The sequence below is a fragment of the Saccharomonospora sp. NPDC046836 genome (assembly GCF_040645195.1).
Taxonomy (GTDB): Bacteria; Actinomycetota; Actinomycetes; order Mycobacteriales; family Pseudonocardiaceae; genus Prauserella_A.
In genome coordinates this window covers 1-57671 of record NZ_JBEYXW010000026.1, presented here as the reverse complement: position 1 = coordinate 57671, position 57671 = coordinate 1, and the positions used below count along the sequence as shown (strand labels likewise).

The 57671-nt window shown below is 68.1% G+C and carries 53 protein-coding genes, 2 tRNA genes, 1 rRNA gene and 1 pseudogene (1 of these 57 running past the window's edge); 29 read left to right on the top strand and 28 right to left on the bottom strand.

Translation table 11 applies throughout. From position 1 onward, the window contains the following. From ABZ863_RS25420 to ABZ863_RS25410, 3 genes are all read left to right on the top strand, one after another. Positions 1–45: the end of a sensor histidine kinase gene (locus tag ABZ863_RS25420; protein WP_358540230.1), read on the top strand. Its footprint begins 1086 nt before the window's first position; only the last 45 of its 1131 coding nucleotides appear in the window; its start codon lies beyond the left edge, outside the window; its stop codon occupies positions 43–45. 24 nt (positions 46–69) lie between these two features. Beyond that, entirely contained in the window at positions 70–711 is a 642-nt protein-coding gene (locus ABZ863_RS25415; RefSeq protein ID WP_358540228.1) for a response regulator transcription factor, read from the top strand. 105 nt (positions 712–816) lie between these two features. Beyond that, on the top strand, positions 817–2088 hold the full coding sequence (locus ABZ863_RS25410; RefSeq protein WP_358540226.1) for an acyltransferase: 1272 nt from the start codon (positions 817–819) through the stop codon (positions 2086–2088). Here ABZ863_RS25410 and ABZ863_RS25405 read toward each other — a convergent pair. From ABZ863_RS25405 to ABZ863_RS25365, 9 genes are all read right to left on the bottom strand, one after another. Beyond that, positions 2085–2978 (bottom strand): amidohydrolase family protein, encoded by an 894-nt coding sequence (locus ABZ863_RS25405; protein ID WP_358540300.1) that lies wholly within the window; start codon positions 2976–2978, stop codon positions 2085–2087. The two genes, ABZ863_RS25410 and ABZ863_RS25405, sit on opposite strands and share 4 nt — an antisense overlap. Continuing rightward, positions 2978–3460 (bottom strand): SsrA-binding protein SmpB, encoded by a 483-nt coding sequence (smpB, locus tag ABZ863_RS25400; protein WP_358540225.1) that lies wholly within the window; start codon positions 3458–3460, stop codon positions 2978–2980. Before smpB ends, ABZ863_RS25405 begins: the two co-directional genes overlap by 1 nt. Before the next feature lie 16 nt (positions 3461–3476). Continuing rightward, positions 3477–4376: a permease-like cell division protein FtsX gene (gene ftsX, locus ABZ863_RS25395; protein ID WP_358540223.1), complete on the bottom strand. Its 900-nt coding sequence runs from the start codon at positions 4374–4376 to the stop codon at positions 3477–3479. Positions 4377–4449: 73 nt separating this feature from the next. After that, on the bottom strand, positions 4450–5139 hold the full coding sequence (gene ftsE / locus ABZ863_RS25390; RefSeq protein ID WP_358540221.1) for a cell division ATP-binding protein FtsE: 690 nt from the start codon (positions 5137–5139) through the stop codon (positions 4450–4452). Between the two features lie 104 nt (positions 5140–5243). After that, positions 5244–6356 carry a peptide chain release factor 2 gene (gene prfB, locus ABZ863_RS25385; protein WP_358540219.1) on the bottom strand — a complete coding sequence of 371 codons (1113 nt, stop codon included), beginning with the start codon at positions 6354–6356 and terminating at the stop codon, positions 5244–5246. A gap of 61 nt (positions 6357–6417) precedes the next feature. Beyond that, the gene (locus ABZ863_RS25380; RefSeq protein WP_358540217.1) at positions 6418–6918 is read right to left on the bottom strand and encodes a helix-turn-helix transcriptional regulator; all 501 of its coding nucleotides are present in this window, start codon (positions 6916–6918) and stop codon (positions 6418–6420) included. A 242-nt stretch (positions 6919–7160) separates the two neighbouring features. Beyond that, positions 7161–7234, bottom strand: a tRNA-Met gene (locus tag ABZ863_RS25375). 335 nt (positions 7235–7569) lie between these two features. Further along, positions 7570–7643: transfer RNA gene (locus ABZ863_RS25370), tRNA-Met, on the bottom strand. A gap of 70 nt (positions 7644–7713) precedes the next feature. Then, entirely contained in the window at positions 7714–10644 is a 2931-nt protein-coding gene (locus tag ABZ863_RS25365; RefSeq protein WP_358540215.1) for a UPF0182 family protein, read from the bottom strand. A gap of 161 nt (positions 10645–10805) precedes the next feature. Between ABZ863_RS25365 and ABZ863_RS25360 the strand changes: the two genes are divergently transcribed. Then, on the top strand, positions 10806–11369 hold the full coding sequence (locus ABZ863_RS25360) for a PPA1309 family protein (RefSeq protein WP_358540212.1): 564 nt from the start codon (positions 10806–10808) through the stop codon (positions 11367–11369). 10 nt (positions 11370–11379) lie between these two features. Here the strand turns inward: ABZ863_RS25360 and ABZ863_RS25355 are convergent, their stop codons facing one another. Continuing rightward, on the bottom strand, positions 11380–12510 hold the full coding sequence (locus ABZ863_RS25355) for a PDZ domain-containing protein (RefSeq protein ID WP_358540210.1): 1131 nt from the start codon (positions 12508–12510) through the stop codon (positions 11380–11382). Positions 12511–12592: 82 nt separating this feature from the next. On the opposite strand from ABZ863_RS25355, the gene ABZ863_RS25350 reads away from it, so the two are divergent. After that, positions 12593–13984, top strand: a complete 1392-nt coding sequence (locus tag ABZ863_RS25350; RefSeq protein ID WP_358540208.1) for a zinc-dependent metalloprotease — start codon at positions 12593–12595, stop codon at positions 13982–13984. Positions 13985–14752: 768 nt separating this feature from the next. Here ABZ863_RS25350 and ABZ863_RS25345 read toward each other — a convergent pair. Beyond that, on the bottom strand, positions 14753–15277 hold the full coding sequence (locus ABZ863_RS25345; protein ID WP_358540297.1) for a M48 family metallopeptidase: 525 nt from the start codon (positions 15275–15277) through the stop codon (positions 14753–14755). Between the two features lie 217 nt (positions 15278–15494). Here ABZ863_RS25345 and ABZ863_RS25340 point away from each other — a divergent pair, with 217 nt between their 5' ends. The 3 genes from ABZ863_RS25340 to ABZ863_RS25330 all read left to right on the top strand — a co-directional run bounded on the left by ABZ863_RS25340 (position 15495) and on the right by ABZ863_RS25330 (position 19012). Then, on the top strand, positions 15495–16544 hold the full coding sequence (locus ABZ863_RS25340; RefSeq protein ID WP_358540205.1) for a TOMM precursor leader peptide-binding protein: 1050 nt from the start codon (positions 15495–15497) through the stop codon (positions 16542–16544). A 57-nt stretch (positions 16545–16601) separates the two neighbouring features. Further along, positions 16602–17948 carry an AarF/ABC1/UbiB kinase family protein gene (locus ABZ863_RS25335; RefSeq protein ID WP_358540203.1) on the top strand — a complete coding sequence of 449 codons (1347 nt, stop codon included), beginning with the start codon at positions 16602–16604 and terminating at the stop codon, positions 17946–17948. 128 nt (positions 17949–18076) lie between these two features. Then, positions 18077–19012 carry a hypothetical protein gene (locus ABZ863_RS25330; protein ID WP_358540200.1) on the top strand — a complete coding sequence of 312 codons (936 nt, stop codon included), beginning with the start codon at positions 18077–18079 and terminating at the stop codon, positions 19010–19012. Positions 19013–19194: 182 nt separating this feature from the next. Here the strand turns inward: ABZ863_RS25330 and ABZ863_RS25325 are convergent, their stop codons facing one another. The 5 genes from ABZ863_RS25325 to ABZ863_RS25305 all read right to left on the bottom strand — a co-directional run bounded on the left by ABZ863_RS25325 (position 19195) and on the right by ABZ863_RS25305 (position 23428). Further along, positions 19195–20067: a class I SAM-dependent methyltransferase gene (locus ABZ863_RS25325; RefSeq protein ID WP_358540198.1), complete on the bottom strand. Its 873-nt coding sequence runs from the start codon at positions 20065–20067 to the stop codon at positions 19195–19197. Between the two features lie 78 nt (positions 20068–20145). Then, positions 20146–20403: a hypothetical protein gene (locus tag ABZ863_RS25320; protein WP_358540195.1), complete on the bottom strand. Its 258-nt coding sequence runs from the start codon at positions 20401–20403 to the stop codon at positions 20146–20148. Continuing rightward, positions 20400–20768, bottom strand: a complete 369-nt coding sequence (locus ABZ863_RS25315) for a WhiB family transcriptional regulator (RefSeq protein ID WP_358540192.1) — start codon at positions 20766–20768, stop codon at positions 20400–20402. The genes ABZ863_RS25320 and ABZ863_RS25315 overlap by 4 nt, the downstream gene beginning before the upstream one ends. Positions 20769–20893: 125 nt before the next feature. Then, entirely contained in the window at positions 20894–21151 is a 258-nt protein-coding gene (locus ABZ863_RS25310; protein ID WP_358540190.1) for a hypothetical protein, read from the bottom strand. Positions 21152–21343: 192 nt separating this feature from the next. Then, on the bottom strand, positions 21344–23428 hold the full coding sequence (locus tag ABZ863_RS25305; RefSeq protein ID WP_358540187.1) for an ATP-dependent DNA helicase UvrD2: 2085 nt from the start codon (positions 23426–23428) through the stop codon (positions 21344–21346). A gap of 67 nt (positions 23429–23495) precedes the next feature. Between ABZ863_RS25305 and ABZ863_RS25300 the strand changes: the two genes are divergently transcribed. Next, positions 23496–24224 (top strand): DUF4191 domain-containing protein, encoded by a 729-nt coding sequence (locus ABZ863_RS25300; RefSeq protein ID WP_358540185.1) that lies wholly within the window; start codon positions 23496–23498, stop codon positions 24222–24224. A gap of 13 nt (positions 24225–24237) precedes the next feature. Here ABZ863_RS25300 and ABZ863_RS25295 read toward each other — a convergent pair whose 3' ends face one another. After that, the gene (locus tag ABZ863_RS25295) at positions 24238–24723 is read right to left on the bottom strand and encodes an RDD family protein (protein WP_358540182.1); all 486 of its coding nucleotides are present in this window, start codon (positions 24721–24723) and stop codon (positions 24238–24240) included. A 173-nt stretch (positions 24724–24896) separates the two neighbouring features. On the opposite strand from ABZ863_RS25295, the gene glnA reads away from it, so the two are divergent. After that, complete coding sequence (gene glnA / locus ABZ863_RS25290; RefSeq protein WP_358540179.1) at positions 24897–26321, top strand: type I glutamate--ammonia ligase; 1425 nt, start codon at positions 24897–24899, stop codon at positions 26319–26321. A 72-nt stretch (positions 26322–26393) separates the two neighbouring features. Here glnA and ABZ863_RS25285 read toward each other — a convergent pair whose 3' ends face one another. Then, the gene (locus ABZ863_RS25285; RefSeq protein WP_358540176.1) at positions 26394–28097 is read right to left on the bottom strand and encodes a DUF6880 family protein; all 1704 of its coding nucleotides are present in this window, start codon (positions 28095–28097) and stop codon (positions 26394–26396) included. On the opposite strand from ABZ863_RS25285, the pseudogene ABZ863_RS25280 reads away from it, so the two are divergent. Further along, positions 28096–28338, top strand: a pseudogene (locus ABZ863_RS25280) (Wadjet anti-phage system protein JetD domain-containing protein); the annotation flags it as partial. The gene ABZ863_RS25285 and the pseudogene ABZ863_RS25280 sit on opposite strands and share 2 nt — an antisense overlap. Positions 28339–28365: 27 nt before the next feature. Here the strand turns inward: ABZ863_RS25280 and ABZ863_RS25275 are convergent. Together ABZ863_RS25275 and ABZ863_RS25270 are read right to left on the bottom strand one after the other, a co-directional pair. Next, positions 28366–30267 (bottom strand): hypothetical protein, encoded by a 1902-nt coding sequence (locus tag ABZ863_RS25275; RefSeq protein ID WP_358540173.1) that lies wholly within the window; start codon positions 30265–30267, stop codon positions 28366–28368. Next, entirely contained in the window at positions 30260–31966 is a 1707-nt protein-coding gene (locus tag ABZ863_RS25270) for a DEAD/DEAH box helicase (RefSeq protein ID WP_358540171.1), read from the bottom strand. The genes ABZ863_RS25275 and ABZ863_RS25270 overlap by 8 nt, the downstream gene beginning before the upstream one ends. 106 nt (positions 31967–32072) lie before the next feature. Between ABZ863_RS25270 and ABZ863_RS25265 the strand changes: the two genes are divergently transcribed. Next, complete coding sequence (locus tag ABZ863_RS25265; RefSeq protein ID WP_358540168.1) at positions 32073–32552, top strand: TA system VapC family ribonuclease toxin; 480 nt, start codon at positions 32073–32075, stop codon at positions 32550–32552. On the opposite strand, the gene ABZ863_RS25260 is transcribed toward ABZ863_RS25265, so the two are convergent. Continuing rightward, on the bottom strand, positions 32524–33021 hold the full coding sequence (locus tag ABZ863_RS25260) for a hypothetical protein (RefSeq protein WP_358540165.1): 498 nt from the start codon (positions 33019–33021) through the stop codon (positions 32524–32526). The two genes, ABZ863_RS25265 and ABZ863_RS25260, sit on opposite strands and share 29 nt — an antisense overlap. Before the next feature lie 276 nt (positions 33022–33297). Here ABZ863_RS25260 and ABZ863_RS25255 point away from each other — a divergent pair, with 276 nt between their 5' ends. The 13 genes from ABZ863_RS25255 (at position 33298) to ABZ863_RS25195 (ending at position 44877) form a co-directional block, all read left to right on the top strand. Then, positions 33298–34965 (top strand): metallophosphoesterase, encoded by a 1668-nt coding sequence (locus ABZ863_RS25255; RefSeq protein ID WP_358540162.1) that lies wholly within the window; start codon positions 33298–33300, stop codon positions 34963–34965. 67 nt (positions 34966–35032) lie between these two features. Next, the gene (locus ABZ863_RS25250) at positions 35033–35686 is read left to right on the top strand and encodes a hypothetical protein (protein WP_358540159.1); all 654 of its coding nucleotides are present in this window, start codon (positions 35033–35035) and stop codon (positions 35684–35686) included. Beyond that, positions 35683–36453 carry a hypothetical protein gene (locus ABZ863_RS25245; RefSeq protein WP_358540156.1) on the top strand — a complete coding sequence of 257 codons (771 nt, stop codon included), beginning with the start codon at positions 35683–35685 and terminating at the stop codon, positions 36451–36453. Before ABZ863_RS25250 ends, ABZ863_RS25245 begins: the two co-directional genes overlap by 4 nt. Before the next feature lie 28 nt (positions 36454–36481). Continuing rightward, entirely contained in the window at positions 36482–37144 is a 663-nt protein-coding gene (locus tag ABZ863_RS25240; RefSeq protein WP_358540153.1) for a transglycosylase SLT domain-containing protein, read from the top strand. A gap of 173 nt (positions 37145–37317) precedes the next feature. Continuing rightward, the gene (locus ABZ863_RS25235) at positions 37318–37455 is read left to right on the top strand and encodes a hypothetical protein (protein WP_358540151.1); all 138 of its coding nucleotides are present in this window, start codon (positions 37318–37320) and stop codon (positions 37453–37455) included. Beyond that, positions 37440–38561, top strand: coding sequence for a DUF4143 domain-containing protein (locus ABZ863_RS25230; protein WP_358540149.1), 1122 nt, complete (start codon positions 37440–37442; stop codon positions 38559–38561). The genes ABZ863_RS25235 and ABZ863_RS25230 overlap by 16 nt, the downstream gene beginning before the upstream one ends. Positions 38562–38629: 68 nt before the next feature. Next, positions 38630–39796 carry a histidine kinase gene (locus tag ABZ863_RS25225; RefSeq protein WP_358540147.1) on the top strand — a complete coding sequence of 389 codons (1167 nt, stop codon included), beginning with the start codon at positions 38630–38632 and terminating at the stop codon, positions 39794–39796. After that, a complete protein-coding gene (locus tag ABZ863_RS25220; protein ID WP_358540144.1) occupies positions 39793–40443 on the top strand; it encodes a response regulator transcription factor in 651 nt (216 codons plus the stop codon). Before ABZ863_RS25225 ends, ABZ863_RS25220 begins: the two co-directional genes overlap by 4 nt. Positions 40444–40524: 81 nt before the next feature. Further along, positions 40525–41994, top strand: a complete 1470-nt coding sequence (locus tag ABZ863_RS25215) for a hypothetical protein (RefSeq protein ID WP_358540141.1) — start codon at positions 40525–40527, stop codon at positions 41992–41994. Continuing rightward, positions 41991–42425, top strand: a complete 435-nt coding sequence (locus ABZ863_RS25210) for a FixH family protein (RefSeq protein WP_358540138.1) — start codon at positions 41991–41993, stop codon at positions 42423–42425. The genes ABZ863_RS25215 and ABZ863_RS25210 overlap by 4 nt, the downstream gene beginning before the upstream one ends. Positions 42426–42518: 93 nt before the next feature. Next, a complete protein-coding gene (locus ABZ863_RS25205; RefSeq protein ID WP_358540135.1) occupies positions 42519–43658 on the top strand; it encodes a hypothetical protein in 1140 nt (379 codons plus the stop codon). Between the two features lie 53 nt (positions 43659–43711). Beyond that, entirely contained in the window at positions 43712–44227 is a 516-nt protein-coding gene (locus tag ABZ863_RS25200) for a hypothetical protein (protein WP_358540294.1), read from the top strand. Continuing rightward, the gene (locus ABZ863_RS25195) at positions 44224–44877 is read left to right on the top strand and encodes an alpha/beta fold hydrolase (protein ID WP_358540132.1); all 654 of its coding nucleotides are present in this window, start codon (positions 44224–44226) and stop codon (positions 44875–44877) included. The genes ABZ863_RS25200 and ABZ863_RS25195 overlap by 4 nt, the downstream gene beginning before the upstream one ends. A 53-nt stretch (positions 44878–44930) precedes the next feature. Here ABZ863_RS25195 and ABZ863_RS25190 read toward each other — a convergent pair whose 3' ends face one another. After that, entirely contained in the window at positions 44931–46835 is a 1905-nt protein-coding gene (locus ABZ863_RS25190) for an HtaA domain-containing protein (RefSeq protein ID WP_358540129.1), read from the bottom strand. A 59-nt stretch (positions 46836–46894) separates the two neighbouring features. After that, the gene (locus ABZ863_RS25185) at positions 46895–47695 is read right to left on the bottom strand and encodes a hypothetical protein (protein ID WP_358540126.1); all 801 of its coding nucleotides are present in this window, start codon (positions 47693–47695) and stop codon (positions 46895–46897) included. A 101-nt stretch (positions 47696–47796) separates the two neighbouring features. Between ABZ863_RS25185 and ABZ863_RS25180 the strand changes: the two genes are divergently transcribed. The 4 genes from ABZ863_RS25180 to ABZ863_RS25165 are packed head-to-tail and all read left to right on the top strand — an operon-like array spanning position 47797 to position 51327. Beyond that, entirely contained in the window at positions 47797–48462 is a 666-nt protein-coding gene (locus ABZ863_RS25180) for a biliverdin-producing heme oxygenase (protein WP_358540123.1), read from the top strand. Then, the gene (locus tag ABZ863_RS25175) at positions 48450–49475 is read left to right on the top strand and encodes an ABC transporter substrate-binding protein (protein ID WP_358540120.1); all 1026 of its coding nucleotides are present in this window, start codon (positions 48450–48452) and stop codon (positions 49473–49475) included. Before ABZ863_RS25180 ends, ABZ863_RS25175 begins: the two co-directional genes overlap by 13 nt. Continuing rightward, on the top strand, positions 49472–50521 hold the full coding sequence (locus ABZ863_RS25170) for an iron ABC transporter permease (RefSeq protein ID WP_358540117.1): 1050 nt from the start codon (positions 49472–49474) through the stop codon (positions 50519–50521). The genes ABZ863_RS25175 and ABZ863_RS25170 overlap by 4 nt, the downstream gene beginning before the upstream one ends. Further along, positions 50518–51327 (top strand): heme ABC transporter ATP-binding protein, encoded by an 810-nt coding sequence (locus ABZ863_RS25165; protein ID WP_358540114.1) that lies wholly within the window; start codon positions 50518–50520, stop codon positions 51325–51327. Before ABZ863_RS25170 ends, ABZ863_RS25165 begins: the two co-directional genes overlap by 4 nt. Positions 51328–51338: 11 nt before the next feature. On the opposite strand, the gene ABZ863_RS25160 is transcribed toward ABZ863_RS25165, so the two are convergent. From ABZ863_RS25160 to rrf, 5 genes are all read right to left on the bottom strand, one after another. After that, positions 51339–52601 (bottom strand): cytochrome P450, encoded by a 1263-nt coding sequence (locus ABZ863_RS25160; RefSeq protein WP_358540111.1) that lies wholly within the window; start codon positions 52599–52601, stop codon positions 51339–51341. A gap of 182 nt (positions 52602–52783) precedes the next feature. Next, on the bottom strand, positions 52784–53212 hold the full coding sequence (locus tag ABZ863_RS25155; protein ID WP_358540108.1) for an acyl-CoA thioesterase: 429 nt from the start codon (positions 53210–53212) through the stop codon (positions 52784–52786). Between the two features lie 51 nt (positions 53213–53263). Further along, on the bottom strand, positions 53264–56239 hold the full coding sequence (locus ABZ863_RS25150) for a bifunctional [glutamine synthetase] adenylyltransferase/[glutamine synthetase]-adenylyl-L-tyrosine phosphorylase (protein WP_358540105.1): 2976 nt from the start codon (positions 56237–56239) through the stop codon (positions 53264–53266). 47 nt (positions 56240–56286) lie between these two features. Then, complete coding sequence (locus ABZ863_RS25145) at positions 56287–57042, bottom strand: type 1 glutamine amidotransferase (protein WP_358540102.1); 756 nt, start codon at positions 57040–57042, stop codon at positions 56287–56289. A 536-nt stretch (positions 57043–57578) separates the two neighbouring features. Beyond that, positions 57579–57671 (bottom strand): 5S ribosomal RNA (rrf, locus tag ABZ863_RS25140); the annotation flags it as partial.

Here is a 57671-nt window from a genome sequence, read left to right as displayed (position 1 = left end):
GGTGGTCCCACAGTGATCCGAGCGGACCTGCCCTGCACCTGGTGAGCTGCTCCTCACTGGGGGGCTTGCATGCGCGTGGTCATCGCCGAGGATGCCGTCCTGCTCCGCGCCGGGGTCCAGCGTCTGCTGGCCGACGAGGGCATCGAGACAGCCGCGGCTGTCGGTTCGGGCGACGAGCTCCTCGCCGTCGTCCAGGAACACCGGCCTGAGCTGGCCATCGTCGACGTCCGGATGCCACCCACGTTCACCGACGAGGGGTTGCGCGCCGCACTACGGGCGCGCGAACTCGTCAATGGCCTGCCGGTGCTGGTGCTCTCGCAGTACGTCGAGGAGACCTATGCCGTCGAGCTGCTTTCGGGCGGCGCTGGTGGCGTCGGCTACCTGCTGAAGGAGCGAGTTGCCGACGTCACGGAGTTCGTGGACGCGGTACGCCGCGTCGCGGGTGGCGGCACGGCCATCGACCCGGAGGTGATCGCACAGCTCATGGCCAGAGGCAGGAAGAACCCGCTCGACTCTCTGACGGCGCGGGAAAGCGAAGTACTGGGTCTGATGGCGCAGGGGCTGTCCAACACGGCGATCGCGGGCAGGCTGGTGGTTTCGCACGGGGCCGTGGAGAAGCACATCGGCAACATCTTCGCCAAGCTCGGCCTCGAAGCGAGCTCCGAGGAGCACCGTCGTGTCCGTGCGGTGCTGACCTACCTCGGCCGCTGACACCTGGGGTAGGGCAGCCCCTACCCAACGGAGCGGAAAACCGGAACGGCAAGACGGCGGGCTGCCGGGCTGTGCCAGAAGCCCTCGCTGACCAGGCTTAATGGCATGATCACGAGCCAGGTGAGCCCTCCGGTCACACGCGACCGGTTCCTCGATATCGTCCGCGCTGTCGCGATCCTCGGCGTGGTCGTCCAGCACTGGGCGATGCCGGTGCTCGACTATTCCGACGGGCAGCTCTCGACCGGCAACGCACTCGCGACCCCCGGCTGGTGGGTCGTGACATGGTTGTCGCAGGTCATGCCGCTTGTCTTCTTCGCAGGCGGCGCCGCCAACCTGCTGTCGCTGCGCCGCGCGGCCAGCCCGCGTGACTGGCTCGGCGCCCGGCTTCGCAGGTTGCTGCTCCCGGTCCTGCCGCTGTTCGCCGTCTGGCTGCTCGTCCCGCGGCTGCTGCGCGATCTCGGCGTGCCGGAGCAGCCGGTGGCCCTCGCCGGGTCCATCACCGCGCAGCTGCTCTGGTTCCTCGCCGTTTACCTGCTGACGATCCTGGCCACACCGCTCATGGTCGCCGCGCACCGCCGCTGGGGCCTCGCCGTTCCGGTCGTCCTCGCCGGTGCCGCGATCGTCGTCGACGTCGCCCGGTTCACCGGGCCGGGACTGGCCGGCTACGCCAATGCCGTGTTCGTCTGGCTCGCCGTGCACCAGCTCGGCTTCCACTACACCGAGGGCAGGCTCGCCGACATCTCGCGCCGGGCAGCACTGGCGATGTCCGCGGGTGGTTTCGCGGTCACCGCGCTGCTGGTGGTGTTCGGACCGTACGCAGCCAGCATGATCGGGATGCCGGGCGCGCCCATGTCCAACATGAGCCCGCCCACCGTGTGCCTGATCAGCCTCGCCATCGGGCAGATCGGTCTCGCGCTCGCCGCGAAACCGGTGCTCAACCGCATCGCGCAGCGGCCAGGCGTGCAGAGCGCGCTCGGCTGGGTCGGCCCGCGGTTCATGAGCATCTACCTGTGGCACATGCCGGCGCTCGTCGTGGTCTCCGGCGTCACGGTCCTCGCGCTGGACTACGCGACGCCGGCCCCCGGCAGCGTGTTGTGGCTGGTCGCGTTGCCGGTCTGGCTCGCGTTCACCGGGGCGGTGCTCACCGGCCTGCTGCGTGCGTTCGCCCGGTTCGAGGCCGCCCCGCGGCCCGGCGCGGTGACGGTCGGCACCTGGCAGCTGGTCGTGGCTGGGCTACTCGCTTCGGCGGGCCTGCTGGGGCTGGCGGCCAAGGGTTTCGCCAACGGTCCGGAGCTGTTCGTCGTGCTGGTCATCGCTGCGTTCCTGCTCAGCGGCAAGCCAATCGCCCGCGACCGTAAAGCCGTCGTAAGCCGCTAGATCCCGAGGAGTTTGGCGGGGGTGTCGTGGAGGACAGCGCGGAGGAACGGCTCGCAGAGCCGGTCCTCCGCGTCGGCCCAGCCGGCGATCGCCCGCAGCTGCGTGGCGTAGGAGTAGGGGATGTTGGGGAAGTCGGAGCCGAGCACCACGCGGTCGGCGAACGGCACCAGCCGCTGCGGCCAGTCCGCTGGCAGCGGCATGAGGTTCTCGGTGAACGGCACGCCGACCATCGTGGTGTCGAGGTACACCCGCGGATAGCTCGCGACGAGCTCCAGCGCCCGCGCATACTCCGGCATCGCCGCGTGCGCCAGCACCGCGACGAGCTGCGGATGCCGGGTCAGCACCTCGGCGAACACGTCGAGGCCCGTGTGTTCACCACGCAGCGGGCCATGTCCACAGTGGATCACGACGGGCACGCCGGCGTCGGCGAGCGCTCCCCAGACGCCGTCGAGCAGCCGGTCCCGCGGATCGTAGGCACCCACCTGAACGTGTGCCTTGAAGCACCGTGCGCCGTCTCGCAGCGCGGAATCCACATAAGACGCCGCGGACGGCTCCGGGTACAGCGTTGCGGTCGGCACGGCAGCCGGCTCGCGGTCGGCGAAGTCCAGCGCCCACTGCGTGAGCCACTCCCCCATGCCCTGCTTGTGCGGGTACACCAGCGGGGCGAACCGGCGCACGCCCAGTGAACGCAGGACAGCCAGCCGCTGCGGCTCCGGCTCCCGGTAATGCACCGGCCAGGCCAGGCCGTAGTGCTCGGCGGCGTTGTCGAAATACGCCCACACCTTGTGCAGCACCCGCTCGGGCAGGAAATGCACGTGGATGTCGACCAGCCCGGGCAGCCCGAGCGAGCGGACCCAGCCGGCGACATCCTCGTCCGAGGCGGGGCCGATCAACGACCGTACTTCCCCTTGACGGCGCGGCCCATGGCTTTGGCGACCTCGCGCTGAGCGTCCCGCTTGGCGATCGCCTGCCGCTTGTCGTAGGCCTTCTTACCCCTGGCGAGCGCCAGCTCGACCTTGACCTTGCCGTCCTTGAAGTACAGCGCGAGCGGCACGAGGCTGACGCCGCCCTCCTTGGTCTTGCCGATGAGTTTCTCGATCTCGTTGCGGTGCAGCAACAGCTTCCGCGTGCGCCGCGGCGCATGGTTGGTCCACGTGCCCTGCACGTACTCCGGAATGTGCAGCCCGCGCAGGAAAACCTCGCCGTCGTCGACCGTGGCGAACGCATCGGCCAGCGATGCCTTGCCATCGCGCAGGCTCTTCACCTCGGTACCTACGAGGACGACACCGGCCTCGTAGGTATCGAGGATCGCGTAGTCGTGCCGCGCACGGCGGTTCGACGCGATGACCTTACGACCGACTTCCTTGGGCATGTCTACGACTGTATCCCTAGTGACGCACGTACAGGCGCAGCGTCACATAGCCGGTGATCGCCGAGATGAGAACCGACACCCCGAGCAGGATCGGCGCCACCGGGAAAAGCACGTCGATCAGCTCCACCGGCGGTATCGCCCCGCCCGTCGCCTCGAGGATGCGGTCGAGCGCAACGTACTTGAGCGCGATCAGCCCGCCGATGCCGAGCACGGCACCGAAGGTGCCGGCGACCACCGCCTCCAACAGGAACGGCAGCTGCGTGTACCAGCGTGTCGCGCCCACCAGCCGCATGATGCCCACCTCGGTGCGCCGCGTGTACGCCGAGACCTGGATGGTGTTGGCGATCAGCAGCACGGCGGCGAGCGCGGCGATGAGCGCGATGATGAACGTGCCGTTGCGGCCGGAGTTCAGCAGGCTGAAGAACCGGTCGAGGAACTTGTTCTGGTCGTCGATGTTCGCCACGCCGGGTTGCCCAGTGTATTCCTGCACGATGACGTCACTGCGCGCCGGATCGAACAGCTTGACGTGCAGCGACGCCGGCAGTGCCTCCGGCCGGGCGAGCTCGACGAGTTCCGGCTGCCCTTCGAAGATCCGCTTGAAGCGCTCGTATGCCTGGGTCCGGTTCTCGAAGACGACGGACTCGACGGCCTGGTTGTTCTCCAGGGACTGCCGGATCGCCGTACACGGTTCGCTGGTGCAGTCGGCGTCGTTGGCGCTGATGTCACCGGTGAGGTAGACCGCCACCTCGACGTCGTCGAGATAGCTGGCCTGCATCTTGTCGATCGTGCGGACGAAAAGCAGGCCACCACCGAACATGCCCAACGAGATGGCGGTGGTGAGGATCATGGCGATGGTCATCGTGACGTTCCGGCGTAGGCCGGTGATGACCTCGCTGAACACGAAGCTGGCGCGCATGGGACGGAGGATTTCCTTGGGTCGGGGGATAAGCGGGCGGGGTTAGCGGAGTGACGTAGGCGGCTGCGGGGGATCAGCGCCCGACGCCGTACACCCCGCGTTTGTCGTCTCGGATCACCCGGCCGAGGTGCAGCTCGACGACACGGCGGCGCATCGAGTCGACGATGGAGTGATCGTGGGTGGCCATCAGCACGGTGGTGCCGGTGCGGTTGATGCGCTCCAACAGCAGCATGATGTCCTGGCTGGTGTCGGGGTCGAGGTTCCCGGTCGGCTCGTCCGCGAGCAAGACGAGCGGGCGGTTCACGAACGCGCGAGCGATCGCGACACGCTGCTGCTCACCTCCGGAGAGCTCATTGGGCATGCGGTCCGCCTTACCGTCGAGGCCGACCAGTTCGAGCACCTCGGGTACGACCTTGGTGATCGTCCGCTTGGGTTTACCGATGACTTCGAGGGCAAAGGCGACGTTTTCCGCGACGGTCTTGTTCGCCAGCAACCGGAAGTCCTGGAACACGCAGCCCATCGTCTGACGCAGGCGGGGAATCTTGCGGCGGGGCAACTTGGCGACGTCGAAATTCGACACCATTACCCGTCCACGGGACGGCACCTCCTCTCGCAGCAGCAGCCGGAGGAAGGTCGATTTCCCCGACCCCGAAGGGCCGATGAGAAAGACGAACTCGCCCTTGTCCACATCGACCGACACACTGTCCAATGCGGGACGTGTGGAGGTCTTGTAGACCTTGGAAACAGTATCGAGCCGGATCACGGTGCGCCATCCTACCCATGGCGTTCGTTAAGGTCCGGTTGCCTCAGCAAAGGGCTCGCGGTGTCTTTCCAAAATGCCTGCTAGACGGCCGTTCGCGAGGCCACTCAGCCAGCGGCGGCGGTTTCCTGCTGCTTGCGCCAGCGGATGCCTGCTTCGAGGAACGCGTCGAGGTCACCGTCGAGCACTGCCGACGGGTTGCCCACCTCGTATTCCGTGCGCAGGTCCTTCACGAGCTGGTACGGGTGCAGGACGTACGAGCGCATCTGGTTGCCCCAGCTGGACCCGCCGTCGCGCAGCGCGTCCAGCTCGGCTCGCTCCTCCGCCTTCTTGCGCAACAGCAGTTTCGCCTGGAGAACCTTCATCGCGGCTGCCTTGTTCTGCAGCTGCGACTTCTCGTTCTGGCACGACACGACTATCCCGCTGGGCAGGTGTGTGATGCGAACGGCGGAGTCGGTGGTGTTCACGCTCTGCCCACCGGGGCCTGACGAGCGGTACACGTCGACGCGGATGTCCTTCTCCGGCACCTCGACATGGTCGATCGCCTCGACCTCGGGCAGCACCTCGACGTGCGCGAACGACGTCTGCCTGCGGCTCTGGTTGTCGAACGGGGAGATGCGGACGAGCCGGTGAGTGCCCTGCTCGACCGAGAGGGTGCCGTAGACGTAGGGCGCGCTGACCTTGAAGGTCGCGGACCGGATGCCCGCCTCTTCGGCGTAGGAGATGTCGTAGACGTCGGTGGGGTAACCGTGCCGTTCCGCCCAGCGCAGGTACATGCGCAGCAGCATCTCGGCCCAGTCGGCGGCGTCGACACCACCGGCCTCGGACCGGATGGTGACGACGGCGTTGCGCTCGTCGTACTCCCCGGAGAGCAGGGTGCGCACCTCGAGGGCGTCGACGTCCCTTGCGAGGTTCTTGAGATCGGTGTCGGCCTCGCTCATGGTCGCGGCGTCACCCTCGGCCTCGGCCAGCTCGTACAGCACTCCGAGGTCGTCGAGGCGCTGGCGCAGGTCGGTCACCTTGCGGATCTCGGCCTGCTTGTGCGAGAGCTGGCTGGTCACCTTCTGCGCGGCCTCGGGGTCGTCCCAGAGGTTGGGGCGGGCCGCCTCTTCCTCCAGCTCGGCAACCTCTTTGCGCAGGGAGTCGAGGTCCATCACGGACTCGATCTGCGTCAACTTGCCGCCGAGGTCCTTCAGGGCAGCTTCGAACTCGACACTCACAACCCACAAGGTTACGGCAATTCGTGCGGCCGCTCGCGGCGGCCGCACGAAGCCGCTCTGCTCAGCTCGCGGACACCGTGTCCAGGAGCTTCAGCGCCGCCCTCGCATGCGTCTGGCCGAACTCGGCGACGGCCTTGGCGACGGGGTCGCTCGCCGCCTTGACGGCGGTCTTGGCCTCGTCGAGCTGCGCGGTGTACACGGCCTTGGCCGACTCGAAGAGCGACGTGCGCTGCTTCGAGGTGAGCACACCGGCGTGGACGACACGCAGGATCAGCGGACTGCGGAGGTGGTCAGGACCAGAGTCACTGGTCAGCCACGTCTTGAAGGCCTTCTTGCCCGCTGCGGTGATCAGGTATTGCTGGCTGGAGCGCGGTCCCTGCTTGCCGAGCCGCACGAGGCCTTCCTTGTGCAGAGCGGGAAGCTCCCGGTACACCTGGCTCCTCGTCACGCTGAAGAACGTGCCAAAGCGTTCCTCAGCTCCTGCGACGAGCTCGCCACCAGTGGCAGGGCCGTCGTGAAGCAGACCTAGCAGTGCTGCGGCAGTTGCGTTCAAATCGGACACCTATCTACCGTCCCACGTATTCGCATATCTGTCCACAGTGGTCCACGATTCCGTCCACAGTGGAACTCCTGTATCACTGGAGCGCACCGGGCCACTCGGACACGAAAATGGCCCCAAACGCCTACCTGCCGGGGGCCAGGGGGGCGAAGCCCGTCCTGGCGGGCGCGCGGGGGTTCGACCCCCGAAGAAATGCGAAAAAGGCCCGGTCTGCCTAGTTCGGCAGACCGGGCCTCTCACCTCTGTAGCGGGGACAGGATTTGAACCTGCGACCTCTGGGTTATGAGCCCAGCGAGCTACCGAGCTGCTCCACCCCGCGTCGTTGTGTTCACAAGACTACCGGATGCCCAAACAGCCCCAACAAGCACCCCCAGTTACCCCAATCAGCCCAACAAGACACCTCGCCACCCCGGCGACCGAAGCCCTCAGACATAAGGATTCCCTCAAAACCGCCCGGCAACCAGCCGAACCAAGGGGCCAGATGGCCGAAGCCCCTCTAACAAGGCACCCCCACACCCCGAACCGGCAACCGACCGAATGGGGGGTCCAGGGGGGCGAAGCCCCTCCTGGCGGGGGCGCGGGGGTTCGACCCCCGAAGAAATGCGAAGGAGACCCGGTCTGCCTATCTCGGCAGACACGGGTCTCCCATCTCTGTAGCGGGGACAGGATTTGAACCTGCGACCTCTGGGTTATGAGCCCAGCGAGCTACCGAGCTGCTCCACCCCGCGTCGGTGACACCTACCTTACGCCTGGGTTGCGATCAGACGCAAAGCGGGTGCCCCTTTACTCGCCGTGACGTCAGCCACCGGCTCGTTGTGCCTGCTCGTAGCGCTGGGCAGCGGCGTCCAGCTCGGCAAGCGCCTGCCCCTGAGCAGTGAAGTCGCCGGACTGCTGGGCTGCCCGCAGCCTCTCCAGTGCGGCCTGGATGTCGCGGACCGCCTGATCGAGGTTGGCGTTGCCGCCCGCAGGCGGCGGTGGCGGCTGCTGGTTCGTCGAGGATGGCGGCGTCGTGGTCGGCGATGTGGTGGTGCCCTGCGGCGGCCCCTGCGCAGGACCAGTCGCCGCGTCGCCGGAACCGGCGCCGAAGACCTCGTCCAGCGCGCCGTTGAGAGTCGAGGCGAAGCCGATCTTGCCACCGAAGGACACCAGCACACGGGCCAGCTGCGGATAACTCTGCGTGTTGCGTTGCTGGATGTAGATCGGTTCCACGTAGAGGAAGCCGCCTGCCACCGGCAAGGTCAGCAGGTTGCCGTAGATGATGTCGACGCTCTGGTTGCCCAGCAGCGTTCTGTCCTGCGTGAACGCCGGGTTGCTCTGGAAGGCGTTCTGCACCTGCACGGGGCCTTCCAGCTGGTTGCCGCCTGTCGGCAGCCGCAGCACCGTGATCTTGCCGTAGTCCTGCGGATCCGACGACACCGAGACCCAGGCGGCCAGATACTGCCTTGCCAGTGGTGTCAGTGCGCTGGTCAGCTGGAAGGTCGGCTCGTTCTGCCCCGGCGCCTGCGCGAGCACGTAGTACGGCGGTTGCTTGGCAGCGTCGGAGTTGGGGTCGAGCCCGCCCGGCTGTGTGGGGTCCTGCGGGACGTTCCAGAACGTCTGCGTGGAGTAGAACTCCTGCGGGCTCTGCACGTGGTACTTGGTGAGGAGCTCCCGCTGGATCTTGAACATGTCCTCCGGGTAGCGGAAGTGCTCCCGCAGTTCCGGCGAGATCTCCGAGCCCGGCTTCACCGTCCCCGGGAAGACGTTCATCCAGGCCTTCAGCACCGGATCGTCGTTGTCCACCTGGTAGAGGTTGACGGTGCCGTCGAACGCATCGACGGTGGCCTTCACCGAGTTGCGGACGTAGTTGATCTGGTTGTTGGCCTGGCGTGCCACACCGGACAGCGAGTCTTCGGTGGCCATGCCGAGCGAGGTGCGCTGCGCGTACGGGTAGTTGTTGAGCGTCGTGTACCCGTCGACGATCCACTGGATCCGGCCGTTGATCACCGCCGGATACGGGTCGCCGTCGACCGTGAGCCACGGCGCGACCTTCTCGACGCGCTCCCGCGGATCGCGGTTGTACATGATCTTGGAGCCATCACCGATGGCATCGGAGAAGAGAATGTTCCGCTCGCCGTACTGGGCCGCGAAGACGAGCCTGTTGAACCAGTTGTCGATCGGTACGCCGCCGGTGCCCTGGTAGAGGTAGCTGCGGTCGGTGGCCGTGTCGTACTCGCCCGGCGCCTGCCCCGGCTGCCCGCCGACGATCGCGTAGTCGTGGGCCAGCTCGCCGTAGTAGATGCGCGGCTCGGCGACGTGAATCCCCGAGCCGTTCGGGTTCTGCGTGTCACTGGTACGCGCGATCGGGTACCCACCGTCGCTGTTGGCCTCTTCGATGGCCCGGTCGATGGTGTTGGCCGGCGCGGCGACGAAGCCGTTGCCGTGGGTGTAGACGAGGTGCCGGTTGATCCAGTTCTGCTGGTTCTCGCGCAGCCCGTTGGTGTTGATCTCCTTCGCGGCCACGATGTAGGACTGCTTCTTGCCATCGACGGTGTAGCGGTCGACGTCGAGCTTGTCCGGGAAGCCGTAGAAGTTCTCCCGCCCGACACGCTGGGTGAACGTCGCGCTCAGCACGCCCGGGTCGAGCAGCCGGATGTTAGGGATGGTGCCCTGGTCGTCGCGGACCTCCCCTGGGGTGGCCTGCGAACTGCCTGTGTAGTCCCGGTAGTCGACGCCGTCCAGCCCATAGGCGATGCGCGTCGCCTCCATGTTCCGTTCGATTGACTGTGCCTCACGCTCGTTGGCGTTCGGGCGGACCGAGAACTGCTCGAGCACCGCGGGCCAGGCGACGCCGACGATGATGCCGGACAGGATCAGCAGCACGAGCGCGATCGCGGGCAGCTGGATGTTGCGCAGGAACGCCCCGACGAAGAAGGCGATCGCACAGAACACCGAGATGCACAGCAGGATGAGCTTGGCAGGCAGCACCGCGTTGAGGTCGGTGTAGGTCGCACCGGTGAAGAGGCTGTTGCGGTCGGACAGCAACAGGTTGTAGCGGTCCAGGAAGTACTCGACGGCCTTGAACAGGACGAAGACGCCGATCAGAACCGAAAGGTGCACGCGAGCGGAGCCGGAGATCTGGCCGCCCCGGCCGGCGAGCCGGATGCCACCGAACAGGTAGTGCGCGAGCAGCCCGCCGATGAAGGCGACGACGACCGCGACGAACAGCCAGCCGAGCAGCCAGCCGTAGAACGGCAGCTGGAAGACATAGAAGCCGATGTCGTGGCCGAATTCGGGGTCCCGCTGGTTGAAGCTCGTGCCGTTGAGGAACAGCTGCACCAGTTCCCAGTTGCCCTGACCGGTCACACCCGCGACCAGACCGGCGAGCACCGGGATGCCGATGCCGAAGAGCCGGGTCCGTGTGACGACGAGCGAGCGGTAACGCGCGAGCGGGTCGTCGGCGCCGGAGACGGGCACGAAGACCGGCCGGGTCCGGTAGGCGATGGCGAGGCTGATGGCGAGGAGCCCGCCGACCAGCAGGCCGGTGGCGAAGAACAGCGCGATCCGGGTCAGCAGGACGGTGCTGAAGACGTTGCGAGCGCCGACCTCACCGAACCAGAGCCAGTCGATATATGTATCCAGGAACCGCGCCCCGAGCAGCAGGATGAGGACGATGACGCCCGCGAGTGTCAGCAGGATGCGGGCTCGCCGGGACAGCTTCGGCAGGCTGACTGGGGGCCGGGTGGCCACTACGCACACTCCTGTGGTCGAGACGGTCGCGGGGCGCCAGCACTGCGACGCTCCCCTGGTTACCGTAACTCTACGGATGGTGGAGAGAGTTCCCGGAACCCCCCAAACCGGGCGCGTGTGCCGCTGCGGAGTGGCTACGAGTTTCCTGACACGATGTGCGCATGACCGAGAGTGGAAAAGAGGCGGGCCCTACGCGCGTGGCCGCCCTCGCCCGGGAAGTCGAGGAGTTCGTCGCGACGGCGGGGTGGGAACAGCAACCGCAGTTGTTCGCGCTCGTGCCCACCTCGGAACTTCTGCGCCAGCAGCCCGAACTGGCCGATCAGCTCGACAGCGGCAGCGAGCTGACCCCGGTTGCGCAGGAGTCGCTGCCCGATGGTGACCTCGCCGATGCGCTGGCCAGCATCGCGTGGCCCGATGTCGTGCACGGTTGCGCGCTCGCGCAGGAGATCATCGTGCTGCCGCCGGACGCCGAGGCCGAACTGCCGGAGGTGGGCGAGACCTCCGACGCAGGCGACATCGAGCGTCTCCGGCAAGCAGCCGCCGATCACCCGCTCCGCACCGAGGCCCGCCTGGTCGCCGCCGTACTGAGGGACGGCTCGGCAGCGTGCGTCATGCGGCTGCGCGGCTCGCACGACGAGGATCAGGGCGCAGCCGACGAGATCATCGAGCATCCGGAGCTCGCCCCGAACCTCGTCGACGCCCTGCGCGCGACCCTGCTGCCGTAGCTCCTGCCGCTCAGCAGGACGGGGCCGGCCGCCCGCTCTTGAGGTCCTCCAGCGCACTGATCGCGCCGTTGAGATCCGACACCTTGATCAACTTGAGGCCCTCAGGGGCGGACGCGACCGCTTCCGCACAGTTGCCTGCCGGCACGAGGAACGCAGTCGCGCCGGCCTCCCTCGCGGCGACGAGCTTGAACGAGATCCCACCGATCTCCACGACCTGGCCCTTCGAGGTGATCTGACCCGTTCCGGCGACGTCCTCACCAGCCACCAGGTTCTCCGGCGTCATCCGGTCCACGATCGCCAGCGCGAACATCAGCCCCGCCGAAGGGCCGCCGACGTCCTCCAGCGCGATGTTGACCTGGAACGGCACGTCGGCGCGGTCGACGGCCTGCATTCCGACGAAGCCCTGCGGCTGGCCGTCGGGATGTTGCCCCAGCGTGATGGTGTCGGTGCGTTCCGGCTTGCCGTCCGACTGCACCTTCAGCGACACCGTCTGGCCCGGCCGGGTGCCCTCGAGTGCGGTGAGGACGTCGTCCTGGTTGGTGATCCGCCTGCCGTTGACCTCGAGCAGCCGGTCGCCCGGGGTGAGCACCTTGTCCGCCGGGCTGCCGGACACCACCTGCTGCACGATCACCTTCACCGGGTAGCCCAGCCTGCGCAGTGCGGCGACCTCGGCATTGCTCTGTGAGTCCTGGAACTGCTGGACGTTCTCCTTGCGGACGTCCTCATCGGACTCACCGGGCCGGAAGTAGTCCTCCCGCGGCGCGACCGCGTACCGGCCACTGATCCACAGGCCGAGCGCACCGAACAGGGTGACATCGTCGTTGAGCGACACCGTCGTCATCCGCAGCTCGCCCTGTGTGGGGTACGTGCGCTGACCGTTGACCGACACGACCTGCTGGCCGTCCACGGCACCGAGCGTGTCGTAGGTCGGCCCCGGCCCCAGCGCCACATATGGCACCCGCACGAGCGCGCCGACCAGGATGAAGGCGACGACGAGCACGCCGCTGCACACCAGCGTCCACCCGCGCCTACTCAGGCGGCGGGACTTCTGTGCCGACTCGTCACCACCCGACGGGCGCGGTGTGTCGGCACTCTCCGGCGTGCCTCCTGGAGTGGTCGAGTAGTCGCGGGGCTCACTCACGACGCACAGCGTACGGTGACCGATGTGGGCTGACGGTGCAGGTCTGCCCGCAGCTGGCGCGTCATCCGCGTACGGTGGGGATATGAGCAACCCACCGTTCGGGTTCGGCCTCCCCGATCCCGACAAGCGTCGTGACAACGAGCCGTCGGACCCCGGCGGCCAGCAGCAGCCTGGTCCGGGCTCCGACGCGTTCCAGCAACTGGGTCAAATGCTCAGCCAGCTAGGACAGATGCTCAGCCAGGCAGGCAGCTCGTCCGGCCCGGTGAACTACGACCTGGCCAAACAGATCGCCCTCCAGCGGCTCGCCGGCGGGGGCGGCGCGATCGGCTTCAGCTCTGGGGACAAGTCCGGCGAGACGGCGGTACGGGACGCGGCGCATCTGGCCGAACTGTGGCTCGACGAGGCGACCATCCTGCCGGCCGGCGCCACCACCACCGTCGCCTGGACGGCCAACGACTGGGTCGACAAGACCCTGCCGACCTGGCAGCGGTTGTGTGACCCGGTCGCGAAGCAGGTCTCCGGTGCGTGGATGCAGGCGCTCCCGGAGGAGGCCAAGCAGGCCGCCGGTCCCCTGCTCTCGATGGTCGGCCAGATGGGTGGCATGGCGTTCGGCTCCCAGCTGGGCAACGCGCTCGCCGAGCTCGCCTCAGAGGTACTGACCTCGACCGAGGTCGGTCTCCCGCTCGGCCCGCAGGCGACCTCTGCTCTGCTGCCGGCGAACATCGAGAAGTTCACCGAAGGCCTCGAACGGCCCGGCAGCGAGGTACTCGTCTTCCTTGCGGCCAGGGAAGCGGCACACCAGCGTCTGTTCGCGCACGTGCCGTGGCTGCGGCAGCGCCTGCTGGCGACGGTCGAGGAGTTCGCGCACGGCATCACGGTCGACACCTCCGCGTTGGAGCAGCTCGCCGGCCAGGTGGACCCGAGCAATCCGGCGAGCATCGAGCAGGCCATGTCCTCGGGGCTGCTGGAGCCCAAGACGACACCGGAGCAGCAGGCAGCGCTGAACCGTCTCGAGACTCTGCTGGCACTGGTCGAGGGCTGGGTCGACGTCGTAGTGGCCGAGGCTGTCGGCGAGCGCCTGCCAGGCGCGGACGCGCTGCGGGAGACGCTGCGCCGCAGGCGCGCGACCGGCGGGCCCGCCGAGCAGACGTTCGCCACGCTGGTCGGCCTGGAGCTGCGGCCCAGGCGGATGCGGGCGGCGTCGGCACTCTGGAAGCTGGTCGGCGACCAGCACGGGATCGACGAGCGCGACAAGCTGTGGTCGCATCCGGACCTGATGCCGACGGCCGACGACCTGGACGACCCGATGGACTTCGCCGAACGGCTTGGTCGAAGCGGAGACGCCGCTGACGACCTCGACCCGATCGCCGAGATCGAGCGGACCCGGCGGGCAGAGGAGCAGGCCAAGTCCGACAAGCCCGACAAGCCCGATGACGAGAAGGGCGACGGCCCGGAGCCCGGCCAAGGCGCGTGAGGCAGTCCGGCGACGGTTCTCAGGCACGGGCGCGAGAGCTCAGGCCCGACAGCTCACGCCGGTCACCGGCCGGCGCACGCCAAGTCACGGGTACGAGAGTCAGTGCGCCAGCGACAACCCGAGCCACCCACGGGCACGATGGCTCCGTCAACCGACGAGAGTTCGCTCCGGCGACCTGCGTGAACCGGCTCCAGTCGGTCGGCTGCAGCTGACCGGCCCGGCCAATTCACACGGGACTCCGCCTCCTGCGACAGCCCACCGACCCTGGCCACTGACGTGAACCGCGGTAAGTCCTTGGGCCACAGTTCACCGGGCGGGTCATTCACGCGAGACTCAGCCCTTGGCGACAGCTCAACTGCCCGGCGCGCCGGGCGACTCGGCTGGTCACTGGCGTCAACCGCGGCCAGTCCTTGGGCCACAGTTCACCGGGCCGGTCCCTGACCCCAGACTCAGCCCTCGGCGGCAGCTCACCTGCCCGGCGCCCGGCAGCTCGGCTGGTCACTGGCGTCAACCGCGGCTCAGCCGCCGACGACACCGACCGGCCGGTCATTCACGCGAAACTCATCTCCTGCCAACAGCACACCGGCCCAGCGCCCGGCGGCTCAGTCGACCAGAGGCAGCTCGCCCGGTGACCAGCGTGAGACGGCTCAGCCCGCCAGCGGCAACGCATAGCCCCAGCCAGCGCACGTCCGGCAGTCCACCGCAGCCCTGCCAGGGCGCGTCGCTCAGTCCATGGTGGCAGCTCGCAACCAGGCCAGGGCGCGTAGCTCAGTCGGTTGTGTCCAGACCCGTGATGCCAAGCCGCTCCGCGGTGGACAGGCCCTCCAGGTACCCGATCGCACGTTCCGCCTTCGGGTACCGCTGGACCAGCGCCCAGAACTTGGCGTTGTGCTCGGCCACGCGCAGGTGCGCGAGTTCGTGCACCAGCACATAGTCGAGCACCCACGACGGCACGGTGCGCAGTCGCTCGCTCACGCGGATAGTGCGGTCGACCGGTGTGCACGACGCCCAGCGGGTACGCATCGGTGGCACCCAGCGGACGCTGGCCGGCTGGGCCGTGCCGTCGAGGTAGAGCCGTGACAGTTCCGCGCAGCGCAGCAAAAGCGCCTCGTCCGATGCCCGTGCGGGCGAGGCGCGCCTGGTCTCGGTACGTTGCAGCTTGCGCTGCATCTCCGCGACCCAGTGTTCTTCTTCGGCCCTACTCATCGCGGCGGGGATGAGCACGACGAGTGTGTCGCCATCTCGGTAAGCGGTGACTGTCCGGCGGCGACGCGCACTACGCCGAACCTCGATCTTCTGCTCTGGGACTAAGGATTGACGCTTGTTCCTGTCCCGATTCCTCAGTGAGGGAACCCGTGCTTCGGCCACCCGTCCACCGTAAAGCCAGGGGCCGACATCGAGGATGGCCGCAAGGTCACAACATCTTGAGTTGTCCACATTTCGGTTCACCTGTGGACAACTAGGGGTGTGCTGGATGCGAGCAAACGCCTGACGGGTCACCCTGGGCTACATGACGAATTCGCTCCGCAATGTCACTTTGCCGCGCCGCCCGCGGCTGGTACCAGGTCTGGACGTCCTAGAGCGGCGAGCCAACGAGATCCAGATCGGCCTCGATCCGCGGCATGCCGTCATCGCCACCGGACTGCCACCGATCCTGATGGACATCCTCCTGGGGTTGGACGGCAGCCGCAGCACCCGCGCCTTGCTGTCGCTCGCGCAGAACGAACATGCCGAGCGGCTCAGGGAACTACTCACGGGACTCGCCGAGCGAGGACTGATCGAGGAAGCCGAACCTCCTGCCCATCCGCACGTGCGTACGGACGAGCCGGAGCTGTGGTCCCTGACCCAGGGCAGGCGCCGCCGCGATACAGCGGCCCGCCGAGCGCAGAGCGCTGTGCTCATCCACGGCGGTGGCCGGGTCGCGGCCGCGATCACGATGCTCCTCGCGTCCGCAGGTGTCGGGCAGCTCGATTCCGATGCCGACGGCCGGGTCGGGCCCGAAGACACCGGCTCCGGCTTCCGTGCCGGCGAGGTCGGACTTCCCCGCCGGCACGCACTCGCCGATGTCGCGCGAAGAGCCAACCCCGCAACACGCACCGGCAAGCTGAGAGGCAGCCGGCAACCGGACCTGGTTGTGCTCACCGACGCAGTGGTCCCAGCTCCTGAGGTCGTCACCGAGCTGATGGCGGAGAACCTGCCCCATCTGCCGGTGCGAGTTCGGGACGGCATCGGCATCGTGGGCCCGCTGGTTCTGCCGGGCCGCAGCAGCTGCTTGCGCTGTGCAGATCTAAGGCGGGCTTCCCTCGACGCCTGCTGGCCGCGGGTCGCCACCCAACTCGCCGGCCGCTACCAGCGCGCGGAACTCAGCTGCGTACAGGCGACTGCCGGCCTGGCCGCCGGCCAGATACTCCGCATTCTCGACCGGGAAGACGTCCCGCCACCGACCTTGAATGCGACGCTCGAAATCGACGCCTACGCAGGCACGGTGCAGCCACGCACTTGGTTGCCCCATCGTGATTGCCCCTGCGGCGCAAGCCGGATACGACAACCGCAGCAGTAGTGGGATACGCCCACAAACGGCTGCGCGAGCGGTGATCGGCAAGGCAGAATCGCTTCCGTGACGGACTTCCGCGACTCCACCGACGACAAGGCCACAACGGCGATGCCGCGGCGAACGGCTGCGCGGACCGCCAAGCTCGCCAGCCTGCCACTGGGCATTGCCGGCCGGGCGGTGAGCGGCTGGGGCCGCCGACTGACCGGGCAGAGCGCCGAGGAGGTCAACGCAGTCCTGTCCGCGAAAGCCGCCGAACAGCTGTTCGAGGTTCTGGGCACGCTCAAGGGCGGCGCCATGAAGTTCGGGCAGGCCCTGAGCGTGTTCGAGGCAGCGGTTCCGGACGAGTTCGCCGCACCGTACCGCGACGCACTGACCAGGCTGCAGTCCGCCGCGCCGCCCATGTCGGCCAAGCAGACGCACCGGGTTCTCGCCGAACAGCTCGGCCGGTCGTGGCTACAACGCTTCACGTCGTTCGACGACGAGCCTGCCGCATCGGCCAGCATCGGCCAGGTCCATCGCGCCGTGTGGCACGACGGGCGCGAAGTCGCGGTCAAGGTGCAGTACCCAGGCGCTGACGAGGCGCTGCGCAGCGATCTTCGCCAGCTTCAGCGCTTCAGCAGGCTGTTCCAGGCACTCATGCCAGGCACCGAGGTGAAGCCGCTCCTCACCGAGCTCGCCGCCCGCATGGACGAGGAGCTCGACTACCGGAGCGAAGCCGAGAACCAGCGCGCGTTCACCAAGGCGTTCGCCGGTGACGACCAGGTGCTCGTCCCGCGGGTTGTCGCGAGCGCACCGAAGGTCATCGTGACCGAATGGGTCAGCGGTACCCCTTTCGCCGAGATCATCCGAAACGGCACGACCAGTCAGCGCAACGAAGCCGGCAGGCTACTGGCGGAGTTCCACTACTCATCGCCGGCCAGGGTGCGGATGCTGCACTCCGACCCCCACCCCGGCAACTTCATGCTGCTCGACGACGGCCGCATCTGCGTGATCGACTTCGGCGGAGTCGCTCATCTGCCGGAGGGCGCGCCGCCCGCCCTCGGAAAGATGATGCGATTCGCACTCGATGGCCGATCAGCAGAGTTACTGGACGTGCTCCGCACTGAAGGGTTCGTCAGGCCCGGCACCGATATCGACGCCAACGACGTCTACTCATACCTCCTTCCCCTCGTCGCGCCCCTCACCGAGGAGCGCTTTCACTTCACCCGCCGATGGGCTCAGAAGCAGGCTCTCCGGATGGGGGACATGCAAAGCCCGGATTTCCGCACCGCACGATCACTCAACCTGCCGCCGCACTGGTTGCTGATCCATCGGGTCACCGCGGGAGCCATCGGCATTCTCTGCCAGCTCGACGCTGAGCTGGCCTTGCGCTCCATTGTCGAACACTGGCAACCGGGCTTCGCCGGCTGAGCGCTCCACAAGGGTCACTTGTCCACAGTTTCGGCCCCAACGGCGCCAACGTGCCGTTCGTAGCCGGGATCTGTCCACATTTTCCGATTGGCCCGCCACAGCGGCCATCCCGCCGCCACGCTCAGGTCATGACCACACCGACATTCACGACGCGACCGGCGCCCAGCGCCACGGACAACGTCATCGCGGTCACCGAGCTGCGGGCCGGCGGCCTGTCCGACACCACTATCCGCGCACGCTGCCGGCCGGGCGGGCCCTGGCGGCGGCTACTCCCGGGTGTCGTCCTGCTGTCACCGGGCGAGCCCACCCGTCAACAGCTACTCCGCGCAGCCACCGCATACCTCGGCAAGGGTGGGATCATCACGGGCGCCGATGCGCTCGCCGCCCATGGGCTCGAGTTGCCGCTACCCAGTCACGTGCACGTTCTGGTGCCGTCGTATCGCCGGATGCTGTCGCCGGAGCACCTCCTTGTCGAGCGAACCGCACGGCTGCCCGACGCCGTGGTGGCCCACCGGCTGCCGTTCGCACCTCCGGAGCGGGCCGCACTGGACACCGCGCGGAGGGAAAGCGATCCCGAACGGCTGCGCGACCTGCTTTCGTTGCCGATCTACTACGGCTTGTGCACAGCGGAGCAGTTGCGCACGGAACTGGACGCGGGCAGTCAGCGCGGGTCGTCGGCGGTGCGGGCGGAGCTACGGCGAATCGAGCGAACGCGCGACACGTACGTCCACGGCTTGGCCCGACAGCTGATCAGACGCGCACCCCTGCCACCGCCGCGCTGGGATGTCGTGGTCTGCGATGCCCGCGGCAGGCCCATCGGTGCTGTCGATGCGTGGTGGGACGAAGTCGGTATGGGCTGGCGCTTCAGCGCATCCGGCGCGGACGAAGGACAGCTGAACCATCTGTCACTGATCGCAGCAGGCGTGGTGCTGGTGCGGACCGCCACGGAGCATCTCCGGACAGAAGACGAGCTGGTCATCAAGGAGCTCGCGGGGGCATTCCGGACCGCTGCCACCCGTCGGCGCCCGCCCGTGCAATGCGAGCTGACGAGGACTGCCGCATGAGGTCACGCGTCAGTCGTGCGGCAGCTTGGCTTCAATCCCGCGAACCCGCGCTCTGGCACATCGTGGACACAGCCACCGCGGGTGCCCTTGCTCGCAGTCCCACGCCCAGGCCAGAGCTGTCTCCGCGTCGTCATCCTCACGACTCGCGGCGCACCCGGAGCAGACAACCTCAGCCTGCGCGCTCACGGCCGCCGCCCATAGTGGACGGTCCGCGCACTGAGCAGGTACAGGTCGTCACGCGCACCGAGATACTCAGGGGCATCCGGGTCCAGAAGCCGCCGCGCTGTAGCCCGGTCTGCGGCGTCGAGCTGGTCCTCGGCGATCTCGGCGAGCCAGCCGATCCGGTCGATGGCGAACTCACGCACCAGGTCATCGGCGGGAGCGGGATGGTCGACGAGGTAGGTGAACGAACCGACGTCGACGAGGCCCGCATGACGTAGTGCGGTCGTCCAGCCGTAGGGCATCCGTACCGCCTCGGGCATCGTCGCGCGCAACTGCTCGAACCAGGAATCGCGAATCGCGTTGAGCCGCAGTTCCAATCCCGGTTTGCCGAAGCCCATATCCCACGGCAGACACCGCGTGTCCAAGCCACCTTCGGACACCGCGAGCATGCCGCTTGGCCGCAGCGCCGCGGCAAGACGATCCACCGCAACTTGTTGATCCGGGAGGTGATGCACCACCGCAGAAGCCCAGACGAGATCAGCGGCCGGCACCAACTCCTGCAGTGCTTGACTGCCGACATCCGCGCCGACGGTCCGCAGGTTCACCGTCCCGTCGCCGACCGCGCTGGCACTGTCCTGCGCTGCGGCGAGCAGCTCATCGACAGCGTCGACAAGGATCATCGTGCCGCCGCCGTGCTGGCGAAGGGTATGCGTGAGCGCCGCACTCATGCCACCAGCACCGGATCCCACATCGACGACGGTCGCACCCTGCGGAAGCCCGGAACCGAGCCGGGTAGCGACGACGGTAAGGGGGTCGCGCTCCAACGAGTCCTGTCTTCGGAGGGCGGTGAGACGCGAGGCCCAATCCACGTGATCGTGGGTATGTGCAGGCATGACGCCATTCAACACCACGAACTCACGCAGCGTGGGTGGAAAGCGGTCTGGACCGCTTTCCACCCACGCGGTGGGCCCTTACCGGTCGTAGCGGCGAGATTGTCGCGCCGCCCAGCGGGCGACGCGGTCCCATCGGCGTGCGACACGGGCACGCCGCAGGTCTCGTCTGCCGGGGTCACTGCGGTGCAGTTCCCGTATTCGGGCCCTCGCGAGCTCTTCATACAGCAACATCTGGGTGATCTCCTTGCTCATCGTCGGCGCGCTGCTCGGCCGGTCGAACAGCACGTAGGTCGTCGCGCGAAGGGTGCGCGCGCCGGAATCGGCATAGGTGTTCATGCGGCGCTCCGCTGTCCTGCGGTCGCGTGCTCCACGACCGGGTTCTTCCGTGGGCGTCCCCGTGGTCGCTTCCTGGCCACGACCACGCCTCGCTCGAAGATCTCGCCGCCCCAGACACCCCACGGCTCCCGGCGCGCCAGCGCGCCGGCAAGACACGCTGCCCGCACCGGGCAGTCACCGCAGAGCACCTTTGCGCGCTCCAGTTCCGCAGGGGTCTCCGCAAACCACAGGTCAGCGTCACTGGATTGGCAGGGCAGGTCCAGGTCCGGCGACGACACCGCGTCGAGCAACTCGGCGACGCCGGTGCTTCCGGACAGTTCGGCGGATAACGCCTCCTCTGACGCGAAGGCGGTTGCCGATGGCATTTCCCGTTCTCCTTTGTGTTGTAAGGGTTTCCTTGGTCGATCCACACGCCCCGAAAAAGCAAGAAGGCCGCGGATCCGATGTACGGTTCCGCGGCCTTCGTGAGCCTTCTCCCATGACGGGAACGTCATAGGCGTCTCTCACTTGGGCACAACGGAACCCAGGGCTTGTCCTTGAGCGGCAGCTGAACGGTCATCGGACGGAACTCGCGGGTGCCGATCCCGGCTTCGGTGGTGGCGAACGCGCGCGCGTCGCGGGCAGGCGTGCAGCCGCCGAAGCGAGGCTTATCGGTCCAGAAGAGGTCATCGCCCGGACGCACGACGGCGTCGGGGGTCCGGGACAGCGAGGTGCCAGCGATACCGATCTGCGCATAGAAGTTCTTCATCGCGGCACCTCCTTTCGCTTCCCGTCGGGTCGCCGACCTACGGCGGCCCAAAGAGTACGGGCGTCCCACCCAGTAGCTGCAGGTTATTGCCCCGAGGCCACACGGGGCAACTCATTTTCCCGACTTTCCCTCGCTCGACAGCAAAAATGGCCCTGAGCTGGGCTTCTTCGCCGAAGAACACTCCGGGACCAGCTACCCGGCACCGCTTCCGCGGACGACGGCCAGCACGTCCGCACCGAAGCGCTCCAGCTTGGTGGCTCCGATCCCGGAGATCGCCACCAGCGAGCCGTTGTCCGTCGGCCGCTGCTCGGCGATGGCAACAAGGGTGGCATCGGTGAACACCACGAAGGCAGGGACCTTCAGTTCGCGAGCACGCTCCACACGCCATTCCTTGAGCCGGGCCAGCAGTTCCTCGTCCACGTCCGCGGGACATCTCCCGCAGCGCCCCAGCTTGACCTCCATGGTCGCGATGAGCGGTCCGCCGCAGATCCTGCAACGCGCCTTGAGCGCGCTCGGTTGCTGGGCTCGGGCGACCCGCGCAGCGGGATGGTCCTCAGGGATCAGTCCGTAGAGGAACCGGCTGCGCCTGCGGTGCCGGCGCCCATCGGGATTGCGGGACAGCGCCCAGGTCATCGAGAGGTGTTCCCGGGCCCTGGTCGCACCGACGTAGAACAGCCGCCGCTCCTCCTCGATCGCCTCGTCGCTGCCATCGGCGTGCTGGATGGGCAGTGTGCCGTCAGCGAGCCCGACGAGGAACACGGCGTCCCACTCCAAGCCCTTCGCCGCGTGCAGAGACGCCAGCGTGACCCCCTCAACCGTCGGCGGGTGCTGTGCGGCGGCCCGCTGGTCCAGCTCGGCGACGTAGTGTCCAAGCGTCGGGCTGTCGGTGGTGGCGGCGAGCTCCTCGGCAAGTTCCACGAGCGCGAGCAACGCGTCCCAGCGCTCCTTCGCCGCCCCGCCTGGGGGCGGCTGTTCGGTCAACCCGACCCCGGCGAGTACCTGACGGACGAGCGCAACGAGCTCACCCTCGGGTGTTCCCGCCGCTGCGGTACGGAGGGCCGCCATGGCCTGGCGTACCTCGCGGCGGGCGAAGAAGCGTTCGCCGCCGCGCACCAGGTAGGGGATGCCGACTTCGGTCAAGGCCTGCTCATAGGCCTCGGACTGCGCGTTGACCCGGAACAGTACGGCGATCTCACTGGCAGCGACCCCGGCGTCCAGCAACTCCCGGATGCGACCGGCGACCGCGGCGGCCTCGGCGACCTCGTCGTCGTACTCGGCGAACCGCGGCAAGGGCCCGTCGGGACGCTGCCCCACCAGGTTCAGCCTGGATCCGGCCGGGCGGCCCCTTGCCGCGCCGATGACCCGGTTCGCCAGTGCGACCACCTGGGGCGTGGAGCGGTAGTCCCGCTCGAGTCGCACCACCGTCGCCTCGGGGAAGCGCCGGGTGAAGTCCAGCAGCGGCCGCGGCGAAGCGCCGCCGAAGGAATAGATCGTCTGGTTGGCGTCGCCGACGACGGTCAGGTCGTCACGCCCACCGAGCCAGGCATCGAGCAGGCGTTGCTGGGCAGGGGTGACGTCCTGGTACTCGTCGACGACGAAACAGCGGTACCGGTCACGGAACTCGTCGGCGACCTCCCGGTGCTCCTCCAACGCCGCGGTCGTGTGCAGCAGCAGGTCGTCGAAGTCGAGCAGCTGCGCGTTGTTCTTTGCCTCCTCGTAGGCGCGGTACAGCGCGGCGACGCGTTCGGCCGGTTCCGGGATGTCGCGGCCCAGCCGCGCGGCCACCACCGGATAGTCGTCCGGGCCGACCATGGACGCCTTCGCCCACTCGATCTCGCTCGCGAGGTCGCGCAGGACCTCCAGTTCAGTGGGCAGGCCCAGCCGGTTCGCTGCCTGACCGATCAGTCGCAGCTTGTTGCCTTCGATCAGATCCCACTGCCGGTCGCCGACCACTCGCGGCCAGAAGTACCTGAGCTGGCGCAGCGCAGCCGCGTGGAACGTGCGGGCCTGTGCGGCCTCGACGCCGAGCGCACGCAGGCGGGCCCGCATCTCCCCAGCCGCCCGCGCCGTGAACGTCACGGCCAGCACCTGACCAGCGGCGACATGTCCGGATCGCACGAGGTGGGCGATGCGGTGCGTGATCGTTCGCGTCTTGCCGGTGCCGGCACCGGCCAGCACGCAGACGGGACCGCGCGGAGCGCATGCCGCCGCCCGCTGCTCCGGGTCGAGCCCGTCGAGCAGGTCCGGACGAGGGTTGGCCACACGCGCATTTCCCACGGGCCGCATCCTCGCAGAGGGGACCGACAGACCCACGCCCACCCGGCCGCCCGTATCCTGGTGCATTATGGCGGAGAAGCTGGACAAAGAGGCTGCCAAGCAGGCCAAGAAGGCGAAGCGTGCGGCGGGCAAAGAGCGTCGCGGGCAGATCTTCCAGGCGTTCAAGATGCAGCGCAAGGAAGATAAGGCCCTCATCCCGTGGATGCTGGGTTGCTTCCTGGTCGTCACGGGTGTCGTGTTCGGGATCGGCTGGCTTCTCGGCATCGAGTGGCTGCTGCTGCCGATCGGCATCATGCTCGGCCTGCTAGTCGCTGTGATCGTGTTCGGCCGCCGGGTGCAGAAAACCGTTTTCACCAAGGCCGACGGGCAACCCGGTGCCGCTGCCTGGGCGTTGGACAACCTGCGCGGACGCTGGCGGGTGACCCAGACCGTGGCGGCGACCACCCAGCTCGACGCCGTGCACCGCGTGCTCGGTGGTCCCGGCGTGGTCCTGGTCGCCGAGGGTGCACCGCATCGGGTGAAGAACCTCCTGACGCAGGAGAAGAAGAGGATCGCGCGGCTGGTCGGCGACACGCCGATCTACGACTTCACCGTCGGCAACGACGAAGGCCAGGTCCCGCTGCGCCGCCTGCAGAACACCCTGATGAAGCTGCCGCGCAACCTCCGGCCGCGTGAGGTCGACGCCCTGGAAGCCAAGCTCGCCGCGCTGGGCACCCGCGGCGCGGCGCTGCCGAAGGGCCCAATGCCCCAGGGCGCCAAGATGCGGAACGTCCAGCGCACCATCCGGCGCCGCTGACCCGAGGTGCTCCTCAGCGCATCCGCACGACGACGGTGCCGGTGATCCGGTCGTGCCAGCCGCGGTTGTCATGGTTGCGCACGGCGGCCGGAAGGATGAGGAAGGTGAGGACGCCGCGAAGGGCGGCCCGCCACAGGCCCGGCACCGCGCCGCCGTCGAGCCGCGCGACCCGGATACCGCAAGCTGCCATGCCCGGGGTGAAGCCGGCGAACGCCGCGGGCACGACCGTGATCACACCCCATACCGCCAGCGACCACAGGTTGTAGTTCTGCATCGCGGCCACGTTGCCGTAGTCCGGCGGGATGAACAGGGCGGTCACCAGCGATGCCAGGATCAGATCGACGACAAGCGCGAGGAAGCGGCGCCCGCTTCCCGCAGCCGCTCCGATGCCCTCCTCAGGCAGCCCCAGGTGCTCCCCCGGCCACCGCGGTGGCTCCCGATCGGCTGCCGTGCCCGCCGTGGCGAGCGACGTCAGCCACTCTCCAGTCCATCTAGCCACCCGACCAGGGTATTCGGCTGACCAGACGGGTGTGCGCCCCGGTCTCCTATCCGATATCACCCAACCCGTTAACACTGGCGAAACATTCGGGTGACTGTCGGGCAACACCGCACTCTTAGCGTGATCCGAAGAGAGTACTGCCGCCGGCACTAACCGCGAAGGAGTCACCGAGGGTGTCCACTACTCCAGACGATGTCCTGCGTCTGATCGCTGACGAGGATGTGCAATCTGTCGACGTGAGGTTCTGCGACCTGCCGGGCATCATGCAGCACTTCACCGTCCCCGCCAAGGCTTTCGACGCGGACGCGTTCGAAGAGGGGCTCGCCTTCGACGGCTCGTCGGTGCGCGGCTTCCAGTCGATCCACGAGTCCGACATGCTGCTGCTGCCGGACCCCGCAACCGCCCGGATCGACCCGTTCCGCAAGACCAAGACGCTGTCGCTGAACTTCTTCGTGCACGACCCGTTCACCCGGGAGGCCTACAGCCGCGACCCCCGCAACATCGCGCGCAAGGCCGAGCAGTACATCGCCGACTCGAACATCGCAGACACCGTTTACTTCGGCCCGGAGGCCGAGTTCTACGTCTTCGACTCGGTGCGCTTCGACTCGCGGGAGAACGGCACCTTCCACGAGATCGACTCCGTCGAGGGCTGGTGGAACACCGGCCGCCACGAAGAGGGCGGCAACAAGGGCTACAAGACCAAGTTCAAGGGTGGCTACTTCCCCGTGCCGCCGGTCGACCACTTCGCCGACATGCGCGACGACATCGTGCACAACCTGACCGGTTCCGGCTTCGAGATCGAGCGCGCCCACCACGAGGTCGGCACCGCCGGGCAGGCCGAGATCAACTACAAGTTCAACACGCTGCTGCACGCTGCGGACGACCTGCAGCTGTTCAAGTACATCGTGAAGAACACCGCGTTCGCGGCAGGCAAGACCGCGACGTTCATGCCCAAGCCCCTGTTCGGCGACAACGGCTCCGGTATGCACTGCCACCAGTCGCTGTGGAAGGACGGCCAGCCGCTGTTCTACGACGAGTCCGGCTACGCGGGCCTGTCCGACACGGCGCGGCACTACATCGGCGGAATCCTGGCGCACGCCCCGAGCCTGCTGGCGTTCACCAACCCGACCGTGAACTCCTACCACCGTCTGGTGCCGGGCTTCGAGGCTCCGGTCAGCCTGGTGTACTCGCAGCGCAACCGCTCCGCCTGTGTCCGTATCCCGATCACCGGCAGCAACGCCAAGGCCAAGCGCATCGAGTTCCGCTGCCCGGACTCGTCGGGTAACCCGTACCTGGCGTTCGCGGCGATGCTGATGGCCGGCCTGGACGGCATCAAGAACAAGATCGAGCCGGCCGAGCCGATCGACAAGGACCTCTACGAGCTGCCGCCCGAGGAGGCCAAGAACGTCAAGCTGGTGCCGGGCGACCTCGGCGCCGTGCTCGACAACCTCGAGGCCGACCACGACTTCCTCCTCGAGGGTGGCGTGTTCACCCCCGACGTGATCGAGACGTGGATCAGCATCAAGCGCGAGAACGAGATCGACCCGCTGCGGCTGCGCCCGCACCCGTACGAGTTCGCGCTCTACTACGACGTGTGATCCTCATAGCCGGAGCCTGCTGAAAATGGCCCGCCAGCCCCCCGGCTGGCGGGCCATCGCACTTCTCAGGCCCTACGGCAATCCCACAGTGTCGAGTTCCTCGCGCAGCGCCCGTTTGGCGCGATGCGCGGTGCGCATGGTGGCAAGGTGAGACTCGAAGTCGTCCACACGGTCGCAGCGGATGAACAGCGGACGTGCTTCTGCCAGCAAGCGCGCGGCAAGGCGATAGGAGTCGCGGTTCTTGTTGCCGATCGCCCGGTCCGCGGCGGCGAGGAGGATCGGGATCGCGTCGTCCGGATGGGCGCCAGCGCGGTCATGGGCCAGACGCAGCCACAACTCGTCTCGGCAGCCACCATCCAGTGCCGCTTGCCAGGCGGCGTCGGTATCGCCTTCCCACAACAGCACCTCCACCAATGTGGAATGCCCGGCCTCGCGACCGTAGGGCACCTGGGTGAACCGGGTTGATACCGACGGTTGCGCTTGCAACAGTTCGAGCGCCCGCTTTCGCCAGATCGCGAACCGCCCAGCTGTGGCGTCGTGTAGCTCGACATAGTTCTCCAGGCTCGGGCAGTCGGCGAAATTCGCCCACAGCAACTCACCTGCCTCCGCCGGACGTCCGGCGCGGAAATGGCAGTCGGCGGCAAGCGACCGCAACCGTGGATCTGGCTGGAACTCCCTCAAACCGCGTTCCAACCACTCCAGCGCCTCATCGTCCCGGCCGTCGGCACAGAGCCGCTCGGCGATACGCAGCACGTCGTAGCCACCGGTCACGTCCCTGGACAGCACCTCGATCAGTGCGTCGGCGCTATCAGTGCTCTCGACCAGCCGTTCCATCAAGTAGGTGACGACGAACCGGCGGCCGCTGTAGTCGTGTGGCTTCTTGGGCGGCAGGTCCCGCCATGCCTGCTCGACCAACTCGCGGTAGCGAGCCATGCCCGCCGGCCCCATTACGGGTTCGTAGTCGGGCAGCGCGTTCAGGAACACCTCGTATTCGCTGGCCACAGCACGCGTGAACAGCAGCTCCGCCAGCGCGACCGGATCGGCTTCGGCGGCCGCGCAGGCGGCCAGATGGATCTCCTCGGCTCGGTCGATGGCCTCCCGAAGGCCACCGTCGGAGTCGTCAACCTGTCCGGCAGCGCCTTCCAGCAGCTCCAACGCGTACTCGGCAAGTTTCGCCGCCGCCTCGGCAAAGCCTACGTCGACCAGGTCGGCCACCTCGTTCAGCGCCTGGTCAACCCCGTGGAAATAGGAGTACGCGGCGCCGTAGTCCACGAAGTCGCCGATCTCGATCGCCTTTTCCAGGCGTTCTCGCAATGCCCGGTCGTCGAAGGCGGTTCGCGCGTCGGCACCGGCCGCGACGTCCAGGCGCGCACGCAGCACCGAGTCGGCTCCCGCTGCGGCCAGCAACTCGTCTGCCAGCCATGCCGGATCCTGACCGAGCAGGAACTCGCGCAACCGCTCGTCCGTGATCGGCTGCGCGCGAGATTCGCCGATCTCGCCGCCGGCATCCAACCAGGCAAGGGCCGTCGCGACGCAGTGCTTGCAGAACACACCCTCCCGCCCATATGGGCAGGAGCACCGACCACTCAAGCCATTCGCCGTAATGTCCAGCCGCACACGGTAGACGCTCGTCCCGGCCACCGTCGCGGTCAGCGACGTCCCGTCAACCGCGAACCTCCGCACCCGGCCCGCGGCGAAATACGCCCGCCCTCGCTCGAACGAACGGGCGTCCGCCAGCGCCCGCACAGACCGTTCACTCACCTCGACCACAGCCATGGGCGCCGATGATGCCACCAGCGTGCAGCCAGGCTTCGATGGTGCCCGGCGGTCGCGCAAGCCACCCCCGGCGCCCACCCGTGGTGAAATGGTCTCCGAGTTGGCCGGACTGCCGCCGGAGGTGAACACGGTGTTCGTCGTCGAGAACGAGATCACCTACCTGGCGTTCCCACCGGTCGCACATGCCGTCGTGATCTTCGGCGAGGGATACGCGGCGAGCAAGCTGGAACCGCTGCGCTGGCTGACCGGGGCGTCACGGCAGCAACAGTCACCACAGCTTCGTCGACGACAGACGCAGCTGGGCTTGCAGATCAGTACTCGCCGCGCGCACTCGACGTTCGTCGATAAGGTAGGCGACCGCCGCATCGGCGTAGCGACTACCTGGACGCCCAGCGCGATAACAGATCATCCGCTGGAGCGCGGCGGCGAGTGCCGGCGCCGAATGCCTGGCGATCAAGGCACGTTCGGCGGGCAACCGCCACCAGGCGGCGAGACAGCGGAGGACGACCGGCAGGCCGTGCGCTTTGCCGCAGGTGCTCCATAACAGCTCCCCTATCGGTCCTATTTGAACGCGCGGCTTGGGTGGGCCGAACAAGATCCGCGAGTCCGCGCGGAGGCTCCAGCGGGGTAGGCGCGCCGGGTCGATCGCACTGTCGAACGGCAGGATCTCCTCGATGAGCGGCGTTACGCCTTCCAGGCACCACCACAGGAGGAACGGGTACTGCTGCCCCGTCGCCGTCTTCAGCACACCTCGCGTTGTGTGCAAGGACGCTCGGCCTACCTCCGTTGTCGAGGCGCTCGCGACCAACGTCGCACCATCGGGAAGCCCGATGGCGGTCGCCGCGCCAACGGCCCCGTAGAGCTTGACCACGGTGGCTGCCGGTGAGTCGGCAGCGCACAGCCGCGACAGCCGTCGGTCGCGGTTTACGACCGCGTCCCACAGCTTCCCGCTGAGCTTCTCGCCTTCCTTCACGATCTTCGCCGGAGACAGCGAAACTTGCGATGGAGCCGCGGCCAGTGCGCGTGGCTTCGGCACGCGTCTGGGGATTGTCTCAGTGGGCTGGACAGGCGCTGGCCGGGAAGCCTTCGTCGCAGGCGGCTCAGGCGGCGAGACGGGCTGTACCGGCGACTTGGCCAGGCAACTCGTGCAACCGAGCCGGGTCTTACCCGCCACAAGCGGCTCGAGCGCATCGCACTGTGGACAGCGCAACTCACCAAACCTGGACAACGGGATCAGCCATTCCAGCGTGAGCGAGTACCGCCGATCGCCGCGCCGCACGTCGACAGGGACACGCCAGACCGGCACATCGTAGACATGCAATCGGTATGGCCTGGTCTCGTGCGCGGGCTGGTACTTCTCGCGGATCTCGGCAAGGCGGCGCGCCCGCTCGTCGCGCGTGGCCTCGGCGCGAGCGTCGAGCAGCTCACGGCGGTCGGCGCCTGCGTTCGCCCGGCGCGAATCAATCGTGACGAGCACATCGCGGTAATAAGCTTCCGCTCGCGCCAGTTCGGCGTCGAGCGCGCCGGCGACTTGGTCGACCAACGCAGCGCGGCGCTGCTCGGCGCGTGAGTCGATGATGCGGTGCGCGGTGCCCAGCGCGGCCGTGACCCGACTGATGTCTGCAGGCCGTTCCGGTACCGCGTGGGGAAGAACCACCAGTTTGGCAGCGTCCCGTTCTGGCAGCTCACGTCTACAGCCCATGTCGAGGAAGCACTCGATGCGTTCCTGATAGTGGTCCTCGGCCGACACGGTATAGCTGACGAGCGCCCCGACCCGGAGCACCGGCCGGACGCCTTTCGTCACCGGACCAGTGGCCTCGATCTTGCCGTGGTCGACGGCGAACTGGTCCCGCGCCTTGTCCTGCAGGCCGGTCAGGTTCGGCGGGCGGGTGACGGGTACCTCGATCGCCACGCGGCCCGCGTCTCCCGCGGACAACACGTCGTCCGCGGCCCGTTCGAGAACTGGGTTCCCGGCGGCGAGCAACGTCGCGTCGTCCTCTCTCGCCACATCGGGGTCGCCAGTCACCACGAGTTCCTCGGGCAGTTCGTGCCGCGCGGACAGTGCGGATGGCAGGACGGCGAGCGCACTGTCACCGCGGTGCTCGGTGAGACCGCCTTCGGCTTCGACGTACCTCAGCCAGAACCGCAGGCCGGAGTCTGCGCTACTCATTCGTTCTCCCCACGAGTCCGTCGACGGTCTGCCTGCTGCGCAGGTAATCCGAGCGTGCAGCGGTCAGCGCGTCGCCGAGCTCCGTCAGTCGCCGCTCGAACTCGCCGTCGTCGGCCGCACTGAGGAACGCGTCGAACACCTCGGCCTCGAAGTCGAACTCGTCGTCGACCTTGCCCAGGATCATGTCGAGCTCACCCACAACGAGCTCGAACAGGTTGATCTTCGCTTCAAGTACGTGCAGTATCCGCTGCTCGATACTGCCGCGCGCGACCAGATTCGTGAGCGTCACGTCGTGCTTCTGTCCCACACGATGCAGCCGACCAAGCCGCTGCTCGATCTGCATCGGGTTCCACGGCAGGTCCACATTGACCATGGCGTGGCAGAACTGGAGGTTACGACCCTCGCCGGCGGACTCGGTGGACAGCAACACCGGCACTCCGTCACGGAAACGCGCGATCACCGCGTCCTTCTCCCGCCGGGACAGGCTCCCGTCGTAGACGACCGCGGGCAGGCCCGCCCGGTCGGTCTCCGAAGTCAGAAGGTCCAGCGTCTTGCGGAATCCGGTGAACACGAGCACCTGTTCACCGGAGTCCACGTGCCGCCGCACAGTCTCCACCAGAACCCGTACCTTCGCGGGCGCACGGATCGCGCGTGCCCGCTCGGCAAGTTCGGTCCAGCCCAGTTTGTCCAATGTGGGTGCCACAGCCGCCGGACTCGACCCCGCCAGCCGGGTCAGCCCGCGTAGCGTGAGTCGCCGGGCAGGGTTCGCGTCTCGACCTGCCTCGCGTACCTGGCGCATGATCCCCGCGTACAGCTCCGCTTCGCCTTCGCTCGGCGTGACCAGCACAGTCTCGGCGAGGCGCTGCGGCAGCATCAGCGCGACCTCGCTACGCCGGTGCCGCACCATCACGTCCCGCATCCTCGCCCTGAGCTCGCTGACATTGCGTGGACCCGACAGGCCCGCCGAAGCACCACCGTGCGTGGCGCGGAACTGGGCGGAGGTGCCGAGCAGCCCCGGGGCGACGAGACTCACCAGCTCGTGGAGGTCGGACAGCTTGTTCTCGACCGGCGTGGCCGTGAGCAACAGCAGATAGCGGGTTCGAATGCCCCGGACGAGCCTGCCGGACGCACTCCGGGGGTTACGCAGCCGATGGGCCTCGTCGGCGATGACGACGTCCCATTGGTGGTCGATCAGCTTACTTCGCAAGGGTTCCCGCCGCGCGGCGGCGATCGAGGCGAGTTGAACCGGGTTGTCCGACGCGGGTTCGGCGGCACCTGCTGTGACGATTGACGTCGGCAGGGCGAACTTGCGTTCCAGCTCCTCGCGCCACTGCCCGACCAGGCCGGCCGGGGTGAGTACCAGCACGCGGTCGGCAAGGCCGCGCATGCGCAACTCGGACAGGACCAGCCCGGCCTCGATGGTCTTGCCGAGACCGACCTCGTCGGCAAGGATCGCCCTGCCTCGCATGCGGCGCAACACGGTTTGCGCGGCGCTGCGCTGGTAGTCGAAAGGCTCGAACGGCAGGCTCGGCAATGCGAGGAACTTGTCGAAGCCCGGCTTGCTCCAGACCTCCACCGCCTGGTCGACCAGTGCCGATCGCCCGGAGTCGACGCCGTGGCTCTGCTTCAGCCGCGAAAGCAGCGTCAGGTAAGCCGAGATGTCGACATCGGGCTCGGCGGCCGGAACGGAAACCGTCATTACATCCCCAGGGTTGGCTCAGGCAGGATTCACACAACGCTAGAGACACCCACCGACACTTTCGGTTAGGACCGCGCAGCACTGCACAGTCCCGCATCTTGATGCAATGACGTTAAGAAGCAGGTATGCGTACCGCGATCGACCTGCCCGACGATCTGCACCGCCAGGCGTTGTCGATGCCCTTGTAGTCGCCGACCATGTGCACCATGACGTGGCAGAGGAATGGTTTGCCGGCTCTGGCGACAACTTCGCCACGTGCCCGAGCACGGAAGGAAGCCTGCTGCGACTGCTGATCCGCGAAGGACAGACCGCAGGCAACGCCCAAGCCGTCCTCAACGCGATGAAGACCAGCGAACACCACGAGTTCTGGGCAGACTCGGTTAGCTACAGCGAAGTGTCTCTGAACGGAGTTCTCGGCCACCGGCAAGTGACCGATTCCTACCTCGCGGAACTCGCCCGCTCCCGGGACGGCCGGCTCGTAACCTTCGACCAAGGCCTCGCGAAACTACACAGCGACATCGCGGATCTCCTACCGACAGCCAGGGTTCTGACTCCGATCAGTACAACGGCACCGCTGATCGGGTGAGCTCGCCGCCCGGACTGTAGACCACGCACATGACGATGCGATCGCCGTCAGCCCAGGTCTCCACCGTTGGCAAGATCGGGTAGAAGTCCAATCCGGACTTCTCGGGCTCACCCCAGTAGCCGACGAACTCCGCGTGGCATCGGGCCCAACCGAACTGGACGAGTTCGGCGAGCACGAACGGGCCCTCAGCGGCCTGCAGGAAACCGTAGGCCTGGTTGGCAGCCCCTTCATCGCACGGTCGGTAACGCACGACTTCCTCGCCTGCCGCCGCCTCGTAGGTCGGATCCGTGAAGCACTCGCCCGGCTCGATGTCCAGGATTCCGGTGGTCTGCGCGGTGATGAACCGCTCGTCCTTGACCAGGGTGCCCGGCCGGGCAATCGGGCTGATGGTCAACAGTCCGAGGAGCACAGCACCGAGCGCCAGCAGGTATCGCCGCGGCGTCCGCCGGGTCAGGAGCACTTGCGGCACCTCCCTTCCTGGCCAGCGCAACCGAACGCAAGGTAACCAGCGGTGGTTGACGACCGGGTGGCGGACCGATGCCGGGCCACCGAACGAGCGGTGAACGCCGACACCCATCCGACACGTTGGATCGTGTCTAGCGTCACCTGATGGGGTGATCGTTCACCGGTCGGCAAACATCCTGTCAGAACTGACATTCTTACCGTTTTTTTACCACTGCCTTAATAGCTGCACCGCTGTGCGCTCGCCGGCGGGGCAACCGAGCTGTCCAAGGAGTGGACCTAGTTGAGTGACATCAGAAGACCGGGCCGAAGCGTGGTCCAGCGAACCGTGGTGGCCGCGCTCGGCGCGACCGTCCTGGTCGCCGGTGGCATCGCGTTGGGGCCGGTCGCTTTCGGCGCCGGCAGCGAGGCGCCTGCGAAGTATCCCGCAGCCGAGATTCACAAGCCGTCGCCGATGCCCGACCGGATCACCCTGATCCCGACCTCCAGCCCGTCGACCACGCAGCGCGTCACCTGGCGCGCACAGGCGACCGCCGACTTCGCGCAGGCGCAGATCCTGGTGGCCCCGCGTGCCCTTGGTTCGGTCACGCCGGCACCTGGCGCTGTGACCACCGTTCCCGCGCAGTCCACATCGCCCGTGAACACGTCGCTGGGGTACGCCTCGATCTACCACACGGTCGAGTTCACCGGTCTGCAGCCGGACACCCGCTACACCTACCGGGTCGGTGACGGGGTCAACTGGAGCGAGTGGACCGACTTCACCACCGCTGCCGAGAAGTTCGAGCCGTTCTCCTTCCTCTACTACGGCGACGCGCAGAACTACATCGACTCGGCGGTGCCGCGCGTGTTCCGGCAGGCCTTCGCCGACCGCCCGGAGGCCAAGGCGATCGTTCACGCCGGCGACCTGATCGACTCGGCCAACAGCGAAGAGCAGTGGGGCCAGTGGCACAACGCTGACGGCTTCGTCAACAGCCAGATCAACAACATCGCGGTGCCCGGGAACCACGAGTACAGCGGTGGCCTGTCCACCTTCTGGCGGCCGCAGTTCCCCTACCCGGACAACGGGCCGGGCAATGCGGAGCTGAAGCAGACCGTCTACTACCTGGACTACCAGGGGGTTCGCTTCATCGCGCTGGACTCCAACTACCAGAGCAACGCCACGCTGATGGCGGCGCAGACGCAGTGGCTGGAGCGGGTCCTGGCGGACAACCCGAACAAGTGGACCGTGGTGACCTTCCACCACCCCGTCTACTCCACGACGGGAACCCGTAACAACCCGAACGTGCGTGCCCAGTGGGGTCCGTTGTTCGAGAAGTACGGCGTGGACCTGGTGCTGCAGGGGCATGACCACACCTACGGCCGGGGCAACAAGGTGGACAATCGTCAGTCCACGTCCGTCCACAATGGTGTCGCCTACGTGGTGTCGGTGTCCGGCGGCAAGATGTACGCGCTCAACGACGGTCGCAACTGGACGGACAACGGTGCCGAGGTCCGCAGCCAGGGTGACAACATCCAGCTGTACCAGATGATCGACGTCGAGGCCGACCAGATCCGGTTCGAGGCGCGCTACGCCAACGGCCAGCACCACGACGGCTTCCTCATCCGCAAGAACGACGAGGGCGAGCGCACCGTGAACGACCTGCGGACCGCGGAGAACACGGTCGGCGAGCAGGTGTCGGTGGACAAGACCAAGGTCGAGGGCAGGGACAGCATCACGGTCCGGGCCTACGGTTACGACCCGGGCGAGCGGGTCGCGGTGTACTTCCAGCAGGCCGGTGCGGAGCTGGGTTCGCGCAACGCGTTCCGTGGGTACCGCAGGGCTGACGAGCTCGGCCGCGTCGAGCACGTCCTGCAGCTGCCGCGGGACGCCAAGGAGCCCGGCGACTACGTCGTCTACCTGGAAAGCGTCAACCAGCAGATCACCAGCCCGGTGATCGAGGTAGTGAAGTAGCGCAAGCCGATTGCTGTGCCGGGCGTGGCATGCCACGCCCGGCACAGACTTGCAGACTGGAGATCGCGTGCGTATTCCATTGTGGACTCGCATCGGGCTGATCGTGGCGGTGACCGGGCTCATGGCTCTGGCCGCGGTGCCCGCCGCCGCCCACCCGTTCGGCCCGCCCGCCACCGCCACACTCACCGCCGAGGGAGATCGGCTGGCCCTGTCCTGGCAGCCGGCCGAGGACGACTGGGTGGCGCTCGGCCGCTGGCTCGGCGCGTTCGAGGATCCGGCCGATGCTCCGGTGTCCACCGAGCTGACCGGTGAGCAGAAGCTGCAGCGCTCGCCGGCCGTGCGCGACTACCTACTTCGCGAGATCTCGGTCCGGCAGCAGGGCCGGCCGTGTCAGGGACAGCTGGAGGAGCTGACCGAACTGGTCGCCCGCGGCGCCCGGCTGGTCTTCGACTGCCCGGAACCGGTGGCTGAGGTCGAGGTCACGATTACCGCGTTGCACGAACTGAACGAGGCCTACCGGACCGTGCTCTCCTCGACCGGGGCGAACCCGGCGCAGGTGCTGTACTCCACCGCGACGCCCACTCAGCGGCTGGACTTCTCCGCCGGCGGCGGGGGCGGTAGCGGACAACTGCTCGCGGTGGCGATCGGCACTGCCGCGGCCATCGCGCTGACTGTACTGCTGCTGGTCCGGCGAACCGACCGGAAGACACGGACGCAATGAGCGAGCTCGAAAACCGGTTGGTCGCGCTGTTCGACAGCGGGACGGTGTTCTGGCTGGCGCTGGTCGTCGCACTGGGAGTCGGCGCGGCACACGCCGTGGCACCCGGGCATGGCAAAAGCGTGACCGCGGCGTACCTGGTGGGGACCCGCGGGCGGTACCGGGATGCCGCACGCTTGGGAGTGATCGTGGCGGTGATGCACACCTTCTCGGTACTGGTACTTGCCCTGGCCTGGGTGGGCGTGAGCGGGGTCGCGAGTCTGGGCACCGAGGTCATCACGGCGTGGCTGCAGGTGATCGCCGGCCTGGTGGTGATCGGGGTCGGGGTCCATCTGGTGATCCGGCACCTGCGACGACGACCGGCGGGGCATGGTCATGGACATGGACATGGACACGGGCACGGACACGGACACGGCCATGGGCATGAGGAGCTGGTCGACCCCTGGTCCAAGCGTGGCCTGACCGCGCTCGCCCTCTCCGGCGGCCTGCTGCCCTCGCCCTCGGCATTCCTTGTGCTGGTCAGCGGCCTGCTGACCGGTCGCGCGCTGCTCGCGGTGGTGCTGGTGCTGGCGTTCGGCATCGGGATGGCGATCACGTTGACCACGGTGGGGGTGCTGACCCTGAAGGGTGCCGGCCTGCTCGGTGACCGCGCCGGCCGGTCGGCCCGGCTGTCTCGGCTGGCCGGGTGGACGCCCCTGGTCGCTGGGGTCGCGGTGGCGACCGGCGGTTGCCTGTACCTCGGCACGGCGGTCTCGATATTGGCTGGTTGAGCCGCGCGCCGGGCTACTGTGGGGGGTTGTGGAGGGTGGTGCGCGTGGATCGGGCGGTCGCTGGCGGGGGCTGGCGCTGCTGGCCGCGCTGTTGATAGCGGGTGGCTGGGTGGTCACCCGTGGTGATGCTCAACCGACCGAGGACACAAAGTCCGCGCCCAGCGTGACGGCACCTGCGCCATCCACCTCCAGCACGACCAATCCTGATCCAGCGCGCTACGCCGCACTGGTGGTGAAGTATGCCGATGCCGCCGGCATCGAACCCCGGCTGCTGATGGCGATCCTGTACAACGAGTCGTACAAGCCGCATGATCCGGCGCTGCAGCGGGCGTGGCAGAAGATGAAGCCCGACGCGGCCTTCGGAATCGCCAACATGCACAAGGCCACCTACGACGAGGCCAGACGGGGCAGGCCGTTCGCAGGTCGTGACTGGCAGGAACTGCCCGACGATCCGGAACTGGCCATCCAGGCCGCGGCCTGGCATCTGCACGACCTCGCCTCCGGTCTTTCGGCCAACCCGGTCGGTCAGCTGACCACCGACGAGCTGCTCGCGCTCGGCTACAACACCGGCGCGGGCAACATGCGCGCGTTCGCCCGCGGTACCGAGCCGGGCCCGCAGGCACAGTCCTATCTGGACCGACTTCGGTCGAACTGGACGGTGGCAGGCGAGACGATCCGGCGGGTTGGGTAGCGCGAGTCCCCCGCTCCCGCGCGCGAGTCCCCCGCTCCGGTGGCCGAGTTCCCCGCCGAGGGGACTCGCAGTACGGAGCTTCCGCACGTGGATAGTCAACGCTTCCGGATGTGGATAGACAGGGGCTCCGGAGGTGGATAGGCAACGCCTCCGGATGTGGATATCCTGGCCAGATGTCACAGGCCTACCTGCCACGGCTGATCGATGATCTCCTGGCCCGCCGGCTTGCTCATCATCCTGCTGTCCTGCTGGTGGGGCCGCGAGCGACCGGCAAACCACCACTGCGGCGCGGCTGGTGCGCAGCGAGCTGAGGCTGGACGAACGGGCGCAGGCAGTCGCAGTCGAGGCCGATCCCGATGCCGCGCTACGTGATCTGGCCGAACCGATCCTGATCGACGAATGGCAGATTGTGCCGGACGTGTTGGGTGCGGTGAAGCGATCGGTCGACACCGATCCCAGACCCGGTCGGTTTCTGATCACCGGGTCGGTCCGCGGCGACGTCGACTCGCCAACCTGGCCTGGAACTGGTCGTCTGCTTCGAGTGGCAATGTTCGGGTTGACCGTCGGCGAGATACGCGGGTCGCTGCCCCAGGTGCCACTTTTCGACCGGCTCGCCGAACACGGGATCGAGCCACTGATGGCGAGCCCGACCGAGCAACTCGATCTGCGTGACTACGCCCAACTGGCCGCCAGCAGCGGCTTCCCCCAGCCTGTGCTGCGACTGCCCCCGATCGAACACGGCCCCTGGCTGGAAAGCTACGTTGATCAGCTGCTCACGCAGGATGTCGCGATGCTCGCGACGCATCGAGACCCGCAGTTGCTGCGCAGATATCTGGAATCGTTCGCCTTGAACACGGCGGGTATCATCGATCACCGCGCCATCTACGAGGCGGCTGGGGTGGCCAAGGCCACCGGCGAAGCCTACGACCGGTTGCTGCGGGACCTACTGATCATCGACACCTTGCCAGCGTGGTGGACCAACCGCATCAAACGACTGACTCGCGTGCCCAAGCGATACATCGTCGACCCAGCCCTCGCACTCGCCGCGCTGCGTATCGACGTCCCGGGGCTGATGAAGGACGGCAATCTGCTCGGCCGGATCATCGACACGTTTGTCGTAGCCCAACTACGTGCGCAGCTGGCCAGCTGCGACACCCAGCCGCGCCTCTATCACCTCCGCCAGGAGAAAGGCCAACACGAGATCGACATCATCGTCGAATACGGTGGAGGTCGCGTGTTCGCGTTCGAAATCAAGGCGGGCAGCGCACCCAGCCGTGCCGACGCTCACCACCTGGCGTGGCTGCGCACCACATTGGACGACCGCTTCATCGGCGGCGCCGTCCTGCACACTGGCCCGCGAGCCTTCCCGCTCGACGACGACATCGCCGCCGTCCCCATCGCCGCGTTGTGGAGTTGAGTGGTCCCTCCCCAACCGGCGGGATGCGTCGTCGGCGCAATAGGCTCGGCGCGACTGGGGGAGGCGGTATGGCACGTGGTTCCGGCTACCGGCTGAGCAGCGCGCTGCAACCTGCGCTGGTAGCCGGTGTCTGCGTCTTTCTCGACGCGAGCCGGTTCGTGCTCACCACTGAGGGCACTGGCTGGGCGTTCTGGCTCGTGCTCACCGGCGCGGTGGCCGTCGACCTGTTGCTGGCCTGCCCACCCCGGTGGTCACTGTGGATCGCCGTCGCGCACGCGACGCTGGCCGCCGCCACACCGCTGCTGCTACCCGGTTATCCCGGGGCGGAGGTGAACAACGCGGGGCTCATCGGGGCCGCGTTCTTCGCCGGCGCGTGGCTGTCCACACGGGCCGCATGGACCGCAGTCGCCTTCCTCGTCGCCGGACTCGCCGTGAACCGGGCGCTCGGCCCCAGCGACGGCGAGGAGTGGCGAATCCGCTGGCTCGTGATGATCACGAGTTGCCTGCTGCCGTGGATCATCGGCCGGATCACGATGGCTCGCCGCACCTACATCGGCGAGCTGGAACGGCGTGCCGAACAGCTCGCGAGGGACGAGCAGGCCGCGGTGGAACGGGCCGTAGCCGCCGAGCGCAGCACGATCGCACGGGACCTGCACGACGTCATCTCCCATCACGTCAGCACGATCGGGGTGCACGCTGGGGCGGCTCGGCTCGCACTCACCGAGCCCGAACCCGCGGTGCGGCAGTCGCTGGAGGCGATCGAGAGCGCCAGCCGGGCCGCGCTGGTGGACCTGCGCAGGCTGCTCGACGTGCTACACGGCGAGCGCTCCGGCACGACCGGACAGCCGGGTGTCGCCGGACTGGACGAGCTGCTGCGCCGGGTCCAGGCCACTGGCCTGCCGGTGCGGCTGACAACCGCAGGCCGTGGACGTCCGCTGCCCGGCTCCGTGGACGTCGCCGTCTACCGGGTCGTGCAGGAGGCACTGACCAACGCGGTGCGGCATGGTGATGGCAGCGGCATCGAGATCGAGCTGCACTACGGGGAGACCGAGGTGACGGTGGTGGCTGACAACGGAATGGCACTGTCCGAAACGGACATTAACCGCACACCACGGGGGCTCGCCGGCATCCGGCAACGGGTGAGCCTGCTCGGCGGCACTGTGCGGTACGGCCACGAACCCGGTGGCAACAGGTGGCGCCTCGAGGTGAGCCTCCCGGTGGACCGGCCGCAATGATCCGCATCCTGCTGGCCGATGACCACGGCATGTTCCGTTCTGGCCTCAAGGCCGTGCTGGCCACCCAACCCGACCTGGAATGCGTGTCCGATGTGGCCGATGGGCGTGCGGCCGTCGCGGAGATCCAGCGGCTCCGGCCCGACGTGGCAGTCCTCGACGTCAGGATGCCGAAGCTCGACGGGCTCGCGGCCACCGAGGCGATCATGTCGGCACCGGGTGTGGCGACCCGGGTTCTCGTGCTGACGACCTACGACTCCGACGAGTACGTCTACCGCGCGATGCGCGCCGGTGCGAGTGGCTTCCTGCTGAAGAGCCTGCCGCCGGAGGAGCTGACGGCGGCGATCCGCGTGGCCGCCCGTGGCGACGCCCTGATCGATCCTTCGGTGACCCGGCGGCTGATCGCGAAGTTCACGGTCGGACTCGAGCCGACCCCGGTCACCCCCGAACTGAGCAGGCTGACGGCACGGGAGCGGCAGGTGCTCCTGCTCATCGCCGAAGCTCGCAGCAACGCCGAGATCGCCGACGAGCTGTGTGTCGGCGAGGAGACCGTGAAGACCCACGTGTCGAGGGTGCTGGCCAAGCTCGGGCTGCGGGACAGGGTGCACGCGGCCGTCTACGCGTACCGGCACGGGCTCGTCGGTCCCTGAGGCCCGTCCCCCGCACGGGGGACGGCGAGTCCCCCTTCGCCGTGACGACGTGGGCGGATCTCGTCCATAGCGTGGCCGGTGATGAAGATCGGACACTTCCTGCTCGCACTGTTCGTCCTTTTTGTACTTCCAGTGCTGGCCGCAGGGCAGGCGCAGGCCGACGGCGCGCGCTCCGGCGGTGACCTCCAGATCGCCCAAACCCTGGGCGCACGTGAACTGACCGTGATCGTGCGCAGGATCGACGTGGCACCCGGCCCGGTCCGCATCGAGATCGTCACGCACGCGGGCTCCCCGCGAGGCACGCTGGACCTGCGGCTACGCGCGACCGGAACCGACGAGCCCGCGAGCGACCTACCACCCGCGGGCACGGTGACCAGTGCAGGCACGATCGAGCTCGGCGAACAGCCCGGCCTCTACGGCGCCACGTTCACCGTGGACCGGCCGGGCCCATGGGAGCTCGCGGTGGACGATGGCGAGCGCACCGCACTGATCCCGTTCATCGTGCCCGCGCCCGCGAAGGGGTGGGGCGAGAACGCGATCTACGGCGGGTTCGCCGCCGCGGGCGGGTTCCTCCTGCTGGCGCTCGTCCTCGCGGTCCGTTCCAGGCGGACCTGGCTGCCGCTGGTCCCGGCGGCGGGTGTCGTCGCCGCCGTGTCGGTGAGCGTGACCGCCGCGCTGCTCGCACCGAGCGTGCCCCCTCCGCCGGCGCCCGGCAGCCAGCTCGACCCGACGGTCGGCAACGTCACCGATCCGCTTGCCGCCGCACGGCAGGCCGCCGCGCTGACCGAGCTGTCAAGGCCACCCGTGAACCTGGCCCTGCACGCGCCCGCGGCCGTCGCCGGTGAACCGGTGGAGCTGGAGCTGTCCTTTCTCGACGCATCCACCGGTCGCCCCGTCGACGACCTGCTCGTGCACCACAACGCGTTCGCGCACCTGGTCGTGGTCGGCCCATCGGGCCAGCTGTGGCACCTGCATCCCATTCGCGTCGCGCCCGGTTCCTACCGGGCCACCTTCGTCCCGACACAGGCCGGAACCCACGCCGCCGCGGCGGAGCTGTCGCGACGCGGCGGCGGCGTACAACTCGCCCGGTCCCCATCCGGCTTCGAGGTGGGCGGCACGGGCACGGCCCAACCCGCGCCGCCGGGGCCGGGAACGCGCACGGTCGAGGGCACGGAGGTCGACCTGAGCGTGACGACGACCGGCGACGCGACCACGATCACCGCCCGGATCGGCACGAACGCCGATTTGCAGCCATGGCTTGGCATGACGGGGCACCTGATCATGGTCGGCCCGATACCCGAGGACACCGACGTCGGCGCGGCGGCCACGGCCGCGACCACCTGGGCTCATGGCCACGCGATGGCCCCGGTGAGCAACACCGTCACCGACCCGCCGGACGAAACCGTGGCCGCGTTCGGCCCCGAGGTGCGGTTCACCCACACCTTCGGCACGCCCGGCCGGTACCTGATCTGGGTCCAGGTCGAGCGCAACTACTCCGTGCTGACGATTCCGGCTGTGCTGGACGTGCCCGCGACGAAAGGAACCCCATGACAACACAACAACGGATTCCACGGGCGCGCATCGTGTTGAGCGCCGTTGTCGCCGCCGTCGCGATCGGTGCACTGCTGGTGTTCTGGTTGCAACCGTCCACAACAGACCAGGACATTGTGCACAGTGCCGCGACCGAGCGGCACCAAGTGCGCCTGACGATCGAGCACACGGGCATCGAGTCCGGTGAATGGCTGCTGGAAATCACCACCGATGGCACCGACCCCGCCGCTGTGGACCACGTGCTCGTCGAACCCGCGATGCCCTCGATGGGCCACGCGCTCACCCCATTGACCGCCACCGCCGAGGGCGCGGGCCGGTTCCGCGTGCGGGATGTGACGCTGCCCATGCGGGGCCAATGGGAGATCACCGTGACGATCGCCGCCCTGGGCACCGAGGACCGCGTCGTCTTCCCACTGTTGGTTACCGGTTAGGGGCTGTTGCGAAATGACGCAGCGGCAGTCAAGGCGTCCACTGAGCGCGCCCCGGCCGGCAAAGTCGCAACAAGGATAGAAAGGCAAAGGTTCATGGATGTCACCGCACCGAGGGCGGGCCCCGAGGCGCAGCCCGCAGCACCGCCGACGAACGCGCGGGCGTGGGTCCCCGCCGCGCTCGTCCTCACCGGCACCGTCGTCTCGCTCATCGGCCTCAGCTGGGACGCGCAGTGGCACGCCGACGTCGGCCCGGACACGTTCTTCACCCTGCCGCACCTGTTCCTGTACTCGGGCAGCGCGATGTCCGGGCTGGCGAGCCTGGCCGTGGTCCTCGCCACGACGGCGGCCCGCCGCTCCGGCAAGCTCATCGATCCCGCGGTCGGCGGCCGCTCGGTCGGCGTGTTCGGCAAGACGTTCACCGCGCCGCTGGGCTACCTCGTGTCGGGCACGGGTGCGGCCCTGTTCCTGTTGTACGGCCTGTGGGACCAGTGGTGGCACACGCTGTACGGGTTCGATGCGGTGCTGGAGTCGCCGCCGCACATCGGGCTGATGCTCTCGATCACCGTGACCATGGTCGGCTCGGTGATGGTGTTCGCGGCGGCGAAACGCTACCGCTGGAGCACACCGGGGCTGGTGCTCAGCACCGTCGTGCTGCTGTCGTTCAACGTGGTGACCGTGCTCGGGCTGCAGATGCTGAACGGAGTCGTCAACGCGTTCCTCGCCGGGATGGCGTTCATGGTGGTGCTGATCTGGTTCGTGCTCGGCGGATTCACCCGGCGCGGCGGGGCCCTGCTCGCCGCGGCGGTGGGGTTGACCGTCAGCCAGGTGCTGCTCTGGTGGTTCTCACCGTGGGCCGCGCGTGTCTACGCCGACATGGTGAACCTTCCGCTTCGGGACTATGTGGACGGTGTTCCGGCAGTTCCCGCGCTCATCCCGATGTCGGTCATTCCGGTCGCCGCGCTGGTGGAGGCGATCCTGTGGGCCGGCCGGAAGGGAATGCTGTCCACAAAGGTCGCCACGGCGGTGGCGGGCGTCGTCGGTGGAATGTTGACCGCGACGCTGTTTCCCTTACAACTCAAGCTTGTCTACGGTGGCCCCCTGCCGGGTGCGGCAGAGCTTCTCGCCACCGGTGTGGTGGCGGCCGGGCTGGGGCTGCTCGCCGCGCTGACCGGGCGGCGGTTCGGCGCACTGTTGTCGCGCCTTTCCCCCGAAGCGAGGTGGCAGCAGGCATGAGGCAACTCGGTAACCGATGGCGGCGACGTAGCGCCGCACTGGCGGCGTTTGTCATGGCCGCGCTGGCAGTGGGTTCCGCGGCGCCGGCTGCGGCACAGGAGTACCAGCCCGTGGATGTCGTGCACACCGAACGCGTGCAGGCCGGGCCGTACGAGCTGACGGTCGGATTCAGCACGTGGCCGGTGCGGGCAATGCAGTCACTGGACTTCACCTTCAGCCCTGACGGTGGGATCACCGGCAAGTCCGGAACTCTCACGGTCATCGGTCCCGACGGCGCGGAGGGCTTCACCGCTCCGCTGGCGCGGCATCCCCGCCAACGCGACACCTGGGGTCTGGACATTCAGGCGCTGGAAAAGGAAGGCTCGTGGACGTTCCGCTTCGATCTCGACGGACCCGAAGGACCCGGTACCGGCGAGCTACGCGACCTCGTCGTGTTGGAGCAGCCGGGGCCGCCGATGGTGCTGAGCTGGTCGATCAGCACGATTCCGTTGCTGGGACTGGGGGTTTTCCTCGCGGTCGCCCTGCTACGCGACAGGTCCCGCCGTGTACTCGGCGAGGCCCGGCTGTGAGCCGCCGCCCTCGCGCCGCGGTCACGGCGCTCTGCCTGCTGGCGGCCACACTGCTGTTCGGCGGCACCGCGCACGCCGCTGAGCGGGAACCGGTGATCCTGGTTCACGGCTTCCTCGGCTCCAGCGAGGACATGGCCACCATGGCGTCCGCGCTCGAGGATGCAGGCCATCCGGCCTACACCATCGACCTGCCGGGACAGGAGAACGTGGCCAACGCAGAGGCTATTGGCGAGCTGGTCGAGCGGGTCAGGGACGACCACGGTGGTGCCAAGGTCAGCCTCGTCGGCCACAGCATGGGCGGTCTGTCCACACGCTACTACCTCGCCCACCTCGGTGGCACGGAAAGTGTGCTCAGCTACGTCTCGATGGGCACGGCGCAGCACGGCTATGCGCCCGCCTGCCTGCTGCCGCCCGAGTCGGGCGGGCAGATGTGCCCGGACAGCGCGTTTCTGCGGGAGCTGAACTCCGGGGACGAGACGCCGGGCGACGTGCGGTACACGACGCTGTTCAGCTCGCTGGACGAATCGCGTGCCGACCGGCTGGACGGGGCCTGGTGTGTCGCCGAGTTCCCCGGCGTCGATCATGCCGAGGAGCCGAAGTCGCCGGTGTTCATCGAGGCAGTGCAACGGGTTCTCGACGGCCGATGTTAACCGTGGGCGGCGGTCGGAAGACCCGACCGCCGCCCATTGTCCGTTATGGAGGCTCAGCCCCGCACGAGCTCTGCCCGGCTACCGCGCCGCCGCACGACGAGCAGCCCGGTGCCGGCCAGGACCAGCACGCCGCCGAGGGCAGCCAGCGGCCATACGTTGCCGCCGGTGTAGGCGAGTCCGCCGCCGTTGCTCGCGCCCGTCAACGGCGCACCGTTGCCGGGGCCGGATGCGTCACCACCCGAGGCCGCCGGCGGCAGCGAAGCACCGTCCAGCGCTACCGTGAACGACACCGTGTCCAGCTCGGTGCCTGCCTCGTAGAACCCGGCGAATCCCTGCGCCCCTTGCTCGGTGAGCGTTGCGGGCACGGCACTGTAGGTAACGACTCCATTCTGGACGTCCGGGCTCACCGACGACAGATCGAGAGTCGCGAACACCACGTCGTCGAGTTCGATGTAGTCCGGGGTGTCCAAGCCCTTGCTACGGACATCCAGCAGGAGTTCGGCGTTGCCATCGGTGATCCGCACCTGTGGTTGCGACACGGTCAGATCGAGCAACGGTGCGCCGTTCTGTTCATGTCCGGTGAAGCGGATCGACCCGGCGAAGTCCAGCAGCCCGTCGGGTCCGGTTTGGTCGAACGTGGCGTTGTTCAGTTCGGTCCAGTGGAATGGCCCCGTTCCGCCGACCCCGTCCAGGCTCCAGGAACCGTGTGCGATGGGCCCCCGCACGTAGTTGCGGAACGACTCCTTGATGCCCCAGTCCAAGCGGGCGCTGGTGACCACTCCGGACGGTGACTGAGCCGGATCGGTCGGCGTGGTCGGCTGCGTCGGCTCGGTCGGCTCGGTGGGTTCAGTGGGCTGAGTGGGTTCTGTCGTCTCAGTGGATTCGGTGGCAAACGTCAGCGGCACCGCGATCTCGTGGGCGGCGTTCACGGCACCGCCAGCCGCGTAGGTGATCACCGCACAGGTCTCGACCGTGCAGTCGGCTCCTTCGCTCACCGCTGCGACATCGAGCGATCCGGTGAACGAGCCGTCAGAACCGAGTTCCACATAGTCCGGATTGGTCCCGGCCGGATCGAGGATCGCCCGTGAGGCGGCGGGAAGCACCCACTTCTGGTCCAGCACGGTGCGGGCTGCCGACGGCGCACCCTCGGACGGCCGCCACGGGTCGGCGAGCTTGGCGAACACCAGGTACACACCGGTGGGCTGCCCGGCAAGAGGTGGGCGGGTACCGGCGTTCGCAGCAGGATCGAAGCCGGAGCCGGACACCGTGATCGTCTCGCCGGCCGGGTCGATACCGGTCGTCTTGCCGACCTCGATACCCGGCTGCCATTGGGTTTCCGGCTCGGTGGTCACCGAGAAGCGCGCCGGGTCGAGCTCGGTACCTGCCGAGTAGAAGTCGGCGAACGCCGGCACGCCGGCCTCGGTGAGCGTGACGCCCACGCCGTCGGCCGACACGACGTCCGTCCCTGCCAGATCGACCCCAGCGAGGTCGCCCAGCTCCACATCGTCGTAGGTCACGTAGTCGCCCGAGGACAGCGACTTCGACACGACATCGGCCACCAGGACGCCACTAGCCCCATCGAGCCGCAGCCGCAGGTCGCTGATGGTGAGTGCCAGCAGCGGGCCCGACGCGGTCTCGTGGCCGGTGAACTCGACCTTGCCGTCGAAGCTCAGTTCTGCCGTGCCTGCCTCGACGTCCACAGTGCCGCGCCCCGCGGTGAACCGAAAGGTACCGTCGGGATTCGTTGCGGCACCATCGGTTGTGGTGATCGTGCCGTGTGCGATGGGACCGGAAATGTAGTTGCGGAAGGACGTCTTGACGCCCCAGTCCAGCTCGCCTCCGGTCACCGTGGCCTGAGCCGCGTGGGCGCCGGTGACACCACCCGCCAGGAACCCCAGCGTGCTGAGCATGACGACCAGTACGGCGGCAAGCCATCTCGGTCTCGAATGTGTGGCCATTGACCTTCCCTACTTGTTGTTCATCGGTGGGGAACGCGACCACTCAGTGGTGGGAAGAGTCAGTCAGTGCGGTCGGCCCGGCGAGCACGACGGCTCCGCCGGACCACGACGGCGACCGCGGCCAGTAACCCGGCGGCGCCGAGGCCGAGCCACCAGACCAGACCGGCCGGCAATCCGTCGGAGCCGGCGGTCTCGGCCACTGCGGCCGAACTGGTGCTCGTGGCTGCCGGAGGCGAGTTCGCCGGCACGGTCGAGCTGGTCGACGGAGGACGAGTGGTGGTCTCCATCGTGGTGGTGGTACGAGGTGCCGTGGTTGTGGGCGGCGGCGTCGTGGTTGTACTCACCACGCGCGTCGGCGTGACGAGACCGAAGCGCAGCGGTACGCGCGCGTCCTGCGACCGGTCGCTGCTCCTGGTGTGATCGGCCCTGGTCACCACGGCACAGCTGACCTTCGTGCAGTCGGTGCCGGTCACCGGATCACGGGCCGTCACCGTCAATGTCACGCTGAAGGTGCCGCCGGGCCCGTAGGGCGTGGCGAGGCCCTCGCCGTAGCTGGGTGGGTTGGACGAGATCCACGCCGAACCACCGCCGCCCCCGCTCGTGTCCATACCACCCAGACACGGTGTCGGCAGCTGGCCAGGACCGTTGTCGACACATACTGCGACGTAGATGCCCTTGCCGACGTCGAATCCGCTGCCCTGCACCGTGATGGTCGCCCCGGCCGGGTCCAGTCCTGATGTCTGCGACACGCTCAGGCGCGGTGCCGCCGCGGCTGGCAAGGGAACGGCGATCACCAGCAGCACGCCGAAGATCGCCGCGGACAGGAGGGTTCGTCTTCGGGGCATGAGCTCAGTGACCATCAGCGCCCTATTCTTCGTCTTGTATTTAGGTTAGCCTCGGCTAAACAAGGGCAGCCTAACCTAAAGATCCGGAAAAATGTGGGTGAGCTATGACAAACTCCGTGACCGGAGCGAGACCGTTGTCCGCTCGGCTGCGCGAGGCGACACGTGAAGAACACGAGCACGCCGAGTCGGCACCGTTCATCACGGCGCTCCTGGCCGGGCAACTGGACCGGACCGCGTACCACGCGCTGCTCGGCCAGAGCTACTTCTTCTACACCGCACTCGAAGACGTCGGCAAGACCTGGCGAGACGACGAGGTCGTCGGACCGTTCATCAGCAAGGCACTGGAACGGACCGCGGCGCTGGAAGCCGATCTGGAGTGGCTGACCGGCCCAGGATGGCGCGCAGGGCTCGCCCTGCTGCGATCCACCGAGCGCTACGCGCACCGGATCCGTACGGTCTGCGCCAGCTCGCCCAGCGCGTTCGTCGCCCATCACTACACGCGCTACCTCGGGGACCTGTCCGGTGGGCAGATCGTCCGCAGAAAGCTGATGTCGATATATGGCCTCACATCGGACGGGCTTCGGTTCTACAGCTTCGACGACATCGAGCGGCCGAAGTTGTTCAAGGACACCTATCGGCAACGGCTCGACGACGCACCGTGGACCGCGGCAGAGCAGGACAACCTTCTCGCCGAGGCCAACGAGGCCTTCCGGCTCAACCGCGCCGTCTTCGACGACCTTGCGCGGGAGCTCGCCATCGGTGGACGGTCATGCGAAGGCTGAGCACGCTGCTCGCCGTGGCCGCGATCCTGGTCTCCGGCTGCGGTGGCACCACGAGCACATCGGACACTCCGGACCACCCCAGCGCACTCGCGCTCAACGGGCCGGCCACCGCCCGGGTGGCCAGCGAAGATGTCCGTCCGGTCGCGACCAGCGCACCGGTACTGCCGGTCACCGTCCGTTCCAACGACGGCGCCACGGTGACGGTGTCTCATGTGGACCGTATCGTTGCCGTCGATCTGTACGGCACGCTCGGCGAGATCGTGTTCAGCCTCGGCCTCGGCGACCGCGTGGTGGGTCGGGACTCGTCGACCGGTTTCCCGAGTGCGGCTGAGGTTCCCGTGGTCACCTCGGGTGGTCACGACCTGAACGCGGAGTCCATCATGGACCTTGACCCCGACGTGGTGCTCACGGATACGAGCGTGGGACCGCCCGAAGTGCCGCAACAACTTCGTTCAGCCGGTATTCCGGTGATCTTCTTCGAGCCGTCGCGAACGGTGGACGGCGTCGAGGCTCAGATCATGGCCGTGGCCACCGCACTCGGCGTCCCGGCGGCGGGCGAGGAGCTGGTCGAACGGGTCGACGAGGAGATCACGACCGCACGCGCCCTCGCTCCGGCCGGCACCGCGGCGCCACGAATCGCCTTTCTCTACGTCCGCGGCTCGGCCGGGGTGTACCTGCTGGCGGGCCCCGGTTCGGGTGCCGACTCGATCATCTCCGCGGTCGGCGGGGTGGACGTAGGCACCGACATCGGGCTGGACAAGCCATTCGTACCGATCACCAGCGAGGCGTTGCTGAACGCCCAACCAGACGTGATCATGGTGATGACAAAGGGGTTGCAGTCGATCGGCGGCGTCGACGGTCTACTGAGGATTCCCGGGATCGGCCAGACACCGGCCGCGCACCATCGCCGGATCATCGACATCGCCGATACCGATCTGCTGAGTTTCGGCCCACGTGTCGGCGAGACGATCACCGCGCTGGCGACCGTGCTCTACCGGGCGGATGAGCAGTGAGCGCGTCGCGCACCGAGCGCACCGGCTGGCCGCTACTGACGGTCCTCGCGGTGACCCTCGCTGTGCTGGTGCTCATCGCCGCGGGCAGCGGGCAGCTGTCCGTCCCACCATCCGAAGTGCTCGGTTCGATCCTGCATCGGCTCGGTATCGAACTTGGCCCCATGCCAAGCCATCCGCAGGGCGACAACGCATTGTGGACGATCAGGTTCCCCCGGATCGCACTCGCGGTGGTGGTCGGTGCGAGCCTGGCTGTTGCCGGCGTGCTGCTGCAGGGCGTCTTCGGCAACCCGCTCGCTGAGCCGGCTGTCATCGGGGTGTCCTCCGGCGCCGCGGTCGGCGCGTGCGCCGTCATCGTCGCGGGCGTGTCAGCGCTGGGGAACTTCACGGTCGCCGCCGCTGCTTTCCTCGGCGGGCTGCTGACCACGATGCTGGTCTACCTGCTGTCCCGCTCCGGCGGCCGCACCGAGGTGATCACGTTGGTACTGACGGGAATCGCGGTCAACGCCTTCGCCATGGGCGTGATCGCGTTCCTCACGTTCGTCGCCGACCCGCAGGCGCGGGAACAGATCGTGTTCTGGCAGCTGGGCAGCCTCAACGGCGCCACTGCCCCGGCCGTCGGCGCCGTGGTACCGCTGGCCGCCGCCGGCCTGGTGATCGCGGTGACAATGGCCAGGCGCCTCGATCTGCTCGCGCTGGGCGAGGGCCCGGCCCAGCACCTCGGGGTGAACGTGGAACGCCTCCGCCTGATCGTGGTGGTCGCGGTGGCGCTGCTCGTCGGGTCCGGTGTGGCGTTCGCAGGCATCGTCGGGTTCGTCGGCCTGGTGGTGCCGCATCTGATCCGGATGATCGCCGGCCCCGCGCACCACCGGCTGGTCCTGGCCAGCGCGCTGGGCGGGGCCGTGGTCCTTGTCGGTGCCGATCTGCTGGCCCGCACCGCCGTGGAGCACGCCGAGCTGCCACTGGGCATGCTCACCTCGCTGGTCGGTGGACCGTTCTTCTTCTGGCTGCTGCGCAGGACCCGCGCACGGCAGGGAGGCTGGGCATGAGGCTGTTCCGCAGAGCCACACCACCGGAAACCGTTACCCCGGGCGAAACGCTGGCCGAGCTCACCGGCGTCTCGGCCGTCCGCGGCCTGCGGCAGGTGCTGCGCGATGTGTCGCTGACCGTGGCGGCCGGTGAGGTGCTCGCCGTGGTCGGCCCGAACGGCGCGGGCAAGTCGACGACGATCGGACTGCTCTCGGGCGAACTCCCCGCGGAGGACGGCCAGGTCTCGGTGTTCGGACGGCCCATCGGCCAATGGCAGCCAGGCGAGCTGGCGCTGCGTCGCGCCGTGCTCCCCCAACAGTCCACAGTCGCCTTCCCGTTCACTGTTGCCCAGGTGGTGGCCATGGGCCGGGCGCCGTGGGCGCGGACGGACCGGACCGGCGAAGACGAAGCCGTCATCGCCGAGGCCATGTCGGCCACGGAGGTCACCGGTTTCGCCGAGCGCACGTTCACCACGCTCTCCGGCGGAGAGCGGGCACGCGTGGCGCTCGCGCGGGTGCTGGCCCAGCGCACTCCCCTGCTGATGCTCGACGAACCCACCGCCGCACTGGACCTGCGCCATCAGGATCTGGTGCTCCGGGTGGCCACGGCCAGGGCGCGTGCGGGCTGCGCGGTGGTCGCCGTGCTGCACGACCTGAACCTGGCGGCCGCCTACGCCGACCGGGTGGCGGTGATCGCCGACGGCCGGCTGACGGCGTGTGGCCCACCGGCCGCGGTCCTCACCCCGGAGCTACTCAGCGAGGTGTACCGGCGCGAGATCGAGGTCACGACCCATCCGCGGACCGGTGCTCCGCTGGTGTTGCCCTGACGTTCTCCTGTTCACCATGTCAGGTTCAATTGGGACAGACCGCGGAAGTAGAACTCGGGTGAGTAATCGGGCTTGTAATCGGGCGCCAGGCAGGCACCGGGAAGACGCTGAGCCAGGACGGTGAGCGCTTCGCGAGCCTCGGTGCGGGCAAGCGCACGACCGAGACATTGGTGAATGCCGTGGCCGAAGGCCATGTGCTGCTTGATGTTGTCCCGCCCAGGCTGGAACAGATCCGGCTCGAGGAACTTGGTCGCATCACGATTGCCCGCGCCGAAGAGCAACAGCACCTGCTCGCCCGCACGAATCGTCACGTCACCGATGGTGGTGTCGCGCAGCGCGAGCCGGGTCAGCCCGCGATGCGGCGCTTCCAGCCGCAGGACCTCCTCAAGCATCGGCGGGATCGATGCGGGGTCCTGGCCGGCTTTCCGCCACGGCGCGCCGCCGTCAGTGGTCAACATGACGTGAACCGCGCTGGTGATGGCGTCTTTGGTGGTGTGGATGCCGCCCGCGTACAGACCGCGCACGAACATCCTCATGTCCGGTAAGGATTCCTCGGCTGCGATACCGTCACCGTCGTACACCTCGATCAATGCACTGACCATGTCGTCCCGCGGGTCGGCTCGGCGCGCGGCGATCAGCTCGGCCAGGTAGGTCTCGTACTCGAGGAACGCCTGGGCCAGCTCCAGCTTCACAGCCGTACTGTTCGACGGCGCCATGAGCCCAAGGAAGGCGTTGTTCCAGGCGTGGACACGCTCCATGTCCGCCGCTGGCACACCGACCAATGTGGACAGCACTCGGTGCACGTACTCCAGTGAGAACTGCGAGACCAGCTCGATCTGACGTGCCCCGTCAGCCTCCGCCGAATCAACGAGCTCGTGAGCGACCTGTCGCATGTACGGAATGGCCGCGTTGATGCGTGGCCCCTGCACCACGCTCTGGCCGATCCGGCGCATCGTGGCATGCTCGGGCGGATCGGCCTGCAGGACACTCTTACCCGGTGGTCCCGCCGCGGCGAGCACCTCGAGTACCTCGGCGGGCACCATCTTGTCCAGCGGCGGTGCCGCGACACTAGACGAGAACGTGGCGGTATCCTCGGCGACCCTTTGGATATCGGCATAGCGCGTCACCAACCATGCCTGCACGAGATCGCTCCACACGACCGGCTGGTACTGCTGGGACCAGGCATAGAAGCCGAATGGGTCCTCGCGGTGCGGCGAGCGGGTCGGGTCGTAGTCGGTATCTACATTGGATACTTCAAAAACGGACTCGGTCATAGGAACGTCCCTGCTGGTGGGGCACGGTGGCCACGATGCCCCAGAGTCTGAACATTCCTGCTAACGCACCGAGTGCATTCCCCCTGCTGCCGGGAACCCGTGGAACCGCAGGCCGACGCTGAACTGAGACAGCGTCGGCAGCGCGCGGTACGGAGACGCTACGGTTTTTGTTCCTCGGCTGATCAGCCGCCGAGCATGGCGGTGTCGACCCCGGCTTCCTCGAACCGAGCGCGTGGTTCGGCCACCAGCCTGCGGCGGTCGAGGTCCATGATCCCGAGCGTCGAGGTGATCTCAGCGGACAGCGTGCCGTCGGCCTTGTAGATGTTGGTGTCCATCCGGAACGTCTTGCCGTCGCCGAACTTCACCTCGCAGGTCACGTCGACCACGTCCCCGTAACGCAGCTCGCGCCGGAAGCTGATGCGCGATTCGAGCATGACGGTGGCCAGCCGCGCCTTCTCCAGCTCGCCGTTGCGGCCGCCTGCATCCTCGATCAGCGAGGTCCGCGCGACTTCGGCGTACTGGTGGTACACCGCATGGTTGACGTGGCCAAGGCTGTCCAGCTCGTACTGCCGCACTTTGATCTGCACTCGGTAGGGTTCGCGCTCAGTCACGGATCCACTGTAGGTACATCGCAGCCGTGAATTCCGCACAAGGTGAGCAAGTCAGCTCTCGTAGAAGAGCCGTTCCACGATGGCGTGAGCCCGCCGCGTCGTGCGCCGGTAGAAGTCGAGGAACTCGCCCGGGTCCTCGTTAGCGGGGTACCCGAAGACCCTGGCCACGGCCGCCAGCTCGCGGCCGGATGTCGGCAGTTGGTCGACGGCCTTGCCACGCACCAACATGGCCACGTTGCGCGCCCGCGTCGCCAGTTGCCACGCCTCGAGCAGCGAGGCCACATCGTCAGAGCTGGCGAGTCCGGCCTTCGCGAGTGCCTGCAACGCCTCCGGCGTCGACGTCGTGCGTAGGCCCGGCACCTCGTGTGCGTGGCGGAGCTGCATGAGCTGCACAGTCCACTCGACATCGGCGAGGCCGCCCCTGCCGAGCTTGGTATGCGTGGTGGGGTCCGCACCTCTCGGCAGGCGCTCGGTGTCCACGCGTGCCTTGATCCGCCGCACCTCCCGGACCCGCCCGGCGTCAAGGCCACCCTCGGGATAGCGCACGGGGTCGATGTCGGTGATGAAACGGTCGCCGAGATCGCAGTCGCCCGCGACGAAACAGGCGCGCAGCAGTGCCTGCGCCTCCCACACCTCGCCCCACCTGGCGTAGTAGGCGCGGTAGGAGTCGAGTGTCCGTACCAGTGGGCCGGTGCGGCCCTCCGGTCGCAGGTTGGCGTCCACTTCTAGCGGCGGATCCTGGGTCGGAGCACCCAGCACCTGTCGCACCGTCTCGGCGACGGAGGTCGCGAACTTCAGCGCTTCGGCATCGCTTGCCCCGTCGTTGCGTTCGCAGACGAACAACACGTCGGCGTCGGAGCCATAGCCGAGCTCCTGCCCGCCCAGCCTGCCCATTCCGATCACGGCGAGCTTCGCGGGTTCCCCGCCGACCTCCGCTGCGCGTCGCCGGATCGCGGCGGCGAGTGCGCTCTGTAGCACCGCTCCCCACACCGATGACAGCGCCGCACACACGGCGGGAACATCCAGCAGCCCCAGCAGATCGGCGCACGCGACCCGGAGAAGTTCGTGCCGTCGCAGCGAGCGCGCGGTGGCGACCGCGGCCTTGAGGCCGGGTTGCCTGCGCGCGGCGGCTCGCAGGGACTTGGCGACCTCATCAGGGGAACGGCCTGCGAGCCGTTCGGGCTCGCCGAGCAGCTGCAGCACTTCCGGCGCCCGCGCCAGCAGGTCCGGCACCAGACGGGAGGTGCCGAGTAGAGTCGCCAACCGTTCCACGACAGCCGCCTCGTCCCGCAGCACCCGCAGGTACCAGGGCGTCTCGGCAAGTGCCTCCGAGACCTTCCGGTAGGCAAGCAGGCCACCATCGGGGTCCGGGGTGTCCGCGATCAGATCGAGCAGCACGGGCAGGAGTGTCTGCTGGATGGCGGCCCGCCGGGACACGCCTGAGGTGAGCGCTTCGATGTGCCGCAACGCTCCGTCGGGCGCCGCATAGCCGAGCGCCGCCAGCCTGCTCTTCGCCTGGGTGGTGGTCAGGCGCAGCGCCGCGGTCGGCACCCTCGCGACGGCGTCCAGCAGCGGCCGGTAGAACAGCTTCTCGTGCAGCCGTCGGATGCGCTGGACGTGCCTGCGGAACTCGGCGACGAGGATGTCGCTTTCCGAGCGGCCGCGCAGGGGGGCCACCCCGCTCGCGCGCGCAAGCCAGCGCAGCTGGGCGGTGTCCCCGGACTCCGGGAAGAGGTGGGTGCGGCGCAGCGCGCGCAGCTGAAGCCGATGTTCGAGGGTACGCAGGAACTCGTAGGACAGCCGCAGTTCGGCAGCATCGGCACGCCCGACGTAACCCCGCGCGCCCAGCTCGTCCAGAGCCTCCATAGTGGACGCCGAGCGAAGCTCCGGATCGGCGCGCCCGTGCACGAGTTGCAGGAGCTGGACCGCGAACTCGACGTCACGCAACCCCCCGCGGCCGAGCTTGAGCTCGCGGTCGGCGATGTCGGTGGGGATGTGCCGCTCCACCCGGCGCCGCATCTGCTGCACGTCGGCGACGAAGTTCTCGCGCTCCGCCGCCGACCACACCATGGGCCGCACGAGCTGGGCGTAGCGTTGCCCGAGTTCGGCGTCCCCGGCCGCTGGCCGTGCCTTGAGCAGGGCCTGGAACTCCCAGGTGCGCGCCCACTTCTTGTAGTAGGCCGCGTGCCCGTCCAGTGTGCGCACGAGTGCGCCTGCCTTGCCCTCGGGGCGAAGTGCCGCGTCGACCTCGAAGCAGGCCTTGCCGACCACGCGCATCATCGTCGTCGCCACGCGGGTCGCGACCTGGAGGTCGCCATCGCCGACGAAGATCACGTCGACGTCGCTGACATAGTTCAGTTCCCGGCCACCGCACTTGCCCATGGCGATGACGGCGAGCCATGCGGTGTCAGCTGGCCCGATCTCGTGCTCAGCGACGGTGAGGCCGGCGCGCAGTGCGGCATCGGCGAGCTCGGTCAGTGCCCCGGTGGTCTCCGCGAACGACGGCGGGTCCAGCTCCGGCTCCACGAGGTGGCCGACGTCGATGGCGGCGATCTCCATCAGCAGGCCGCGGTAAGCCTTGCGGAGCGCCTGTTCGGCGGGTGCGGCGGTCAGCGGCTCAGCGTCGTCCGGCCGCACCGCCTCGCAGAGAACCTGGGTGTAGTCGGCAACGGGGGTACACGTCGCATTGCTGAGGCGACGCCACTCGCCCGGCGCGCCGGCAAGGAAGTCGGCGATCGCGCTGGAGACGCCGAGCACGGCGATCAACCGTCCCCGCAGGGTCGCGTCGGTTCGCAGCGCCTCGGCCAGCTCGGGCCAGTCCGCGTGTGCGGTCTCGCGGAGCCGGTCCAGTGCCCGGAGGGCCAGATCGGGGTCGGCCGCGCGGGAGAAGGCAGTCAGCACGTGATCGCTGCCTCTGACGGGTCCCGCGTCGTCCCACCATCCCGCAGCACGGAGGTACGACTCGGCTCGATCATCGGTGAAGCCGAACCTCGCCGCGGACGCCGTCGGCCGAACGCTGTCTACCATCGGTTCTCACCGTAGCCGCAACCGCGGATGGGCACCTGCCAACCCGGCTAGGTGAGCGGCAGGGTACGGCGCTTGTCGGCGGCCGGCTCCAGATCGCCCGCTGCGAGGCGAGCGAACCGGTGGGCGAAGGGCCGCCATGTCTCTGCGATGTCGGCGTGCACCTCCGCCAGCGTCTCGTCGGAGAACGCGCTGTCCCGTGCCGTCGCGGCGACCTCGGGTGCGTCGGCTGCCCACTGCTTGGCCACGGCGGTCGTGGTCTCGATGTGGAACTGCAGGCCGTAGGCGCACCGGCCGAGGCGGAACGCCTGGTGCGGGTAACGCGGCGCGGAGGCGAGCAGTTCCGCACCGGGCGGCAACTGCTCGATGGCGTCGGCATGGAACTGCATCACGTCCTGCATCAGCGGCAGCTCCGCGAAGAGCGGGTCGATCCACGCTGCGTCCTTCTTCGCCACCAGACCGGGGCCGGCCTCCGGACCATCGCTGCCCCTGGCTACGCGGCCACCTGTGGCCACCGCCAGCAGCTGCGCGCCGAGACAGATACCCAGCGTGGGCAGGCCTGCGCCCGCGGCCAGGCTCAGCAGCCGTCGCACGTCCGCGAGCCAGGGGTAGCGGGTGTCGTCCTCGGCGTTCATCTGGCCGCCGAGGCACACCAGGCCCTGATAGTCGGCGAGCTCCGCCGGGAGTGCGTCATCTGGCAGCCGGCGCATGTCGAGCTCGGCCCCGGCTTCGATCAACCATTCACCGAGCGGGCCGGGCGGGTCCGTGGAATCGGGCTGGATGACCAGCATTCGTGGTGCACTCACCGTGCAAGAGTACGGGCGGCAGGGCCGGTGATGGCGAACTCTGGATACGACCCTCGCCTCTGGTATCCCATGCGCTCGTAAATATGGTTGGAAATCGGGTTCTTCTTGTCGGCGAACAGGACGATGTGCGTGTGCCCGCGAGCAGCCGAGCGACATCCGGCGACGGCGTGCCGCCACCGAAGGAGGAGTGCGACTCCGCCAGCCGCGCCGCAAGCTGGGGTGCACCGGACGCGGCTACACCGCTGACGATCGCGGTGAGCGGCGCATCCCAGACGAAGGCGCCGCACACCTGTGAACCATCGAGCATGGTGGCGAGTGCGCCTGCCCGCCCTTTGCGCTGAACGCTGCCAAGGGCTGTGAGCGCGGCAGTGTGGCTAACTGGATCGCCCGCGTAGAACGGCCCGGCCTCTGCTGCGAATGTCCCGGTGTCGGTGTGCACTACAACGTCCACGTCGCCACCCTGGCAGAGTGGTCAGCAACCCGTCCAGACAATAAGAAAAGGGGGCTCGCCTGTGGCGAGCCCCCTTTTAAAGATTGTTCGGCGGTGTCCTACTCTCCCACACCCCCACGGGTGCAGTACCATCGGCGCTGGCAGGCTTAGCTTCCGGGTTCGGAATGGGACCGGGCGG

Coding starts and splice junctions, on each gene's coding strand:
- ABZ863_RS25415 (WP_358540228.1), top strand. CDS start 70: ATGCGCGTGGTCATCGCCGAGGATGCCGTCCTGCTCCGCGCCGGGGTC.
- ABZ863_RS25410 (WP_358540226.1), top strand. CDS start 817: ATGATCACGAGCCAGGTGAGCCCTCCGGTCACACGCGACCGGTTCCTC.
- smpB (WP_358540225.1), bottom strand. CDS start 3,460: ATGCCCAAGGAAGTCGGTCGTAAGGTCATCGCGTCGAACCGCCGTGCG.
- ftsX (WP_358540223.1), bottom strand. CDS start 4,376: ATGCGCGCCAGCTTCGTGTTCAGCGAGGTCATCACCGGCCTACGCCGG.
- ABZ863_RS25360 (WP_358540212.1), top strand. CDS start 10,806: ATGACCGAGAGTGGAAAAGAGGCGGGCCCTACGCGCGTGGCCGCCCTC.
- ABZ863_RS25350 (WP_358540208.1), top strand. CDS start 12,593: ATGAGCAACCCACCGTTCGGGTTCGGCCTCCCCGATCCCGACAAGCGT.
- ABZ863_RS25340 (WP_358540205.1), top strand. CDS start 15,495: ATGACGAATTCGCTCCGCAATGTCACTTTGCCGCGCCGCCCGCGGCTG.
- ABZ863_RS25330 (WP_358540200.1), top strand. CDS start 18,077: ATGACCACACCGACATTCACGACGCGACCGGCGCCCAGCGCCACGGAC.
- ABZ863_RS25325 (WP_358540198.1), bottom strand. CDS start 20,067: ATGCCTGCACATACCCACGATCACGTGGATTGGGCCTCGCGTCTCACC.
- ABZ863_RS25320 (WP_358540195.1), bottom strand. CDS start 20,403: ATGAACACCTATGCCGATTCCGGCGCGCGCACCCTTCGCGCGACGACC.
- ABZ863_RS25315 (WP_358540192.1), bottom strand. CDS start 20,768: ATGCCATCGGCAACCGCCTTCGCGTCAGAGGAGGCGTTATCCGCCGAA.
- ABZ863_RS25310 (WP_358540190.1), bottom strand. CDS start 21,151: ATGAAGAACTTCTATGCGCAGATCGGTATCGCTGGCACCTCGCTGTCC.
- ABZ863_RS25300 (WP_358540185.1), top strand. CDS start 23,496: ATGGCGGAGAAGCTGGACAAAGAGGCTGCCAAGCAGGCCAAGAAGGCG.
- ABZ863_RS25285 (WP_358540176.1), bottom strand. CDS start 28,097: ATGGCTGTGGTCGAGGTGAGTGAACGGTCTGTGCGGGCGCTGGCGGAC.
- ABZ863_RS25275 (WP_358540173.1), bottom strand. CDS start 30,267: ATGAGTAGCGCAGACTCCGGCCTGCGGTTCTGGCTGAGGTACGTCGAA.
- ABZ863_RS25270 (WP_358540171.1), bottom strand. CDS start 31,966: ATGACGGTTTCCGTTCCGGCCGCCGAGCCCGATGTCGACATCTCGGCT.
- ABZ863_RS25265 (WP_358540168.1), top strand. CDS start 32,073: ATGACGTTAAGAAGCAGGTATGCGTACCGCGATCGACCTGCCCGACGA.
- ABZ863_RS25245 (WP_358540156.1), top strand. CDS start 35,683: ATGAGCGAGCTCGAAAACCGGTTGGTCGCGCTGTTCGACAGCGGGACG.
- ABZ863_RS25235 (WP_358540151.1), top strand. CDS start 37,318: ATGTCACAGGCCTACCTGCCACGGCTGATCGATGATCTCCTGGCCCGC.
- ABZ863_RS25225 (WP_358540147.1), top strand. CDS start 38,630: ATGGCACGTGGTTCCGGCTACCGGCTGAGCAGCGCGCTGCAACCTGCG.
- ABZ863_RS25220 (WP_358540144.1), top strand. CDS start 39,793: ATGATCCGCATCCTGCTGGCCGATGACCACGGCATGTTCCGTTCTGGC.
- ABZ863_RS25215 (WP_358540141.1), top strand. CDS start 40,525: ATGAAGATCGGACACTTCCTGCTCGCACTGTTCGTCCTTTTTGTACTT.
- ABZ863_RS25210 (WP_358540138.1), top strand. CDS start 41,991: ATGACAACACAACAACGGATTCCACGGGCGCGCATCGTGTTGAGCGCC.
- ABZ863_RS25205 (WP_358540135.1), top strand. CDS start 42,519: ATGGATGTCACCGCACCGAGGGCGGGCCCCGAGGCGCAGCCCGCAGCA.
- ABZ863_RS25200 (WP_358540294.1), top strand. CDS start 43,712: ATGGCCGCGCTGGCAGTGGGTTCCGCGGCGCCGGCTGCGGCACAGGAG.
- ABZ863_RS25190 (WP_358540129.1), bottom strand. CDS start 46,835: ATGGCCACACATTCGAGACCGAGATGGCTTGCCGCCGTACTGGTCGTC.
- ABZ863_RS25185 (WP_358540126.1), bottom strand. CDS start 47,695: ATGGTCACTGAGCTCATGCCCCGAAGACGAACCCTCCTGTCCGCGGCG.
- ABZ863_RS25175 (WP_358540120.1), top strand. CDS start 48,450: ATGCGAAGGCTGAGCACGCTGCTCGCCGTGGCCGCGATCCTGGTCTCC.
- ABZ863_RS25165 (WP_358540114.1), top strand. CDS start 50,518: ATGAGGCTGTTCCGCAGAGCCACACCACCGGAAACCGTTACCCCGGGC.
- ABZ863_RS25160 (WP_358540111.1), bottom strand. CDS start 52,601: ATGACCGAGTCCGTTTTTGAAGTATCCAATGTAGATACCGACTACGAC.
- ABZ863_RS25150 (WP_358540105.1), bottom strand. CDS start 56,239: ATGGTAGACAGCGTTCGGCCGACGGCGTCCGCGGCGAGGTTCGGCTTC.